Here is a 56835-nt window from a genome sequence, read left to right as displayed (position 1 = left end):
CGCCAATCAGCCGTTCCACATGCTGCGCATTTCCCTCGCGCAGAAACGTCAGGTCAAACCCTGCGTTGCCGACGACTATGGCGTGCGCCCGGAATGTCCGCTCAAGGACAAACCTGAAGAGCCGAAAAATCCATTCCTGCGCTTCTTTTAACCTCCGCCAGCCGCGCGCACTCTATTGGTGCACTAAACTGCATCTCGCCCACAACCCAACCCATTTTGGTTCGAAACTTCCCGTTTGAGCTGGCTTCGTGCCATACAAACGCGCGTCAAACGCCTGTTTCAGGGGTTAAACGCTTCTTTTCGGAGCCTTGGTTTGGTTTTTGCATTTTCCCGACATCAGCGCTTTGTTCTCGCGCACGCCTTGCTCCAAAAGGGGTCCAGATGACCATAAGCGACGCTATTCACCGTTTGCTGCTCGACAACCTGACCACGGCGACCATCCTGCTCGACGCCGAATTGCGCCTGGAGTACATGAACCCGGCGGCGGAGATGCTGTTGGCCGTCAGCGGTCAGCGCAGCCACGGCCAGTTCATCAGCGAGCTGTTCACCGAATCCCCCGAGGCGCTCAATTCCCTGCGTCAGGCGGTCGAGCAGGCGCACCCGTTCACCAAGCGTGAAGCGATGCTCACCGCCCTCACCGGCCAGACGCTGACCGTGGATTACGCGGTCACGCCAATCCTCAGCAACGGCGAGACTTTGCTTTTGCTTGAAGTGCACCCGCGTGATCGCCTGTTGCGCATCACCAAGGAAGAGGCGCAGCTGTCCAAGCAGGAAACCAGCAAGATGCTGGTGCGCGGCCTCGCCCATGAGATCAAGAACCCCCTCGGCGGCATCCGGGGCGCAGCGCAATTGCTCGCCCGCGAACTGCCGGAGGAAAGCCTGCGCGATTACACCAATGTGATCATCGAAGAGGCCGACCGCCTGCGCAATCTGGTCGATCGCATGCTCGGCTCGAACAAACTGCCGTCGCTGGCCATGTGCAACGTCCACGAAGTGCTCGAACGCGTCTGCCATCTGGTCGAAGCCGAAAGCCAGGGCTGCATCACCCTGGTGCGTGATTACGACCCGAGCATTCCCGACGTATTGATCGACCGCGAGCAAATGATTCAGGCGGTGCTGAACATCGTGCGCAATGCGATGCAGGCCATCAGCAGCCAGAACGAGCTGCGCCTGGGCCGCATCAGCCTGCGCACCCGCGCCATGCGCCAGTTCACCATCGGCCACATCCGCCATCGTCTGGTGACCAAGATCGAGATCATCGACAACGGTCCCGGCATTCCGGCGGAACTGCAGGAAACCATTTTCTTTCCCATGGTCAGCGGCCGCCCGGACGGTACCGGGCTGGGCCTGGCCATTACCCAGAACATCATCAGTCAGCACCAGGGCCTGATCGAGTGTGAGAGCCATCCAGGCCACACCACCTTCTCGATCTTCCTGCCACTGGAACAAGGAGCCACATCGACATGAGCCGTAGTGAAACCGTGTGGATCGTCGATGACGACCGTTCTATCCGTTGGGTCCTGGAAAAAGCCTTGCAGCAGGAAGGCATGACCACCCAGAGCTTCGACAGCGCCGATGGCGTGATGAGTCGTCTCGCCCGGCAGCAGCCGGACGTGATCATTTCCGATATCCGCATGCCGGGCGCCAGTGGCCTGGATCTGCTGGCGCGGATTCGCGAACAGCACCCACGGCTGCCGGTCATCATCATGACCGCTCACTCCGATCTGGACAGCGCTGTCGCCTCCTATCAGGGCGGTGCTTTCGAGTACCTGCCCAAGCCATTCGACGTCGATGAGGCGGTATCGCTGGTCAAACGCGCCAACCAGCATGCGCAGGAACAGCAAGGCCTGGAGGTTGTGCCGGCGCTGACCCGCACCCCGGAAATCATCGGCGAAGCGCCGGCGATGCAGGAAGTGTTTCGCGCCATCGGGCGCCTGAGCCACTCCAACATCACCGTGCTGATCAACGGCGAATCCGGTACCGGTAAAGAACTGGTGGCCCACGCCCTGCACCGCCACAGCCCACGCGCGGCCTCGCCGTTCATTGCCCTGAACATGGCGGCGATCCCCAAGGATCTGATGGAATCGGAATTGTTCGGCCACGAGAAAGGCGCGTTCACCGGCGCGGCAAACCTGCGTCGCGGTCGTTTTGAACAGGCGGACGGCGGCACGCTGTTTCTCGATGAAATCGGCGACATGCCGGCGGACACCCAGACGCGTCTGTTGCGCGTGCTGGCCGATGGCGAGTTCTACCGCGTCGGCGGCCATGTGCCGGTCAAGGTCGATGTGCGCATCATCGCTGCGACACACCAGAATCTGGAAACCCTCGTCCACGCCGGCAAGTTCCGCGAGGACTTGTTTCACCGCCTGAACGTGATCCGCATCCACATCCCGCGCCTGTCGGATCGTCGTGAAGACATTCCAACCCTGGCCCGGCACTTCCTCAGCCGCGCCGCGCAGGAACTGGCAGTCGAGCCCAAGCTGCTGAAAAGCGAGACCGAGGAATACCTGAAAAACCTGCCGTGGCCAGGTAACGTGCGCCAGTTGGAGAACACCTGTCGCTGGATCACCGTCATGGCCTCCGGTCGCGAAGTGCACATCAGTGACCTGCCGCCGGAACTGCTCAACCTGCCACAGGATTCGGCGCCAGTGACCAACTGGGAACAGGCCCTGCGCCAATGGGCCGATCAGGCCCTGGCCCGTGGCCAGTCGAGCCTGCTCGACAGCGCAGTGCCGGCGTTCGAGCGGATCATGATCGAGACGGCACTGAAGCACACCGCAGGACGTCGGCGTGATGCGGCGGTGCTGTTGGGTTGGGGGCGGAACACCCTGACGCGCAAGATCAAGGAACTGGGGATGAAGGTTGATGGTGGGGATGATGATGAGGGGGAAGAGGGTTAACGCTTAAGGGTTGCTGTGTACTCAGGATCGATCCCCCTCACCCCAGCCCTCTCCCGGGAGAAGGGAGCAATCTCGGGTGGTTTCGAGGCCTGGGTTCGGCTCGGTATCTCAGGTCGGCGTAACTTGACCGGGCAACTCGGTCAGTCCCCTCTCCCTTGGGAGAGGGTCAGGGTGAGGGCCACCGTGCACCGCATCAATGCACGATGACCCGTGATCGCGCAGAGCCGTATCGCCACCCCCGCATCTGAAAGTGCCGAAAAACCCAGACTTGAAATAAGCGAAAGCCCCGTATTCCGGGGCTTTCGCGTTTTCGAAGCATTTTTTGTTACAGCAAATCAAAACCTGGCACGCCGCCTGCAATATCTATCTCAGGTGATTCGATTCACCACCCGTTTCGGGGACCTTGGTACAGGCAGGCCGGGGATTCCCCTCTTTACACCGGGCTCGCAGCGCAAAGCAGCGAGCCCACCGTTTTGGGATCCTTGGTACAGGCAGGCCGGGGGTTCCCTCTTTACACCGGGCTGACGCTGCAAGCGAAGCCCATGCTTTTGGGAACCCTGATACAGGCAGGTCAGGGATTCCCGCTTTTACACCGCAATGCGTCCCGCCCCTATTCGAACCTGGGGCGCTCGGGCACATGATGTGGGGGCTGGTTTTGCCATGTCGGGTCAAACCTCCTTACTTCCTCCTCCAGCCTGTCCAGCATTTTCCCCGGGCTGGGTTCAGTAGACGCAATGTTCAGCAAACTTTCTTGCTCACCTACGCTGGCCTTTTGGAAGCTTTCAATAAACGACCAGAACCGGCGCTGCAAAAGCAGACGCTCAACCTGAAATTCCGGCGTACGCACCAGATTTCTGAGTTGTTTGATCATTGCGGGGTTCGCTTGAAGGACAAATGAATCCCACAGGGCAGACTTTTCAGCGCGTTGCGTTTGGGGGACATGGTGCAGCCATGGACTGTCCGCCAAATCAGCCTCGATTCTCCCAAGCCACAGATCGGTACCCGTCTGCCGACGTGCAGCTATCAATCGTCGAAGAGAAGCGGGGTCGGCAATCGGACTGCCAGTCAGGTCAAACCCTTTTCTCAGCTCAATGGTTTCGGGAATGGCTCTGATCGCGGTATAGGCCAGATTCAAACGTGTTCTGGGAATATCGGATGTCACACCATCCGGGAATTCTCTTATACGAGTTCGGTGGAGATCGACTTCCCGCAACGCCGTCATTTCCCGCAGTGAGGGCGCCACAGCCAGCCGACTTTCCGACAAATTCAATATCTCCAGCCGCGACGGACCGTTCTGCAAACCAAGCCCGGGCGGCGGCGAGGTTATGAACGTATTGGCCAGATTCAACTCTCGCAATCCGGACATGCGAGTCACATCAGGTGCTTCTGTCAAATCGGGATTATGGTACAGGTCAGGCACCTCCAACCGTGACGCCACGGGCCATTGATCCAGCCCGACAGGGGGACGACTCAAACCACAGGAACGTGCGCGCAAGACCCGCAACTCGCTCATGCCACGCACTGAAAAAAGCGGCCAGATACTGCAGTGCGTCAGGCTCAACTCCCGCAAACGGGTCAATCGCGTGAAATGCTCAAGGCCGTCCGACGGGAGCCATAGTCTGGCTTCCTGCATCGTCAGGACTTTCAACGCCGGGAGTTTATCGATTTCGGCCAACAGTTCATGACACTTGCCATTGAATCTGCGGATTTCGAGGGTTTCAATGTGGGAAAGCATCGAGAACAATTTTCCCAGACTTTTCGAAGGACTTCCTTCCAGGCCTAGAGATACGACGGATCTGAGCGGAACGGAACAACCCGGTAGCGCCAGATTGCGCCGACTTCCCAGGTCGAGCTCCAGCTTGAAACCGACCAGCCGCCCGTCGCGGTAGACTTTTTCCGAATGCTCTCCCTGCCATTTGAACAACCGACGCACGTTGGCCCCTATTGCCAGCCGGCGCCTGCGTTCGGCAATGTCCTGGCCTTTGTAACCCGTCTCCCAGGCAGTGATCTCACGGTTCAATCGAGGAAACTCCAGCTCAAGCCGCTTGAGTTCGACTTCTGCCACACCCGCTTCCCCATACCTTGCGATGAAATCATCGGCATGTTGATCCGTCGCATCAGCAAAATAGCGTCTGACCAGTGCCCGTGTAGTCGCAACCAGAACCGGCGGCTGTCCCCCAGAGGGACCTGCGCCGGTGAGCCAGGGGCGGTGAAAGTTGAACGGGTTGGCAGGTACTTGAGCAGCTCCGTCCATCCCGCCGCGCAAACCTGTGAGGATGCAAACCCAGGTGTTCTGCTCGCTGCGGGTGATCGCCAGGGTTTCACCGCCCAGGCTGGCGCGGTAAATGTTCACGCTGTCGGCAGCGACGGGATCGTTGGGTTTGACCAGGCGCCAAACCCTGTATTCCGGGCGGGAGGCATCCAGATCCTGCATCACCTGATACGCCTGCTCATGGATGACCACATAGAGTTTGCCATCGTGACGTATCACGCCGTCGCTGCCCGATTGTGCGCCACTGACATCCAGCCCGGCATGAAAGCCATCCAGGCTTTGGGCGGTCAGGGGGTTGGTGCGGGTGCTGAAGTCGCTGTGCGGATGCCAGATGCCGCTTTCGCTATCGCGCAACATCCATGGGCCGCAAGGGTACAACTCGCCGGGATGTCGAGCGCGATACCATCCCGTATCCGGATCAACTGCGACGAGAACGAGGCCACTGCCAGGGACGTCAACATAACGGCGATTTTTGTACAACCTGAAGCCTTCGCCATCAGCGTCAGGCAATTCGGTGGTTGATGTTATCCGGTAAGTCTCCAGCGACCGGTGTATCACAGGAGAGATGGCAGCAACCTCCGGTGCCGGGCGAACCTCGACCACCGGCGCCGGCAGGATCGTATTCGGGCCTGCGTCGTCGCCAGGTTTGGTGCTAAGCGACATCAGATCATCGAGACCAGCCCAGGGGACCGTGCCATCGCGGACGGGCATATCCGCCGCTGTGAAATCCTTGTCCGAGCTTCGCTTCGGGAACGTGTGGACATCCGTATCAACGTGGGTGCTGCCCCCGCGAGGTGGTTTTACTGACATGTTTTTTCATCCTTGAAAAGTCGCCCCGCCATTCATGCTCAGGCGGGGGGGTCGGCATCCTGCCGGTTAGCTGGGAAGACCAACGATAGCCTGCGTTAACGTTGACGCGCAGCGGAAAAACAGACGGCTCCGGTGGGAAATGACGCTAGCAAATGTGGGAATGGCAGGGCAGGCCGAACGTCATCAGCCTGCGCTTTTGTGCAGGGGTGATGATGCCGGCATCGTGCCGCCTGCGGTTTGCACCCCCCTATGCAAGCCGCGGCCGCTTGGGCAAATGATGCGGGGGCTGGTGCTGCCAGGTTGAGTCGAACTTCGTCATTTCCTCTTCGAGCCTTTCCAGCATTTTTCCGGGACTGGACTCCGTTATCGCGATGTCCCGCAAAGCGTCTTGCTCACCAAGACTCGCCTTTTGGAAATGTTCCAGAAACGCCCAGACCCGACGCTGCAGAAGCGGCCGCTCAACCTGAAACTCAGGCGTGCGGACCAGCTCTCTGATTTTGCCCATCATGGCAACATTCGTCGGATCGATTAACGAGTCCCAGAGGGAAATCCGGGCGGCGCGTTGCGCCTGTGGAACATTGTGCATCCAGTGGTCTATGACCAGATGGCTCGAAGCTCGTCCCAACCAGATGTCCGTACCTGTTTGCCGACGTGCAGCAATCAACCGCCGAAAGTAGACAGGATCGGAAATCAACGTGCCGGTAAGGTTGAAACCTTCCCTGAGTTCAACAGCTTCGGGGATTGATTCGATCCGGGTATAACTCAGATCCAGACGTGCTCGGGGAACCTCGGAGTTCACGCCGTCCGGGAAAGTTTTTATCGCGGTATGGCTCAGGTCAACCTCCAGCAATGCCGACATTGCGCTGAGCGACGGCGCCACAGCGAGTGGGGTGCTGGATAAATTCAAGACCTGGAGTCGCGAAGGACCGTTCTGCATGCCAAGCCCGGGTGGCGGCGCGGATATGCGGGTATGGGACAGATCCAATACTCGCAATTCGGACATCTGGGTCACATCAGGCGGATGTCGCAGTTCGGGATTGTGGTACAGATCAAGCACCTGCAACCGTGACGCCACGGCCACCTCATCCAATCCGAAAGGCAGACGGAGCAAGCCACAGGAACGTGCGCGCAATACCCGTAACCCGGTCATCCCTCGCACTGAAAGATCGGGCCAGATACCACAGTTGATCAGGCTCAACTCTTCCAGCCCGGTCAATGTGGCGAAGTGGTCGAGGCCTGTCGACGACAGCAACAGACTGCTTTCACGAATTTCCAGGACTCTCAACTGTGGGAGCTTGTCGAGTTGGGCAAGCAATTTCTGGCCGTCGATTCTGCGTGTTTGCAAGGTGTCCATGCGCGGGAACATCGACAACAGATCTCCCAGATTCCTAGAGGTGCGTCCCTCCAGGCCAAGAGACACAACAGATCCGAGTCGAGTCGAAAAAACCGGAAGGGCGAAATTCCCCCGCGCGCCCAAATCCAGTTTCAACCTGAAGCCGATCAGCCGGCCATCCCGGTAGACTTTTTCCGAACTGTCGCCCTGCCACTTGAACAATCGACGCACGCTGGCACCTATTGCCAGTCGCCGAATGCGCTCGGCACTGCTGTCACCCCTGTAGGCAGTCTCCCACGCAGTGACCTCACGGTTGAGTTGAGGAAACTCAAGCTGTAGCCGTTTGAGCTCCACCTCAGCCGCACCTGCCTCAGTAAATCGGGCAATGAAATCATCGGCATGCTGATCGGTGGAGTCGGCGAAATAGCGTTTTACCTGCGCCCGCGTGGTCGCGTCTGCGACCACCGCTTGCCCCCGTGAAGGGCCGGAGTCAGTGAGCCAGGGGCGATGAAAGTTGAACGGATTGGCACCTGCAGCCTCATTGCGCTGCATGCCCCCGCGTAAACCAGGAAGGATGGAAACCCAGGTATTGCGCTCGTTCCGGGTAATGGCCAGCGTCTCACCGCCGAGGCTGGCGCGATAAATGTTTGCGCTGTCGGTGGCGCCGGGATGACTGGGATCAACCAGACGCCAGACCTTGTATTCCGGGCGAGACGCAGCAAGATCCTGCAAAACCTGATACGCCTGTTGATCAATGACCACGTAGAGCTTGCCAGCGTGACGTACCACGCCGTCGCTGCCGGGGGCGACGCCGCTGAGATCCAGCCCGCTGCGAAATCCCTGCAAACCCGCAACGGTCAGAGGATCGGTGCGTGCGTTGAAGTCGTTGTGCGGATGCCAGAGGCCGCTGCGGCTATCCCGCAACATCCATGGACCGGTGGGCAGCAACTCGCTGGGGAGTCGAGCGCGATAAAATCCGCTGTCCGGATCCACCCCTACCAGAACGATGCCGCCGCCAGACACATCCACATACTGACGTTTTTTGTACAGCCTGAAGCCGTCACCGTCAGCTGCCGGCAGTCCGGCCGGTGATCGCATTGCGTAACTGTCCAGCGACCTGGCGATGACGGGAGGACTTGGATTGGTGTGCGGCGCAGAGCGAACCTCGACCATCGGCGTCGGCAAGGTCCTGTCCGCGCCGACAACATCGCCCGGCAAGCTGCCCCGCAGCTTCAGATCATCGCCGCGAACCCAGGGGGCGGTGCCATTGAGATCGGGAGTGCGCACCAGTGCGAAATCCTTGTCCAGACGTCGGGTCATGGCCGGGTGAACATCCGTGTCCACGCGGGTGCTGCCACTGCGGGGTGGTTTTACTGGCATGTTTTCATCCTTGAAAGTCGTCCCTGGCATTTATCCCAGAGACGATGGGGGGGTGGCATTGCTGTTACAGACGGGCCGAGGTTTGCCGCTTTTGCATCGGCACTGCGTACTCCTGCGAGTTACTCGAACCTGGGACGCTTGGGCAAAGGGTGCAGCGGCTGACTCTGTCGCCCTCCGTCATAGTTGCGGATTTCATTCTCCAACCTGTCCAGCATCCTCCCGGGACTCGTTTCCGTATAAAGAATGGCGTCGAGCCTGGCCCGCTCGTTGACTTCGGTGCTGTCATACATTTCCAGAAACCACCACACGCGCCGCTGCAGAAGCGGGCGCTCCACGTGAAACTCGGGCGTTCGACTCAGTCGACGAAGAATGCCGGTCACTGCCAGTGGCATTGCGGCGTTATGCCTGTCCCACAGCGCTTGTTTTTCCACTATCTGTTCCTGTGGCACATTGCGTAGCCAGAGATCGGCAGTTACATCGCTGCTTTCCTGCCCAAGCCAGATATCGGTGCCTGTCTCTACCCGTGCTCGTATCAACCGCCGTAAAGAGGCCGGGTCCATTATCGGATTGCCGATGAGATTGAAGCCCGCTCTGAGCTCCACGGATTCGGGGATCGACCTGATGTGATTGTCCGCAAGATTCAGTTCTCTTGCGGGAATCCTGTCGGTAATGCCCTCGGGAAATCTTTGCAATCGTGTATTGGAAAGATCCAGCTCCTGCAGTGCGGTCATGTGTTCGAGTGAGGGGCTGGTCGAAAGCGGATTGCCCCCCAGTCTCAACACTTCCAGCGTCGACGCCACGTCGATGGCATCAAGTCCGGAAGGCAGCAGGTGTATTCCGGTGCGGCTCAGATCCAGCACCCGCAGTTCAGTCATCCCTCTGATATCAGCTGCCACTTGCAAAAAGGTGACTTGCTCCTGATGCCGCATCTGCATGTCCAGGCTGTTCACCGGGGCCTCGAATGTGTTGCAAAGCCATAGCTCGTTTAGCCTGGCAAGGCCTCGTACGGAAAAGTCAGACGTTAGTTCACAGTCCTGCAGGTGCAGCCTTTGCAAACGCGGGAATCTTTTCAATTGCTCGGCAAAGCGCGAATCCAGCCTGAATTTCGAATAAGCCCGTTCGATCACGTTCCATCCTTGAAACCGCCCTTCCACTTCGATTGCCTGACTGGTAATGGTCAGACTTTCAAGATTGGGAAACTGTGCGCAAAACACGTCCGGGTCCAGCCGGCCACGGCCTCTTAAAGTCAGAGAAATCACTGAGCTGAATTTCAAGGAAAGCGGTTTTTGAACTGGCCATATCGTCAGATCGATTTCCAGCTTGAAGCCCACATGCCGCCCGTCACGGTAGACGCGCTGTTCGGGCTGACCTTGCCATCGGTACAACTGGCGAAACGTCGCCCATATATTCCGCGCCTCATGTAACTCCTTGTCCGATGAAATGCGACCTCGACTGATCGGCAGGTCAAAACGCGTCGAGTCCAATTGCGCCAGCCCAAGCTGAATATGCTTGAGCTCAAGCTCTGCCACGTCCTTGTCATCGAACCGGGCGATGAAGGCATCCGCGTCCTCGTCGGTCGTGTCGGGCAGGTACTTGCGGATCTGCTCCCGGGTAGTTGGTTCCGCGACTTCACGCGCATACCAAAGTCCGCTGCCCACATCGCGCAGCATCACCGGGCCGGATGGGAGCAACTCGCTTGGCCGCCGGGCTCGATACAGACCCGTCGCAGGATCCACTGCGACAGGCACCAGGTCGCCGTTGACCAGGTCTGCGTAGGTTCGCCGACTGATCACCCGCAAACCCTCACTGTTGACCTGTGGAAGTATCGCTCGGGCGTTGGTGACGTAATTGTCCAGCGAAGGCTGGGTGGTGGGAGGGCGAATACCTTCTGCGAGTGCGCGCACCACAACGGCCGCGGCAGGGGGTATGGCATCCAGGGTCGCGTCACTGGATGATTCGGCGCGCGGCAGCAAATGGTGCTGAGCAAAATTCACATCGACGCCTGTGCGACCCGAGTGGCCGTAAAGCGAAGTGTCGGCGTCCGCAGCCCGATGCGGGCTGCCCGGACCGTCCACGTGGGTACCGCCACCGCGAGGGGGTTTTACTGGCATGTTTTCATCCTTGAAAAAGACGCCCCATGCTGTCGAGCAAGGGGACAACGGGTTTCGGCATCCTGCCGTTTGAAGGGGCAAACGATAGCGTGGACGAGCATCGGACGGAGATGGGAAAGGGAGACGGCCGCAGTGGGAAACGACCTCAAACAGTGTCGGAGCGCGCCCAGTGATGAGGACTTGCCCCTAGGGCTCGCTCAAGCGGATCTCCAGCCGCCAACGATCATCGACCTCGCTGCCAACCCAGTCGCCCTGCAACGGGCGCGCTGCCAGCACCGTCAGCAATAACCCTCCATCGCTTTTGCGCGTGCGCCAGTTGACGTCCTTGCCGTTGAGCCTGAGCTGGCCCTTCTGCGCCCGACCTTCGGCCTGAAACAGCAGCGCGACGGTGCCATCGATGATCTCGCCGTGCAGTTTCGGCTCGTTGTTGAACCACACCACCAGGCCACCATCGGTGACCTCGACACGCTCCAGCACGCTTGGATCGGGCGTGGTCAGACGGCCGATCATCAAGCCGATCATCAAGCCGACAATCGCCAGCGAGCCGATGACTCGCGGGAATAGTTTCGAACGGTTGTCCACAGGCGGCGTAGAATGCCGCTCATCTTTACCTTCGGAGCCGTGCATGTTTCACGTCATCCTTTTTCAACCAGAAATTCCGCCGAACACCGGCAACGTTATCAGGCTGTGCGCCAACAGTGGCTGCCACCTGCATTTGATCGAACCACTGGGTTTCGAGATGGACGACAAGCGCCTGCGCCGTGCCGGTCTCGACTACCACGAATATGCCACGTTGCAGCGTCACGCTGACCTCGCCAGCTGTCTGGAAAGTCTGGGTAACCCGCGCGTGTTCGCCTTCACCACCAAGGGCTCGCGGCCGTTCCATGATGCCGCGTTCGTGCCCGGCGACGCGTTTCTGTTCGGCCCGGAAAGCCGTGGCCTGCCGGCGGACGTGCTCGACGCCCTGCCCGCCGAACAGCGCCTGCGCCTGCCGATGCGCGAAGGCTGCCGCAGCCTGAACCTGTCCAACACCGTGGCGGTCGCCGTGTACGAAGCGTGGCGGCAGAACGACTTCAAGTAACGCCGCAAGCAAATGTGGGAGCGAGCCTGCTCGCGATTACGGAGTGTCAGTCAACATTGATGTGTCTGACAGACCGCTTTCGCGAGCAGGCTCGCTCCCACATGGGTATTACTGAACCGTCTTACTGAACGGTCGGGGTCTCGCCGCTTTCCTGCATGCGCTGCAGCTCTTGCGCGTACAGGGCGTCGAAGTTCACGGGGGCCAGCATCAGCGCCGGGAACGAACCGCGGGTGACCAGGCTGTCCAGGGTTTCGCGGGCGTACGGGAACAGGATGTTCGGGCAGAATGCACCGAGGGTGTGGCTCATCGAAGCCGCGTCCAGATTTTTGATCAGGAAGATACCGGCCTGTTGCACTTCAGCGATGAAGGCCACTTCTTCGCCGTTTTTCACGGTAACGGAAAGGGTCAGCACCACTTCGTAGAAATCGCCTTCCAGCGCTTTCTGGCGGGTGTTCAGATCCAGACCGACCGCCGGATCCCACTGCTGGCGGAAGATTGCCGGGCTTTTCGGGGCTTCGAAGGACAGGTCGCGTACGTAGATGCGCTGCAAGGAGAATTGCGGTGCGGTTTCTTCTTCGCTGGCTGCAGTGTTCTGTTGGTCAGTCATCTCAGATCCTTATCGATCTTGGGTCTTTTAGGGAGTGCTGTACGTGGGTGCAGCCGTTCAGCCCTTGAGCAGCGCGTCGAGTTTGCCGGCGCGCTCCAGGGCGTATAAATCATCGCAACCGCCGATGTGCTTTGCGCCGATCCAGATTTGCGGCACGGACGTGCGCCCGGCCTTTTTGGTCATTTCGGCACGCAGCTGCGGCTTGCCATCGACCTTGATCTCTTCGAAGGCCACGCCTTTGCTGGCGAGCAGATGCTTGGCGCGCGAGCAGTAAGGGCAGTAATCGCTGGAATAGACGATGACTTCACTCATGTCATTTCACCAGCGGCAGGTTGTCGCCTTTCCAGCTGGAAATCCCGCCGGACAGCTTGGCGGCGGTGAAGCCGGACTTCATCAGCTCGCGGGCGTGGGTGCCGGCGGTCTGACCGAGGGCGTCGACCAGAATGATGGTCTTGGCCTTGTGCTTTTCCAGCTCCCCGACGCGGGCGGCCAGTTTGTCTTGCGGGATGTTCACCGCGCCGACGATGTGGCCAGCGGCATAATCCTTGGCCGGACGGATGTCCACCACCACGCCTGCGTCTTTATTGACCAGTGCGGTCAGTTCGCCGGTGCTCAGGCTCTTGCCGCCGCCCTGCATCGTGTGCGCCAGCAACAGAGCCAGAAGTACGACGAAGATACCGACAAGAATGTAGTGGTTAGTGGCAAATTCAATCAGGTGAGCAACCATCGAAGGAGGTTCCAGGGCGTTAAAATGTCGGCCAGTATACACAGCCACTATGGTCGGCCAAACCCCGTCCGGCGGTGACGCGGTCGGAACTTCGCTTTAAACTCCAACTCCGTTTTCCATCGCCCTCTTCTTTATCAGCCACGAGTGGATTCCATGACGACTACGCCCAAACCTTTGGTCCTGATGATTCTCGACGGCTTCGGTCACAGCGACAGCCCCGAATCCAATGCTGTGTTCGCGGCAAAGAAACCCGTGCTGGATCGTCTGTGGGCCACCGTGCCGAACGGCTTGATCTCGGGCAGCGGCATGGACGTCGGTCTGCCGGACGGCCAGATGGGCAACTCCGAAGTCGGCCACATGAACCTCGGCGCAGGGCGCGTGGTGTATCAGGACTTCACCCGTGTGACCAAAGCGATCCGCGACGGCGAATTCTTCGACAATCCGACCATCTGCGCCGCTGTGGATAAAGCCGTGGCCGCCGGCAAAGCCGTGCACTTCATGGGCCTGCTGTCCGATGGCGGCGTGCACAGCCATCAGGATCACCTGATCGCCATGGCCGAGCTGGCCTTCAAGCGCGGCGCCGAAAAAATCTATCTGCACGCCTTCCTCGATGGCCGCGACACGCCGCCGAAAAGCGCTGCCTCGTCGATCGAACTGCTCGACGCGACGTTCCAGGCATTGGGCAAAGGCCGGATCGCCAGCATCATCGGCCGCTATTACGCCATGGACCGTGACAACCGTTGGGATCGCGTCGCCCAGGCCTACAACCTGATCGTCGACGGCAACGGCGAATTCAACGCCGCCACCGCTCAGGAAGGTCTCGAAGCCGCCTACGCCCGTGGCGAAAGCGACGAATTCGTCAAAGCCACTTCCATCGGTGAGCCGGTCAAAGTCGAAGACGGCGATGCCGTGGTGTTCATGAACTTCCGTGCCGACCGCGCACGCGAGCTGACCCGTGTGTTCGTCGAAGACGATTTCAAGGAATTCGCGCGCGCCCGTCAGCCGAAACTGGCCGGTTTCGTCATGCTTACCCAGTACGCCGCAAGCATTCCGGCACCGTCGGCCTTCGCCGCCGGCAGCCTGGAAAACGTTCTTGGTGATTACCTGGCAAAAAACGGCAAGACCCAGCTGCGCATCGCTGAAACCGAGAAGTACGCTCACGTGACCTTCTTCTTCTCCGGCGGTCGTGAAGAACCGTTCCCGGGCGAAGAGCGCATCCTGATCCCGTCGCCGAAAGTCGCTACTTATGACTTGCAGCCGGAAATGAGCGCGCCGGAAGTCACCGACCGTATCGTCGACGCCATCGAAAACCAGCGCTACGACGTGATCGTGGTCAACTACGCCAACGGCGACATGGTCGGCCACAGCGGTGTGTTCGATGCAGCGGTCAAAGCGGTCGAGTGCCTCGACACCTGCGTCGGTCGCATCGTTGAAGCGCTGGAAAAAGTCGGCGGCGAAGCTTTGATCACTGCCGACCACGGCAACGTCGAAAAAATGGCCGATGAAGAAACCCACCAGGCGCACACCGCGCACACCACCGAGCCGGTGCCGTTCATCTATGTCGGCAAACGCGACCTGAAAGTGCGCGAAGGCGGCGTGCTGGCGGACGTGGCACCGACCATGCTGATGTTGCTGGGTCTGGAAAAACCGGCGGAGATGACCGGGACTTCGATTCTGGTCTGAGCCGAATCCGGAAAACACCGCAAAAACCCTGTGGGAGCTGGCTTGCCAGCGATAGCAAGCTGACAGCCAGCATTTATGTTGAATGTGCAGCCGCCATCGCTGGCAAGCCAGCTCCCACAGTGGTTTGTGCTGGTTTCGAAGATTATTTTCAGCTGTATCTCCAGCCAGTTATCACACAGCCCCAATTGGGCGTTTTTTTTGCAGCCTCGGGCGGGCATACTAGGCCGTCCCTTACCCTGGTGCCGCCCGCCCCTATGCTTCGCGTCCTGATCGCCCTTGCTCTGACCTGTCTGCTCCAGCCGGCCTTCGCCGACGAGCGCGCGCAAACCCAACAGCAGTTGGAGGCCACGCGTCAGGATATCGCCGAGCTGAAAAAGCTTCTGGGCAAGCTGCAGGAAGAAAAGTCCGGCGTGCAGAAAGAGCTCAAGGGCACTGAAACCGAGATGGGCAAGCTGCAGAAGCAGGTCGACGCGCTGCAGAAAGAACTGCAGAAAAGCGAATCCGAGCTGCAGCGGCTCGATGCAGAGAAAAAAAAACTCCAGAGCGCGCGCACTGAACAGCAGCGACTGATCGCCATTCAGGCCCGAGCGGCGTACCAGAACGGCCGCCAGGAATACCTCAAGCTGCTGCTCAACCAGCAGAATCCCGAGAAATTCGCCCGCACCCTCACCTATTACGACTACCTGAGCCAGGCACGCCTGGAGCAGTTGAAGAACTTCAACGAAACCCTGCGCCAACTGGCCAATGTCGAAAAAGACATCGGTCTGCAGCAAGCGCAGTTGCTGGTGCAGAAAAGCGACCTCGACACGCAGCGCGAAGCACTCGAGAAAGTCCGCAAGGAGCGCCAGCAGGTTCTCGCCAGACTCAATGACGACGTCAAGGCCCGCGACCAGAAACTCGCCGCCCGCGAGCAGGATCAGGCAGACCTGTCTAAAGTCCTTAAAACCATTGAAGAAACCCTGGCCCGACAGGCTCGTGAGGCAGAAGAGGCGCGGCAGAAAGCGCTGATCGCCCAGCAGGAAGCGGAAAAAAAGCGTTTGCGTGAGGCGCAGGCTGAAAACAGCGACGCCCCACGAAAACCCGCCAGATCAAGCCCCGGCGCGCTGGTATCGAGCAGCGGCGAAACGTTTGGCGGGCCTTTTGCTGCAACGCGGGGAAAACTTCCGTGGCCGGTTGATGGTCGATTACTCGCACGCTTCGGTGAAAGCCGTGGCGACGACGCCCGCACCAAGTGGGATGGCGTGATGATCAGCGCCTCCGCCGGCAGCCAGGTGCACGCCGTACACGGCGGGCGCGTGGTGTTCGCCGATTGGCTGCGCGGTGCCGGTTTGCTGGTGATTCTTGATCACGGCAACGGTTTTCTGAGTCTTTACGGCCACAACCAGACGCTGCTCAAGTCGGCGGGTGATGTGGTCAAGGCGGGCGAGTCGATCTCCACTGTCGGTAACAGTGGCGGTCAGGACACGCCAGCGCTGTATTTCGCAATTCGTCAGCAGGGTCACCCGAGTGATCCGGCGCAATGGTGCCGTGCGCAAGGATAAGCGCACCACCTAATTCAGGAGTTCGTTCGACATGCTGCATTTGTCCCGCCTTACCTCGCTGGCCCTGACGATCGCCCTGGTGATCGGCGCGCCTCTGGCGTTCGCCGCGCAACCGGCCCCGACCGTCGCTCCGGCAGGCACTGCCGCGACCGCCAAGGCGCCGTTGCCACTGGAAGAGCTGCGCACCTTCGCCGAGGTCATGGACCGGATCAAAGCCGCGTACGTCGAGCCTGTGGACGACAAGACCCTGCTGGAAAACGCGATCAAGGGCATGCTCAGCAACCTCGATCCGCATTCGGCCTACCTTGGCCCGGAAGATTTCACCGAACTGCAGGAAAGCACCAGTGGTGAGTTCGGCGGTCTGGGCATCGAAGTCGGCGCCGAAGACGGCTTCATCAAGGTCGTCTCGCCGATTGATGACACGCCAGCGTCGAAGGCTGGCATCCAGGCCGGTGACTTCATCGTCAAGATCAACGGCCAGCCAACCCGTGGCCAGACCATGACCGAAGCCGTCGACAAGATGCGCGGCAAGATCGGCCAGAAAATCACCCTGACCCTGGTTCGCGATGGCGGCACGCCGTTCGACGTGACCCTGGCCCGTGCAGTGATTCAGGTCAAGAGCGTCAAGGCGCAGCTGCTGGAATCGGGCTACGGCTATATCCGCATCACCCAGTTCCAGGTCAAGACCGGCGAAGAAGTCTCCAAGGCTCTGGCCAAACTGCGCAAGGACAACGGCAAGAAGCTCAACGGCATCATCCTCGACCTGCGCAACAACCCGGGTGGTGTGCTGCAATCGGCGGTGGAAGTGGTCGACCATTTCATCACCAAAGGTCTGATCGTCTACACCAAGGGCCGCATTGCCAACTCCGAGTTGCGCTTCTCCGCCACCGGCAAGGACGAGAGCGAAGCGGTACCGATGGTCGTGCTGATCAACGGTGGCAGTGCCTCGGCTTCGGAGATCGTCGCCGGCGCCCTGCAGGACCAGAAACGTGCCGTGGTCATGGGCACCACCAGTTTCGGCAAGGGCTCGGTGCAGACCGTGCTACCGCTGAACAACGACCGCGCGCTGAAGATCACCACCGCGCTGTATTTCACGCCGAACGGCCGCTCGATCCAGGCTCAGGGCATCGTGCCGGACATCGAAGTGCGCCGCGCGAAGATCACCAACGAAGCCGACAGCGAATACTTCAAGGAAGCCGATCTGCAAGGTCACTTGGGCAACGGCAACGGCGGCGCCGACAAACCGAGCGGCTCCGGCGGCAAGGCGAAAGCGATGCCGCAGGATGACGATTACCAGTTGGCCCAGGCCCTGAGCCTGCTCAAAGGCCTGAGCATCACGTCCGGCCGCTGAGGATGTTGTTGCGTTCCCTCTGCGTTCTGTTGTGCTGTCTGGCGGGTCTTGCCCAAGCAGAGCCCGCCAGTTCCTCGCCGCACAAGGCCTACCTGACACTGATCATCGATGACCTGGGGCAGAACCTGCCCCGGGATCGTCGCGTGCTCGCCCTGCCCGGCCCGGTCACGGCGGCGATCATGCCCGATACCCCCCACGCCACCGAATTTGCCCGCGAAGCCCATCGCGCCGGCAAGATCGTCATCCTGCACATGCCCATGGACCCGGCCACCGGGCCGTACGCCTGGCACCCCGAACTGCCCATTGAAGAGCTGCAGAAACGCCTGAATGCCGCGTTTGAAAAAGTCCCGTTCACTGCCGGCATCAACAATCACATGGGCAGCCGCATGACCGCGCAGCCTGCGGCGATGGCGTGGTTGATGGGCGAATTGCAGCGTCGGCACAAGTTCTTCGTCGACAGCCGCACCAGCGCTCAAACGGTCGCTGCGCAGCAGGCGCAGAAGATCGACCTGGCCAGCGTTTCCCGTGATGTGTTTCTTGATGATGAGCGCACCGAAGCGGCCATTGCCACTCAGTTACAGACCGCGATCGCCCTGGCGCACAAACAGGGTTCAGCGGTGATGATCGGCCATCCGTATCCGCAGACCCTGGCGGTGCTCGAGCGCGAATTACCCAAGCTCAAAGCGCAGGGCATCGACTGGATCGATATCAAGCAGATGATCAGCGTGCGCAGCAACCGCGCCATGGCTGGCCATGGCAAGGATGGCATTTACCGGTAACACCCGGTCACGTTGCAATACATAGTTACCACCGAACGCCCATCCCCCTTCCGGATAGTGAGACCTGCAACAGGTCGCGGCTCCTTTGAGTCGCTTGCAACTATCAGGAGTGCCCATGACAAACAACGCCCCGATTATCCCGCCCGTTGGGCGGACTGAACCGATCCGCATCGATAACCTGCTGATCAACTTCACAACAGAATTTCTGCGCATCTGGGATACCAACGGTTTGTCGGCCAGACCCGCGTCGTTCTGGCGCCCGACCCCGGCTCCCGACGCGCTGCCCGGTTATTTCCCCTTGGGCGACTTCGTCACCAGAGGCGTTGGCAACATCAACGGTGAACGCGTGGTCGCGGTTGTTTGTGAGGCAGACATTGCCAGCACTGACCCCACCAAAGGCAGGGCACTGCGACGTCCCGATGATTACGAGCTGGTCTGGAAGGACTCCGGATCAGGCTCGAAAAGAGATCTGTCGATCTGGCGACCGCTAGCTCCCGCAGGCTACGTAGCGCTGGGGTCGGTGTGCTCGAACGATCATGAAAAACCTTCGCTCAACGCGGTGCGCTGCGTTCGCGAAGACCTGGTGATCGCGTCGAATACCACCGATCTGATCTGGGACGACAAGGGCAGCAAGGCCCGACAGCGCGTCAGCACCTGGAGCGCCGTTCCTCCAGCCGCTTTGCCGGGCGAAGTCTATTTGGCATCGGGCAGTTTTTTCAGCTTGAGTGACTACACCCGACCGGCCAGTTTCCCGGTCTACTGCTTGCGCTTGCAGATCGGCCTGCAGATGTCTACACGCCCATCGCCACCGGTGCTCTGCGGCGAGACGCCAACACCTGTAGAGCCAACGGACGATGCGACTTACACCGCCAGCCTCCCCTGGTTCACGGTCAACGATCCGCGTTACACCGCCGCTGAGCAATGGCGTCACTCGCCCTTCTATCTGCTTGAACGCAAGGATCGCTACATCCTCGTCGGTCACGCACGCAACAGTGGCAACGACAGCCAGATATTCAGGTGGAATGCGCAGCGCGCCCAGCGTACTGGCGGCTTGCGTACTTTCACTCAAACCACTTGCATCGAATTCGGCGCGCAATGGCAAACCCGTCAGCACGGCGCGTTGATGTTTTCCGCACGGCTGGGCCACGATTTCACCCAATGCGAACTGCATTCGAATGAATGGCTCAATACAGCGACCATCGAAGTGGTTGCGGTGGTGGACAAAAACCGCTCAGTGGCCGCCTACCTGGCCCAGAGCGAATACAGACTGGTGCGCGCGGACGGCACGGCAGTGACGGAAGGTTTCAGCTACACCGATGGCAATAGCCTGCACATCAGCCAGTACGCACCTACCGAGCCTGCAATCATCGTCGCTTCGGAGCCAGAGGCGGTCGAAGATCAGACTGTGCTTGCGCCTGCGACCGAGGGCGAAATCAGCACCTCCCTGCCAGAGCCCGAGGAGTCAGCCGTTACAGATAGCGCGCCATGATTTCATCGACCACGCCTTCCTTGCGCAACTGATCCAGCGCGGTCTGTAGCCTGTTGACCACCTCATCGGAGACGTCCTTGTTCAGCGCCAGGTACAACTCGGCGCTGTTGAAGCGCAGCACGGTCTTCAGGCCGGTCACGCCATCCTGCCGCGCCAGATAACGGCCGGCAGGATCACCCGTGGCCCACAGATCGATCTGGCCATTGAGCAGTTTTTTTGCGTTGTCCTGATCGCGCAGCACTACTACCGGTTTGAGGCCTTGCTTGGAGAGCGTCTCGGCAATCGCATCGCCCTTGTAGGCGCCGATCTTGTATTTGCGCGCATCATTGAGGGTTTCGAGGGTGATCTTGCTGTCAGCCTTGGCCAGCAGGATCCAGTCGTCCGGGCCGATTGGGCCGACCCATTTGAACAGTCTTTCGCGATCGGGCAGGCGCGCCATGACGAAGGCCCCGTAGCCGGGATTCTCCAGGGCGAGTTTGTAGACACGCTCCCAGGGGAAACGCAGGGTCAGGCTGTAAGTGAGGCCGGCGCGCTGGAACATCTCGCGAACGATGTCCGTGGCAATGCCGTTGATGTTGTCGCCCTGGGCAAAATTCTTGCCGTTCTTCGCCATGTTGTACGGCGGGAAGTTCTCGGTGAGCAGCACCAGATCGGTGTCGGGACTGGTTTCGGCCCGGGCATTGCTGATGAACAACAACGAGGCGCTGGCGAGAACAACAAGCAGGCGTTTGATCATGTCGGGCTACCGGAATCCATGGCGTGCCCAAGAGTGCCTTGGGCGCGCCATGCTGTCCACTGGCCTGTACGCTTTAGCGCATGACGATGCCGCGATGCGACATGTAGGCCTTGGCTTCCTGCACGGTGTATTCGCCGAAGTGGAAAATACTCGCCGCCAGCACCGCACTGGCATGGCCTTCGAGAATGCCATCGGCCAGATGCTGCAAATTGCCGACACCACCGGAAGCGATCACCGGAATGCCCAGCGCGTCGCTGATGGCGCGGGTCACGCCGAGGTCGAAACCGTTTTTCATGCCGTCCTGATCCATGCTGGTCAGGAGGATCTCGCCGGCACCGAGGCCTTCCATTTTCTTCGCCCACTCGACTGCGTCGAGACCGGTCGGCTTGCGCCCGCCGTGGGTGAATATTTCCCAGCGCGGGGTTTCGCCGGGACCGGAAACTTTCTTGGCGTCGATGGCAACGACGATGCACTGCGAGCCGAAATGCTGCGCGGCCTCGCCGACGAACTCGGGGTTGAACACGGCGGCGGTGTTGATCGACACCTTGTCCGCGCCGGCATTGAGCAGGTTGCGGATGTCCTGCACGGTACGCACACCACCGCCGACGGTCAGCGGGATGAATACCTGGCTGGCCATGCGCTCGACGGTATGCAGCGTGGTGTCACGGCCATCGACGCTGGCGGTGATGTCGAGAAAGGTAATTTCGTCGGCGCCCTGCTCGTCGTAGCGACGGGCAATTTCCACCGGGTCACCGGCGTCGCGGATGTTCTCGAACTTCACGCCTTTGACGACCCGGCCGTTGTCCACGTCCAGGCAAGGGATGATGCGTTTGGCTAACGCCATGGTCAGTCCTCAGCCTTGGTACGAATCGCAGAAAGCTTGCGCTTCGGCGACATCGAGAGTGCCCTCATAGATCGCCCGGCCGGTAATCGCGCCGATGATGCCCGGTGCCTTGGCGTCGAGCAGCGACTTGATGTCACCCAGGTTATGGATGCCGCCGGAAGCGATCACCGGAATCCTGGTGGCAGCGGCCAGCGCAGCGGTGAACGGTACGTTGCAGCCCTGCATCATGCCGTCTTTGGCGATGTCGGTATAAACGATCGAGGATACGCCGTCGGCTTCGAACTGCTTGGCCAGGTCGATGACCTGTACGGTGCTGATTTCCGCCCAACCGTCGGTGGCAACGAAACCGTCTTTGGCATCCAGACCCACGATGATCTTGCCTGGGAACGCACGGCAGGCTTCAGCGACGAACGCGGGATCCTTAACGGCTTTGGTGCCGATGATCACGTAGCTCACGCCTGCCTTGACGTAATGCTCGATGGTTTCCAGCGAACGAATGCCGCCACCGATCTGGATCGGCAGGGTCGGGTAACGCTTGGCGATTGCGGTAACCACTTCGCCGTTGACCGGCTGGCCTTCGAACGCGCCGTTCAGGTCGACCAGATGCAGACGGCGGCAACCGCCCTCCACCCACTTGGCAGCCATGCTCACCGGGTCATCGGAGAACACCGTGGAATCTTCCATGCGGCCCTGGCGCAGACGTACGCAGGCACCGTCTTTGAGATCGATAGCGGGAATAATCAGCATCTGGCAAACCTTAAAATTGGAATGTTCAGCTTGGCTCGGGAATCAGTTTTTCTCGAGCGCCCACAGGTCGCTTTCGATGCTTTCAAACCGTTCCTTGAGGTGGGTCTGCACATCGAAAATCGCCCTGTTGTAATAGTGCGGTGCAATCTCGCGGGTAAACAGCTCAAGAATTTCCGCCGCTTCGAACGAACCCAGGTCCAGTTCGAAACGGTCTTCCATGAACCGCTGGATCTTGCGATTGGCCTCGCTCTCCTGCTCGGGAGTGAGGGTCAGGATCGGCGGTCTGGACTTCTTGACAGCCATTTACCAGCGACCGTCCCACGCAGCGAAGTTCTGCAGCAGTTGCAGGCCGTGGGTATGGCTTTTCTCCGGGTGGAACTGCACGGCGAAACGCGAACCGTCGGCCAGCGCTGCGGCGAAATCGACACCGTAATGACCGCTGCCCACCACCTGCCGCGCATTGGCGGCGGCGATGTAGTAGCTGTGCACGAAGTAGAAACGCGCCAGATCCGGGATGTCATGCCACAGCGGGTGACTGATCTTCTGCTTTACCTCGTTCCAGCCCATGTGCGGGACTTTGAGGTGCTCGCCGTCTTCGTGCAGATCCTTGCCGAAGAATTTCACCGCGCCCGGAAACAGGCCGATGCAGTCGACGCCGGCGTTCTCTTCGCTGGTATCGAGCAAGGCTTGCATGCCGACGCAGATGCCGAGGAACGGCCGATCCTGGCTGACCTCACGGACCAGCGAGTCGAAGCCGAGGCGACGGATCTCCGCCATGCAATCGCGAATCGCGCCAACGCCCGGGAATACCACACGGTCGGCTTCTCGAATCACGTTCGCGTCGCTGGTAATCAGCACCTTGCCGGCGCCGACGTGCTCGAGCGCTTTGGCCACCGAGTGCAGATTGCCCATGCCGTAGTCGATAACTGCGACCGTCTGCATTACAGAACGCCTTTGGTCGACGGCATTTGCCCGGCCATGCGTTCGTCCAGCTCGACGGCCATGCGCAGGGCGCGGCCGAAAGCCTTGAACACGGTTTCGATCTGGTGGTGAGTGTTGGTGCCGCGCAGGTTGTCGATGTGCACACTGACCAGCGCGTGGTTGACGAAGCCCTGGAAGAATTCCTGGAACAGGTCAACGTCAAAACCACCGACGGTGGCGCGGGTGTACGGCACGTGCATCTGCAGGCCCGGGCGACCGGAGAAATCGATCACCACGCGCGACAGCGCTTCATCAAGCGGCACGTAGGCATGGCCGTAGCGACGGATGCCTTTTTTGTCGCCGATGGCTTTGGCAAACGCCTGGCCGAGGGTGATACCGACGTCTTCCACCGTATGGTGGTCGTCGATATGCAGATCGCCCTTGCATTCGATATCCAGGTCGATCAACCCGTGACGGGCAATCTGATCCAGCATGTGCTCAAGAAAAGGTACACCGATATCGAATCGGGCCTTTCCGGTGCCATCAAGGTTGATCGAGGCTTTGATCTGGGTTTCCAGAGTGTCGCGCTCGACAGACGCCTTACGTTCGGCCATCACCAGCTCCGCAAAATCATTGGGCGAAAAAGGCAGCCATTATAGGCACGCAGGAGGCAAACAGAAACACGAGAGGTGAGATGCCTGACGGATAGAACGCCCGGCTGTCGCGGGTAGACATGTCCATACAAGCCAGTACAGGCATGCCATAAACAAATGTGGGAGCGAGCCTGCTCGCGAATGCGGTACGCCAGCCAACATGGATGTCGACTGGTGCTCCGTCTTCGCGAGCAGGCTCGCTCCCACAGGTTCGGCGTTTATTCAGCTAACACCTTAGTGAAACAATACCGCCGTTTTCTGCAGAGTCACCCACACACCCCACGCCAACGGAATACCCACCACCAGCCATGCCGCGATCGCCAGAGGCTTGGTGCCCGGCGCGGCTTTCCACTCCAGAACGGTGCTGGCGTCAGCACCTTTGTCGTGACCCAGCGCCTGTTCAGCAGCCAGTTCAGCGTCAGTCATGAAGTACTTGTCGGCCACCGGACGGACCATCAGATTGCACAGGAAGCCCAGCACCAGCAGGCCGGCGAGGATGTACAGGGTGATGTCGTAAGCGGCAGCGCGTTCCACGCCGATACTCAACTGATATTCACGCAGGTAGTTCACCAGCACCGGACCGAGCACCCCGGCAGCGGCCCAGGCAGTCAGCAGACGACCGTGGATCGCACCGACCATCTGTGTACCGAACAGGTCGGCCAGATACGCCGGAACGGTGGCAAAACCACCGCCGTACATCGACAGGATGATGCAGAACGCCGCCACGAACAGCGCAACGTTGCCCAGATGGCCCATGTTCGGAATCAGCGCGTACAGGGCAAAACCCAGCGCGAAGAACACGAAGTAGGTGTTCTTGCGGCCCAGGTAGTCGGAGAACGAGGCCCAGAAGAACCGGCCACCGATGTTGAACAGGCTAAGCAGACCGGTGAAGCCCGCTGCGATCGCCGCGATCGAGGCCAGTTGGCCAGCGTCGAGCTGACCGAACGGCACATCGACGCCCAGCAGTTTGCCGCCGAACACTTCCTGCAACAGTGGCGAAGCCATGCCGAGGATGCCGATACCCGCCGACACGTTCAGGCACAGCACCAGCCAGACCAGACGGAATTGCGGAGTTTTCCAGGCTACATTCACGTGAACGTGACGGTTGGTGATCATCGCGTTGGAAGCTTTCTTCGCCGGAGCGGTCCAGCCTTCAGGTTTCCAGCCGGTTGGCGGCACGCGGTAGGACAGTGCGCCACCGATCATGAACACGAAGTAAATGGCCGCCATGGCTACGAAGCTCTGCCATACGCCCACGCCTTCTGGCGAAGCGAAGTGGCTCATCAGCGCAGTCGCCAATGGTGCACCGACCATTGCGCCGCCACCGAAGCCCATGATCGCCATGCCGGTCGCCATGCCGCGCTTGTCCGGGAACCACTTGATCAGGGTCGACACCGGCGAGATATAGCCCAGGCCCAGACCGATACCGCCGATCACGCCGGAGCCGATCCACATCAGCCAGATCTGGTGGGTATAGATACCCAGCGCGGAAATCAGCAGACCGCCGCACCAGCACAAGGCCGAGACCACGCCCGCTTTACGAGGCCCGGCGTGTTCCAGCCAGCCACCCCAGATCGCTGCCGAGCAGCCGAGGAAGATGAAGAACAGCGTGTAGATCCAACCGAGCATGGAGATCGGCCAGTCGCAGTTCGACGAAAATACCTGTGCGATGAAGCTCATGTCCGGCGCGCAAGCCACCGGCGCGGTAACGCCCAGTGCCTTGGACAGCGGCAACCAGAACACCGAGAAGCCGTAGGCCATGCCGATGCACAGGTGAATGGCCAAAGCGGCCGGTGGAACCAGCCAACGGTTGAAACCGGGCTTGGCGATGATGCGTTCCTTGGACAGGAACGCAGGCTGGTCGGCTTTGAGGCCGTCCGCCGTGATGCTCGTGCTCATTGTGTATCCCCCAATTGTTAGTATGGTTCGCCAGCCACTGCTCACCCTCGGCCTTATGCACGCAGGCATGACCGTTTTTTTAGGTGAAGCTCCTTGAAGGCGCGACGTTAAGTCGCAGACGGGCGGACGAACTGGCGAAGGTTACCATTCTCAGGTGACAGAAAAACCAAACTGATATCACCTTTTTTCTGTCACCTGTGTTCGCCCCCTGTAGGAGCTGCGGAACGCTGCGATCTTTTGATCTTTTTGAAAATGCCAAAATCAAAAGATCGCAGCGTTCCGCAGCTCCTACAGACGGCATTTCAATGGGGTTACCATGCCGGATGTTGTTTAGGTGCCTGACACCGATATGTGCATTTGCTACTTGTCCCATTTATGCGTGCGAAAAGTTACCCGTCGTCTGGGCGTGACTGAACGACGGGTGAACCAAGCGCAAAAAATGGCGTCGCAAGCGGGGGCCGGATTGCGCCCTCTGGCGCCCGCCGGGCATCCTCAAGCGCAGGCCCTGTGGCGAAGTTGCAGGTGCCGCCGCCGACCCTCGGCAGATGACGCCACACCGAACCGGGCGCCGGCAGCGCTATACTCCCCGGCCATATGACCAATTCGACTAACTACAAGGACTCGCCCATGAAAGCGTTCGGCAAAATCCTGGGTCTGGTACTTCTCGGGCTGTTGCTGATCATTGTGGCGGCAGGCTTTGCCCTGACCCACCTCTTCGATCCCAACGACTATAAAGACGAGATCCGCCAGATTGCCCGCGACAAGGCCCACATCGAGCTGACGCTCAATGGCGATATCGGCTGGAGCCTGTTCCCGTGGCTTGGTCTGGAACTGCACGAAGCCAGCGTCGCCACCCTGGCCAAGCCTGCCGAACCGTTTGCCGACTTGCAGATGCTCGGCCTGTCCGTGCGCGTGCTGCCGTTGTTGCGCCGCGAAGTGCAGATGAGCGACGTGCGCGTCGAAGGCCTCAACCTGCGCCTGAACCGCGACAAGAACGGCCACGGCAACTGGGAAGACATCGGCAAGGTGCCAGTGGCACCCGGCTCGACGCCACCCGCCACAACGGGCACGACCGCCAGCGAGCCGACCGTCGCCGTGGAAAAACCGGCGCAACCGATCCGCCTCGACATCGACAGCCTGACCGTCAACAACGCCCGCGTTGAATACACCGATGAGCTGACCGGCAAGCAGTTCAGTGCCGAAAGCATTCAGTTGAGCACCGGCCCGGTACACGATTCGACCAATATCCCGGTGAAAGCCACCGCGTTCCTCGGCACCAATCAACCGGTGCTGCGCGTGCGCACCGAGCTCAACGGCGAGCTGCGCTTCGAGCGCGCCCTGCAGCGCTACAAGTTCGAAGATCTGAAGCTGACCGGCGAGCTCGCTGGCGATCCGCTGCAAGGCAAGACCATGACCTTCTCTGCTCAAGGCCAGTTATTGCTGGATAAAGCGGCGAACGTCGCCGAATGGACCGGCATCAAAATTTCCGCCAACCAGTTGCGCGCCCTGGGCGAGTTGAAAGCCAACGACCTCGACAAGACGCCACAGATCAGCGGCGGCATTTCCATCGCCCAGTTCGATCTGGCGAAATTCGTCGACAGCATCGGCCAGACACTGCCGGCGATGGGCGAAGGCAGCCTGAGCAAGGTCGAACTGGTCAGCCGCGTTGCGGCCACCCCGACCAGTCTGTCGTTCGACAATATCAACCTGAAACTCGATGACAGCAGCTTCAGCGGCCGCATCGCCATCGAGGACTTCGCCAAACAATCGCTGCGCGCGATTCTCAAGGCCGACACGTTCAACGTCGACCGTTACCTGCCACCGAAATCGGCCCAGGCCAACAACGCCACGCAAACCCGTCAGGCCGAAGTCGCCAGCACCGAGGCCGGCGCCGTCGCAGGTACCACGCCGCTGCCGGACAAACCGAGCAAAACCGCCTGGAGCACCGAGCGCCTGCTGCCGGTCGAGCGCCTGGCCAAACTGGACGTGGACGCCGACCTGACTTTCGGCCAACTGACCCTCGACAAACTGCCAATCCAGAACGCCGCGCTCAAAGCCACCGGTCAGGGCGGCCTGCTGACACTGACTAACCTGAGCGGTGATCTGTACAACGGCGGTTTCGTCGCCAACGGCACGCTCGACGTGCGCCCAAGCGCGCCGGTACTGAACCTGCAGACCCGGCTCAATCGCGTCCCGGTGGAAAAAATCATCGAAAGCCAGGGCAAGACTCCACCGGTCAAAGGGCTGGTGACGCTGACCAGCAGCCTCACCGGCAGCGGCAACAGCCAACAGGCGCTGATCGATACGCTGAACGGCAACGCCAGTTTCGTCATCAACAACGGCGTGCTGCTCAACGCCAATCTTGAACAGCAATTGTGCAAAGGCATCGCCACCCTCAACCGCAAGACCCTTAGCGGCGAGCCTCGGGGCAAGGACACGCCGTTCGAGGAGCTCAAGGGCAACCTGACCGTGCGCAACGGCGTCGCCAGCAACCCCGACCTGAAAGTGCGTATCCCTGGCATGACCGTCAACGGTGACGGCGACATCGACCTGCGCGTGCTCGGCATGGATTACCGTGTCGGCATCATCGTCGAAGGCGATACCAGCGCCATGCCCGACCCGGCCTGTCAGGTCGGCGAGAAGTTCGTCGGCATCGAGTGGCCGCTGCGCTGCCGTGGCCCGCTGGAACTGGGCGCCAAGGCCTGCCGTGTCGACAATGACCGTCTTGGTCAGGTCGCCAGCAAAATGGCCGGCAACAAACTCAGCGAAAAGATCGACGAGAAACTGGGCGACAAAGTCAGTCCGGAACTGAAAAACGCATTGAAGGGGCTGTTCAAGCGATGACAGCGGAGCAGTTTTCCACGGCGGTGCTGGAGTGGTTCGACCGCCATGGCCGCCACGACTTGCCGTGGCAGCAGGACATCAATCCGTATCGGGTCTGGGTGTCCGAGATCATGTTGCAGCAGACCCAGGTCAGCACCGTGCTCAACTATTTCGAGCGCTTCATGGCGGCGCTGCCGACAGTCGAAGCGCTTGCCGAAGCGCCGGAAGACGAGGTGCTGCATCTGTGGACCGGGCTGGGTTATTACACTCGCGCACGCAATCTGCAGAAGACCGCGAAGATCGTCGTCAGCCAGTACGCTGGCGAATTCCCGCGTGACGTGGAAAAACTCACCGAGCTGCCGGGCATCGGCCTGTCCACCGCGGGGGCGATCGCCAGCATCAGCATGGGCCTGCGCGCGCCGATCCTCGACGGCAACGTCAAACGCGTGCTGGCGCGCTTCACGGCGCAAGAGGGCTACCCCGGCGAACCGAAAGTCGCCAAACAGCTGTGGGCCAACGCCGAGCGCTTCACCCCGCACGATCGGGTCAACGCTTACACCCAGGCGATGATGGATCTTGGCGCCACACTCTGCACGCGCAGCAAGCCGAGCTGTCTGCTGTGCCCGCTCAAGCGTGGCTGTGAAGCGCACATGCTTGGTCTGGAAACACGTTATCCGATTCCCAAGCCACGCAAGGCCATCCCGCAGAAACGCACGCTGATGCCGATGCTCGCCAACGGCGAAGGCGCGATTCTGCTTTACCGCCGCCCGTCAACAGGACTGTGGGGCGGATTGTGGAGCCTGCCGGAACTGGATGATCTGGAAGATCTGCAGCATCTGGCCGATCAACACTCGCTGACCATGGGCCAGCAGCAGGCGCTGCCGAGCCTGATTCACACCTTCAGCCACTTCCAGTTGTCCATCGAACCGTGGCTGGTTCAGGTGCAGGAAGCCAGCCATCACGTGGCCGAGGCCGACTGGCTCTGGTATAACCTCGCCACCCCGCCGCGCCTGGGCCTTGCTGCCCCGGTCAAGACCTTGCTCGAACGCGCGGCCGCCGTATTGAATGCAGGAGAGTCGCCATGACCCGCACCGTAATATGCCGCAAGTACAAAGAAGAACTGCCCGCGCTGGAGCGCGCCCCTTTCCCGGGCGCCAAGGGCCAGGATATTTTTGACCACGTCTCGGCCAAGGCCTGGGCCGACTGGCAGAAACACCAGACCCTGCTGATCAACGAAAAGCGCCTGAACATGATGAACGCCGACGATCGCAAATACTTGCAGGGCGAAATGGACAAGTACTTCTCCGGCGAGGAATACGCCAAGGCCGAAGGCTACGTGCCGCCAGCCGAATAACCCGCAGATTTCGTAAGCGACGGAATTAATTTAAGAAATTTTCAAAAAGTCGTTGACGTAAATCCGAAAAACCCTTTTAATGCGCCCCGTTGCCCAGATAGCTCAGTCGGTAGAGCAGGGGATTGAAAATCCCCGTGTCGGCGGTTCGATTCCGTCTCTGGGCACCAAATACCGAAAACCCTGAATCGCAAGATTCAGGGTTTTTTTATGCCTGCGATTTGACCCCCCTCCTCTCTTCCCCCTTCGATACACCCGGATTCCAGCTGTACTGGAAAAAACCCGAAATCTGTATCTCTCCGTGTAGATGGCGTTTCGCCAATACTTCAAGCAAGCCTTGGCGAGCCAATGACTGGCTCTACTTTGCGCCCCGCAACACTCTGGACTCCTGTAGCCCTCAGAGCGCAAACCCTGATTTTTTGAATCGATCGGCGTCGCCCGCAAGGTCACTTCCTGTCCAGCAAAAAATCTGAACCCAACCCACAGGCGAACTGCAGTTACTGCTTTTCAAACATTCCAGGATGAATGCTGGCGCCCCCGTGCGCCCGGCAAAAGAGCGAAACGGACGACGTATGATCAAGCAACTCATCAATGAAGACAGTTATGTGCAGATCGGCGATCTTTGCAGCGCAACGATCCAGCTGAAAATCGAAGGACTGAATCCCGCCGGCTCCATCAAGCTGAAGACCGCGCACGCGCTGATCACTGATCTTGAAGTTCGCGGACTGATCAACCACAAGACCCGCCTTATCGAATCCTCATCGGGGAATCTGGGCGTTGCGCTGGCCATGGTCTGCGCGGCCAAGGGCTACAAGTTCGTTTGCGTAATCGACCCGAATATTTCCGCGCCGAACCGCAAGCTGATTCAAGCCCTTGGCGCGCAAATGCTCATGGTCGATCAGCGTGACGAGAACGGCGGTTACCTGAATTCGCGGATTCGCCTGATCGAACAACTGGTCGCTGACAACGCCGACTACATCTGGCTCAACCAGTACAAGAATCCGACCAACCCCCTCGCCCACTATCAAGCGACTGCCAGGTCCATCGCGCGCAAGTTTTCCCAGGTGGATTACCTGTTCGTCGGCGCGGGCACCACCGGCACGCTGATGGGCTGCAAGAACTACTTCGCCGAACATCATCCGCAGACCAAAGTCATTGCCGTCGATACCGTCGGCTCGGTGACGTTCGGCCTGCCGGGCGGCACGCGCCATATCCCGGGGCTCGGCACCAGCCGCCTGCCGGAGATATTCGAGTCGTCGGGCATTCACGACTTCCTGTCGATTCCCGAGGAACAGACGATCAAGGTCTGCCGTTGGCTGGCGCAACGCTACGGCCTGCTCTTCGGCGGCTCCACCGGGACTGTGCTCGCCGGCATCCGCCAGTGGGCGCCGCATATCCGGCCCGACGATGTCGTGGTGGCGATCTCCCCCGACATGGGTGAGCGCTATCTCGAAACCATCTATTCCGACGACTGGGTCACCCAGCGGATCGGCGCAACCGCACTGCAGCCCCTTTTCCCTGAAATAGCTCTGGCACTCTCGGCGTAATCCTCATGACCACACAGAATCCGATCCAGCCGTTCCACGTCATCCCCGGCGCTGTCGTCAAAGACATCCTCAACGGGCTGCGGCATGCAACCATCGACATGGTGGCGCAGACCTACCTGACCCACGAGCGTGGCGAAACCGTTAACCCCGACAGTTATTTTCTGCGTTTCCCTGCGCAACCGGCGAACCGGATCATTGCGCTGCCGGCGGCCATCGTCGACAGCGAGGGCGATCAATCCGTCTCCGGGATCAAGTGGATTGCCAGTTATCCCGACAACATCAAGTCAGGCATTCCGCGCGCATCTGCCGTGCTGATTCTCAACGACCCGCAGACCGGTTATCCCTACGCCCTGCTCGAAGGTGCGCTGATCAGTGCCGTGCGCACGGCGGCGTCGGCGGTATTGGGTGCCTGGTGGCTGAATGGCCAGAACCGCCACGCGGCGACACTTTCGATCATTGGTGGCGGGGTAATCTCAAGAAATATCCTCGAGACTTTCGTCGCGGACGACTGGTCCTTCGACAGCGTGGGCATTCACGATCTCAACGCCGAATCGGCGCAAGCCCTCGCGGAATTTGGCGAACAACTGGGCCTGCCGGATGTGCGTCTGCTGTCGCTCGAAGACGCACTGACAGCCGACATCGTGGTGTTCGCCACCAGCGCGGGCGAGCCCTACGTAAAAGGCCAGGGCACGTTCCGCCCGGGGCAGATTGTTCTGAACATCTCGCTGCGGGATATCGGCGCCGAAATCATCGAGGAAAGTTACAACTACTTCGACGACATCACCCATTGCCTGAAGGCCAATACCTCACCGCATCTGGCCGAGCAGCAATACGGCCATCGCGACTTTGTCACCGGCACAGTGGCGCAGCTGATTCGCGGTGACCTGCATGTCGCCCAAGACAAACCGCTGATCTATTCGCCATTCGGCATGGGCATTCTCGATCTCGCGATTGGCCGGATGATCCACGACATTGCGGTGGCGGCCGGTACGGCAATTGCCATCCCGTCATTTTTTGGCGAGGAGCGCAGATGGTGAAGGCACCTGTGCACATCGGCCTGGTCGGCTGCGGTTCGCGCGGATTGTCGATATTCGAGCGCCTGTTGAGCCGCGCCGAGGAACGCCCGCAACAACCGGTGTTCATCGACATCTTCGAGTCCAACGTGCTCGGCAGCGGCGCGCACTGGCCCGATCAACCGGACTACCTGCTGCTCAACACCGTCGCCGGTCAGCTCGGGGTATTTCCCGACGCAGCAGCGTTCGGTGATCTGACCGACGCCCGGGAACGGCCAGGGCCGGACTTTCTCGTGTGGTGCCGAACACAGCGCGTCAAGGTTGACCCCGACAGCGGCCTGCTCGCCGCCGACGGTCGCGACGTCGAGCCGGAGGATTTTCTGCCACGGCACCTGCTCGGCGCTTATCTGGCCGACGCCTTCACGCGGATCCTCGCGACCGCACCCGCCTGGGTCACGGTCAATCTGCATCGGCATCAGGTCACGGCGGTCGAGCGCAACGAGAATCAGCAATACATTCTGCTGACCGCCGAAGGCGCTGCGGTGACGGTGGATCGTCTGGTGCTGACCGTCGGCCACACCGGGCGCCTGCGCCTGGCGGGGCAGAACCGGGTCGATAACGTCTATCCGCTGCCCGGCAGCCTCACCACCGTCGAGCCCGGCGAAACGGTGTTGATCGAAGGGTTGGGCCTGGGCGCCATGGACACCCTGGCGGCGCTGACGGCTGGCAGAGGCGGGATCTACAAACCCATGGCCGATGGCAGTCACACTTACCAGCCTTCGGGTCAGGAGCCGGTGATCTTCATTCAGTCGCGGGACGGGCTGCCGTTTCGCACGCGTCCCAATGGCTTGATCGGCTGCCCCCGCCATAGCGCCGTGCTGCTCACGAGCGAGCGTATCGAATCGTTGCGGGTCAACGCGCACAACCGCCGACTGGATTTCGAACGGGACATTCTGCCGCTGATGCTGCTGGAGATGCGTGCCGCTGCGGTCGCCGTTCTGCATAAACCTTCAGCGCCACAACAGCTGCTTGAGCAGCTCAGAACCGTCAGCGTTGTCGGCCCTGCCGGTGTGGCCGCTTGTGAAGCCTTGTTGCGCGAGTTCGAAGCGATTGCCGCCGCAATCAATCCGCTGGAGCTGATCAGCCACAAACTGCCCGACAGCGTGACGCCTTACAACTATCACGCATGGATTTACGACACCCTCGAAGCCGACTTGCATGAAGCACGTCTGGGACGCGGCGCGTCGCCGATCAAAGCCGCCATCGAAGTCTGGCGCGACTTGCGTGACCGGCTGCGTGAGGCGGTCGATTTCGACGGGCTCACCGAAGATTCGCATCGGCAGTTCTATGGCCGCTGGCACAAGGCGATCAACCGTCTGGTCGCCGGCCCGCAGAAGGAGCGCCACGCCGATCTGCTCGCGCTGTGTGATGCCGGTTTGCTGACCTTTCTCAAGCCCGGCTCACGCCCCGCGATCGAGCACTTCAAGCGAGTCGCCGGTTACGTGCAGAGCAGCGGCGTCAGCCACAGCGACTGCGCACCTGTGCGCGACCTCGCGCGCCTGGGCCTTGTGCGTCCGCGCACCGATGTGCCGGGCATCGACGGCATCGATGTCGACGCGGCGTCCAACCCCAAGTCGAACAGCGGCGAAGCGGTGCGTGACATCTGGGTGCTGGGACCGCTCGCCGAAAGTTCTTGCTATTACAACCACTACGTCACCTCGGCGGGCGCACCTTCGCGGCTGTTCATGGACGCCCATCGAGTCGCCACCGCCATCCTTGAGACAGGAACTCGCGCATGAAACTCTACTATCAGACGCATTCGCCGTACGCCCGCAAGGTGTTGGTGCTGGCTCACGAACTTGGCATCGCATCGAGCCTTGAGGTGATACATCACGAGACCAGCCCGACTTCACCGAACGCGACCATTTACCAGGCCAACCCCTTGGGTAAAGTGCCGGTGCTGATGCTGCCCGACGACACCGCACTGTTCGATTCCATCGTGATTTGCGAATACCTCGATGACCTGAGCAACGGCCGTAAATTCATCCCGGCAAGCGGCCCCGAGCGCTACAAGGCGCTGCGCCTGCAGGCATTGGCGCAGGGCATGTGCGACGTCGGCATCAAGCTGCGCTGGGAAGTCGAGCGGCGCCCCGAGGCTTTGCGCTATCCGGCGTACGCGGACGGCCAGGCCTACAAACTCAAGGAGGCGTATCGCTTCATCGAAGAACACGTCGACCTCAATGGCCCGATCACCGTTGGCCACCTCGCCTTGGCGACCGCGCTGGACTGGATCGTTTTCCGTCAACTCTCGGACTTCTCGGCGCAAGCACGCCTGAGCGAGTGGTATCAGACGTTCTGCCAGCGCGCGTCCATGCGGGCGACCGAGTACAGCGGACAGACGCACGATTAAGCCAAGGAAACCGCTATGAGCTCTCTCTTGCTGCAAATGTCACCGATCGCGCTGGTGATCGCGCTGATCCTGATCCTCCGGCGTCCGCCGGTACAGGCCGCGCTGGCCGGTGTGGTGCTGGTGCTGGTGCTGTGGGCACTGGGCGCTGCCGGGCCGGTGTCGGCGGCCATCTCCTCGGCGATTTTTCAGGACACCACGATCCTGTTTCTCAGCACCGCGTGCGTAATCGTCCCGGGGCTGGCCTTCGTCATTCTGGTCGAGCGCGGCGGTGCACCGCAGGCCATCGGCGCGTGGGTCAAGGAACTCGGCTGGACACCCCCGGCGCAGGTGATTTTCATCGTGCTGGGGCTGGCGCCGCTGCTGGAAGCGATGACCGGCTTCGGCGTTTCGCTGATCGCCACGGTGCCGCTGCTGATGGGGCTTTTCACTCGCCAGTCGGGGATGAAAATCGCTCTCGCCGGCATGGTGATCATGCCGTGGGGCACGCTGGGTCTGGCAACGGTGATCGGCGCCTTGCTGGCACATTTGCCGGCGCAAACTCTCGGTAGTCATTCAGCGCTGATCAGCGCGCCGGTGTTCCTCTGCCTGGCGTCGCTGGCCTTGTGGCAGGCCGGCATCCGCAGGATCACAGCGTGGCTGGGGCTGCTTGTCGTGACCGCCCTGTTCGTTGCCGTGCTGTTTTCCATCAACCTGTGGGTCGGCCCGGAAGTCTCCGGTGTGCTGGCCGGGCTGGCCGTGGCTTGCGTCGGCCTGGGCATCTCCTGGGCGCAACGGAAAAAACTGGTGCGCTGGCCGAGCGCGGCATGGCCTTATCTGGCCTTGCTGGGAGTGATTGTGGCGTCGCGCGGACTGTTCGTGCTGTCGGGCTGGGATGGCCTGTGGGTTGTCAGGGGCGAACACGTTTCATGGAAGCCGCTGGCGTCTCCAGGGCTGGCGCTGCTGATCGTGACCGTGCTGATGGCGTTCAGGCAAACCGCGAGCGCGGGTTTCCCGTGGCCAGCGCTGTTCAACCGGGCGAAGTTTCCGGTCACGACAATCTTCCTGTTCCTGCTGCTGTCTCAGGTGATGGTCAACGCTGGATTCCTCGTCGAGGCGCAAAGCGCGTTGCAATCCATGTCGGGTATTTCGCTGGCACCGACGATCGCCCTGCTGGCAGGGATTGCCGGCTATGTCACCGGCTCCAACGTCGGCGGCAACACGCTGGTGATGCCGTCCATTGCCGCGCTGAGCAGCGAACACGGGGCGTGGCTGGCGGCAATGGTCAACAGCGCCGCCGGCCATGGCGCACTTGGCTCGCTGTCGATCCTGTCATTGATCACCGGACTTGCCGGGGCCAACCGCCAGGAAGAAAACAGCCTGATCCGCTTCGCCTTCGGTCTGGTGGCGCTGAACATCGTCATAGTTGCTGCAACGGGGATCGTTTTGCTCTACTTTCTGTGAATTGTTTCGAATCATCACAGAGAACTTATGGACAGGTTTGATTTGCCGGACAAGCGCTGGCGGATAGTCAAGGACTGGATTATTCGCCAGATCGACAGCGGTGACCTGGCGGCCGAAGCCAAACTGCCGTCAATCCGCGTTCTGGCGCGGATGTTCGAGACCAGCATCACCACGGTGCAGCGGGCGCTGGCCGATCTCGAGGCCGACGCCTACGTCTCGACGGTACCGCGCGTCGGCTACTTCGTCTCGGCATCAGGGCGGGCAAAACCGTCCGGCGCTTTCGACTTTTCCAGTGTCACCGTCAACGTCAATCATGCTGTGGTTGCGATGCTCTCCGAAGCGGCCTCGCGCACCACCGCATCGCTGAATTCGGCCGTCCTGCACAGCGATCTCACGCCCAACGTGCTGCTCAACAAATGCCTCTCGGTGCTGGCCGCCAAGACTGACAACACGCTGAGCGGTCTGGTCGCGCCACCCGGCCTGCCGGCGCTGCGACGGCGCATCGCCGGGCTGATGCTGACCCGCGGTGTAGTCTGCGGGCCGGACGATATTCTGGTGACGTCGGGCGACACCATCGCTCTCGAACTGGCCCTCGAAGCAGTCGCGTCGAAAGGCGCTACAGTCGCCATCGAAACCCCGACCTATTACGGCATCCTGCAGACCATCGAACGCCTGGGCATGCGCGCCCTGCCGATCCGCACCGACGGCCGCACGGGCCTGGATGTCGATCATCTGGAAGAAGCCCTGAAGCAAAAAAAGGTCGCGGTGATTTTTCTCAACCCGACGCTGCAGAATCCGCGTGGCTTCATCATGCCCGACGAAGCGCGCGCGCGACTTTCAAGGATCGCCCGGGAAGCGGATGTGCCGATCATCGAAGACGACATCTTCTTCGACCTGGTGCCCGAAGCTGATCGACCGCGCGCCCTCAAGAGCTACGACAGCAGCGGCCAGACGATCTACTGCTCGTCCTTTTCCAAAACCATCGCGCCGGGTTATCGCGTCGGCTGGTGTCTGGCCGGCAAATACCGCAATGCCATCCTCGCGCAGATGTTTTCGCGCAACCTGGCCGTTTCCAGCCTGGCGCAAAATGTTCTCAATGAATTTATCGGCCGTGGCTACATGGACGAGCACTGCGCCAGATTGAGATCGCAACTGTCCTCGCTGGCGAGTTTTGTCGAAGCACTGGTGCGCACGGATTTCCCGCTCGGGACCGTCTATGTGCCACCGCGCGGCGGCTTCATCCACTGGGTCGAAATGCCGGCACACACCGACATGTCTGCGCTGCAGCAACTGGCCACGGAGCGTGGTTGCCACGTGGCTGGCAGCGGGATCTTTTTCGCCGATGGCCAGGCTTCCACAGGCGTGCGCATTTGCCTCGGCACTATGCTGACCCCGGCGGTGATCGGCATTCTCAAGGTGATCGCCGAATGCGCCCACCTTGCCGCACGCCCGACGAGCCCGCGGCAGATGCCAACTGAACAGCTGCAAGAGCTGGCAGTTTCCTGACCGACTTGCGCGAGCCTCGCTTATGAATCAGAAAAGAACCCGTATTCGCTTGCCGCATCCCCCGCCGTATCGCCCGAGCCACTGGACATTCTGGCTGACGGTGCTCGCTGGCGTGCTGATTGCCTTAGCCGTGTGTCTTTCGATCTACATGCTTATCGAAAGCTGGATCAGCGGTTCCATCACCACCAACAATCGCGGACCGCGCAGCACCTACACCTTGGCACTGCAACCTCGGCGATACTGGTTCGAGTTCATGTGGCAGAGCTTCTGGACGGCGTTCATGTTGGCCATCGGTGTGTTCGGGCTGTGGATTTATCGCAAAGGACGGGTGCGTGAGCAGAGGCCGAAGGGCAAGCGCTCGCGATGATGCAACTGGGGCGCTTTTTTGAAGCAGCCTCTTACCTGCCTGTTCTTTCATTCCAGCGCAACACCAGATCGCTCACCGCAGCGCTGCCAACTCTGCGGCGATTGACTGGGCAAAAGTACGAAATGGACTACGGACATTTACCCTGTTACGCGCCTTCCGGTGGCAATGTCCTGCAACGCCTGTCCCACCCTTCCTTCCGAACTCGCAGGTTCGCCCGACATACCTGCGCCGCCTTCCCCGGCATGCTTGCGTCTCTGTTTCCAGAATGCGGAAGACCCGATGAGCCAGCTCAAACCTGCTGATACGCAAGACCATAAAATCGATTCACTGCTGGGCGAACTGGGCGAGCTGATTCGCCAGGCGCGGCAAAAAGTGCTACGCGCGGTCGATACGATTCAGGTGCAGACTTGTTGGCAAATCGGCCGGCATATCGTCGAGTTTGAACAGAAAGGCGCTCAGCGAGCGGGTTATGGCCAGCAGTTGCTCGCGCTGCTGGCGAAGGATCTAACGGGGCAATTCGGGAAGGGATTTGATGAGCGCAATCTGCGATATATGCGTAGCTTTTATCAGTCTTTTCCAATTTGGAACGCAGTGCGTTCCGAATTGAGCTGGACCCACTACCGCCGCCTGCTACGCGTCGAGAACGAGAAAGCGCGCCTGTGGTACATGAACGAATGCGCCGACCTCAACTGGTCAAGCCGCGCCCTTGATCGTCAGATCCTGACGCTCTACTACGAGCGCCTGCTGATGAGTCAGGACAAAGCCGAGGTGGTCGAGGAAGCCACGACCAACATCGACGCGATGAAATGCAATCCGCGGGAATTCATTCGCGATCCAGTCATGCTCGAATTCCTCGGCCTGCCCTCAGCAGGCAAAGTCAGGGAAAGCGGACTCGAACAAGCCCTCATCGATCACTTGCAAAGCTTTCTGCTTGAACTTGGCAAAGGCTTTTCCTTTGTCGCCCGCCAACAACGCATCAGCACTGACGGCGTCGACCTCTATATCGATCTGGTGTTCTACAACTATCTGCTCAAGTGCTTCGTGATCATCGACCTGAAACGCGGCAAGCTCAGCGCCCGCGATGTCGGGCAGATGGACATGTATGTGCGCATGTACGACGAGCTCAAGCGCAGCGAAGGTGACAAGCCAACCGTCGGTATCATTCTGAGCGCGGAAAGCAATGACTCGGTGGCGCGCTATTCCATGCTCAAAGGCAATGAGCAACTGTTCGCCAGCAGCTACAAGACGATACTGCCGAGCGAAGAAGAGTTACGTGCTGAACTCAACCGCGAACAGGCGTTGATCGAAGAACGCATGCTCATTCAATCCAGTGAATGAACCGGCCGGATTGTTCTTGATCAGCGCGGCGACTATGGTTGGCACCTAACCGCCGAGGTCAAGCACCATGAGCTGTCAGCAGACATCCGATGTGGGCGACCCAGAGTTGAGCCAAGCAGCTTTGACTTCAACTAAAGCTATGCCCTTCAAGGAAACCGCAGTCGACGGCTACGCACTCGGCGGCTTCACCTGGCGCCACAGTTCGCCCGATCCACAGCGTCCGGTGGTCATCATCAACGCCGCCACCTCGGTGCGCTGTCGGCACTATTCACGGTTCGCGGCCTACCTGTTCAGCCATGGCTGCGATGTGATGACCTACGATTACCGGGGCATTGGCGAATCACGCAGCGAATCGATCAAAGGGCTGCGCGCTTCGTGGACTGACTGGGGCGCTCTGGATTTCGAAGCGATGCTCAAACGCGCGCAGCGGGAGTTTCCCGGTCAGCCAATCGATGTGGTCGCCCATAGTTTCGGCGGTTGCGCGGCGGGCTTGGCGGAGTCGGGCAAGGTGATCCGACGGTTGGTAACCGTCGGTGCGCAGTTCGCTTATTGGCGCGATTACGCCCCTGAACAGCGCTGGCGGATGTTCGGCAAGTGGCATGTGGTCATGCCTTTGATGGCGCTGCTCTGCGGCTATTTTCCAGGCAAGCGAATCGGCTGGCTGGAGGACACGCCAACCGGCGTTGTCTGCGACTGGAGCACCCCCACTGCACGGTACGAGGATCGTCCAAGCGGTCGTGTGCTGATGAAAAAGGCGGGCGCCCTGCCCTTCGATGGCGTCCGCGCGCAGACCCTCGCCATCAGCCTCAGCGATGATTCTTACGGAACGATCCCGGCGATCGAACGCCTGCTCGGCTACTTCAGCAACGCGGCAAAAACCCATCTGCGCATTGCGCCGCAGGACATCGGCGAACGACAAGTCGGACATTTCGGCTTTTTTCGCAGCGCATACCAAGCCACACTATGGCCCATTGCTCTGACCTGGCTGCAGACCGGCGCACTGGCCGCCGATACACCCGGCCGACAAGTGCCACGCAGCTGAGCCCCTCTCAACGCACGACGGAACACATCATGGCCTCCGCCAACAAGCAGCAAAAACGCGCCACCCGGGCCAAAGCCAAGGCCAAGCAGAACCGCACCAAGCGCGCCGAAGCGCCGGTCGAGCTGGACCCGAACGACGACCGCATCGACTTCGAATCGGTGGACTTGACCGAGCTGTTCAAGAAAATGATCGACGCCGAAAAGATCAGTCAGCAAGCCATGTGCAGCGCGTTCCTCGAAGATCCGCTACTGGAACTGGTGTACGAGCAGGAAGGCGAAGAAGGCGCGATGGATTTCATCCTCGCCGCGCTGATCGAGTATCGCCAATGGTCGCAGGAAACCGACGAGGCCGGCGCGCTGGCGTGGATCGAATCTCCGGCATTCCAAGCTGACTATGTAGCGGCATCCGACGCGATCGCGGCACAAACCCAACAGAAGAACTGAGCTCCCATGGCATCCCTGAACAAGCAACAGAAACGCGCCAAACGCGCCAAGGCCAAAGCCAAGCAGATCCGTATGGTCGGGCGCAAACCGCTGGATCAGGACGAAGAGCTCGGCCACCTCGCCGAGCCGATCCCGGAATACACCCTGGCGATGTTCAGCAAAATGCGCGACGCCGAAGCCGTCAGCCGCAACGAAATGCTGCTGACCCTGCTGCGCGAACTGGCCTTCATCATCGTCGACCATCCTGAACTGCTCGACATGGAAAACGCCGACAACGAAGGCATGGCCGCCACCCACCTGGCCGCCGATATGCTCATCGACTACCGCATGTGGGCCGACGGCATGACCATCGAACAGGCCCAGGCCTGGCTGAGCGAGCCGCAGTTCATTACGGATTTCGGCGTGGCGCTGGATGCTTATGGCAAGTCGGTAGAGCCCCAGGAAGACAAGAGCGAATAAGCGCTTCTCAGAAACAAAAAACGGCCGCTAGTCATCCCTGACAGCGGCCGTTTTTGTTTGGATGGCCTAGCTACTCTTTGTCCGGTGACGATGTATATCCCATTGACATATCCCCAGCACGATCTATCCTGAGCTAATCACAGGAACAGACCCGGGAGCTCGAATATGGAGCAGACCACAATTTTCATGAGCAACAGAAGTCAGGCAGTCCGACTGCCAAAGGCAGTTGCGATGCCCGGCGACGTTAAACGAGTGGAAGTCATCGCGATTGGCAGAACACGCGTCATTACGCCTGCTGGAGAAAGCTGGGATAGCTGGTTTGATGGCGACAGCGTCAGCCCTGATTTCATGGCTAACCGTGAGCAACCCACTGAACAGGAGCGCGAGTCGTTCTGATGATCAAGTACATGCTGGATACAAATATCTGCATCTTCACCATCAAGAACAAACCACAAATTGTCCGGGAAGCCTTCAATCGACATTCCGGGCAGTTGTGCATCAGCGCTATCACGCTTATGGAGCTTATTTACGGTGCTGAAAAGTCGGCGGCCCCGGAGAAAAATCTGGCAATTGTTGAAGGATTTGTCGCGCGACTGGATGTCTTGCCTTTCGATAACGACGCAGCCGCACAGGCCGGGATGGTTCGATCTGAACTCGCGAAGGCTGGAACGCCGATCGGGCCATACGACCAAATGATCGCTGGCCACGCACGCTCACTTGGACTCATTGTAGTGACGAACAACGTACGGGAGTTTCAACGCGTTTCCGGTTTGCGAATCGAGGACTGGGTTTAACCTGACTGGAAAGCTCAGAAACAAAAACGGCCGCTAGTCATCCCTGACAGCGGCCGTTTTTACATCACGCGTTACGACTCAGTTCAACACCACCGCACCACGCTTCTCCAGCTTGCGACGGCGCGACACCAGCAGACCAGCGGCTACCACCATCAGGCTCAGCAGGCCCGTGGCAAGGATCTCCACGCGGTGGGCTTCCTGGAACAGCATGATGGTCAGCGCGGCGACGATGAAGATGATCACCGCCCAGGTCAGCCCGGGGAACAGCCACATGCTGAAGACGATTTTCTCGCCGCGCGCCATGCGCTGTTTCCGCATGCGCAGTTGCGAGAAGGCGATCACCAGGTACACCAGCAGGGCGATGGCGCCGGAGCTGGCCAGGAGGAATTCAAACACCGCGGCCGGAGCCACATAGTTGGCGAAGGTGCAGAGAAACGCTGCGCCGGTCGACAACATCACCGCCCAGTAAGGCGTACCGCTCTTGTTGGTGCGGGTCGACATGGCCGGGGCATCGCCGCGCTTGCCGAGGGAAAAGAGCATGCGCGAGGAGGTGTACAGCGCCGAGTTCAGGCAACTGGTCACTGCGACCAGTACGACGATGTCGACGATCATCTTGGCGTTGGGAATGCCCATGCGCTCAAGTACGGTCTGGTAGGAACCCAGGTTGGCCAAGGTAGGATCGTTCCACGGCACCAGCGCAACCACGATGAAAATCGACACCAGATAGAACAGGCCGATCCGCCAGATCACCGAGTTGGTCGCTTTGGAAATCTGCTTGCCAGGGTCTTTCGATTCCGCCGCCGCGATGGTGACGATTTCGGTCCCCATGAACGAGAACATGGTGGTCAGGATCGCGCCCAGCACAGCACCCATGCCATTGGGCAGAAAGCCGCCGCTGTCGAACAGGTGCGAAACGCCACTGACCTGGCTGGTCGGCAGGAAGCCGAAAATCGCTGCAAGGCCGAGGCCGATGAAGCCGATGATCGCAAGCACCTTGATCAGGGCGAACCAGAACTCGAACTCACCGTAATTCTTCACGCTGAACAGGTTGGTCACGGTCAGCAGCATGGTGATCACCAGCGCGAAAGCCCAAATGTCGACACCCGGGAACCACGCATGCAGGATGGTCGCGGCGGCGTTGGCTTCCAGCGGAATCACCAACACCCAGAACCACCAGTACAGCCAGCCGATGGTGAATCCGGCCCAGTGACCGATCGCGCGATCAGCGTAAGTCGAGAACGAACCGGTGTCCGGCGAAGCCACGGCCATCTCGCCGAGCATGCGCATCACCAGCACCACCAGAGTACCGGCAGCGGCGTAGGCCAGCAGCACGGCCGGGCCGGCGGCAGCGATGGCGTGGCCGGAGCCGACGAACAGACCGGCGCCGATCACACCGGCGATCGACAACATGGTCACATGACGCGGTTTGAGCCCCTGTTCGAGGCCAGTGGAGCTTGGGGTACTGCTCATAGAGACTACCTTTGCAAGGAAAGCGAGTGCGTCCGGCGCGTCTGTAAATTCTTTCTCGTAAAAAGAATCCAACGGCCTGTTCCTTATTCTGCACGCAATATTTGCGCCAAAATGTTTCAAGTCCTTGAGGGCCGGGGGCTCCGGCATCCGGTGCAAGTCCTTGAGTTTAATGGCTATTCGCCAGAACGTTACCCGGCGACTCACTTTCAAGACGAATTCGCGCACCAGAAACACACAGATAAAGTGTGCGGCGCACAGAAAAAGGGCGAATAAGGAACGTTCGGCCGGATAGCGCTTCCAACACCCCGCCAAAGCTGGCAACATCGCGCCTTTTTTTACGCGGCACCCACGGGTTTGCACGATCAAACACCCGTTCGGTTGTTGACGGGGCGACAGTCTGCTGCGCCGATGCGACAACCCGCCACATGCCACCCGTTTACCGCTCGTAGCGCTGTTGGCTGCCATTGAAACGCTATGCTAGCTTGGCCGCCTCGCCAGGAAGGCCCGCCAACAGCAGGAGCGCAACATATATGAGGAACGCACATGGCTGAGGCCACGCCCGCGCTTGAAATCCGCAACTTGCACAAACGCTACGGACAGCTGGAGGTGCTCAAAGGCATCTCGCTGACCGCCCGCGACGGCGACGTGATCTCGATCCTCGGCTCTTCCGGTTCCGGCAAGTCCACGTTCCTGCGCTGCATCAACCTGTTGGAAAACCCGCACCAGGGCCAGATCCTGGTGGCCGGTGAAGAACTCAAGCTCAAAGCCGCGAAGAACGGCGAACTGGTCGCCGCCGACGGCAAACAGATCAATCGTCTGCGCTCGGAGATTGGTTTTGTATTTCAAAACTTTAATCTGTGGCCGCACATGAGCGTGCTCGACAACGTCATCGAGGCCCCGCGCCGCGTGCTCGGCCAGAGCAAGGCCGAAGCCATCGAAGCCGCCGAAGCGTTGCTCGCCAAGGTCGGCATCGCCGACAAGCGCCACGCCTACCCGGCGCAATTGTCCGGTGGTCAGCAACAACGCGCAGCGATCGCCCGCACGCTGGCGATGCAGCCGAAGGTGATCCTGTTCGACGAACCGACCTCCGCGCTTGACCCGGAAATGGTTCAGGAAGTACTTAGTGTCATCCGCGCATTGGCCGAAGAAGGCCGCACCATGCTGCTCGTGACCCACGAAATGGGCTTCGCCCGCCAGGTTTCCAGCGAAGTGGTGTTCCTTCATCAGGGCCTTATAGAAGAGCAAGGATCGCCACAGCAGGTGTTCGACAACCCGCTTTCGGCGCGCTGCAAACAATTCATGTCCAGCAACCGCTAACGGAGCAACATGCATGCAGAATTTCAAAAAGGTCTTCCTGGCCGCCGCCGTCACCCTCGCGTTCAGCGCCGGTGCCATGGCTGAAACCCTGAAGATGGGCATCGAAGCGGCCTACCCGCCGTTCAACAATAAAGACGCCAGCGGCCAAGTGGTCGGCTTCGACAAGGAAATCGGCGACGCCCTGTGCGCGAAGATGAAAGCCGAATGTTCCGTCGTCACTTCCGACTGGGACGGCATCATTCCGGCGCTGAACGCGAAGAAGTTCGATTTCCTGATCTCCTCGCTGTCGATCACCGAAGAGCGCAAAGCCGCGGTGGACTTTACCGACCCGTACTACTCGAACAAATTGCAGTTCATCGCGCCGAAAAACGTCGACTTCAAGACCGACAAGGACTCGCTCAAGGGCAAAACCATCGGCACCCAGCGCGCAACGCTGGCCGGCACCTGGCTGGAAGACACCTACGGTGACGATATCAAGGTCAGCCTCTACGACACCCAGGAAAACGCCTACCTCGATCTGACCTCCGGTCGTGTCGACGCGATCCTCGCCGACAAGTACGCCAACTACGACTGGCTGAAAACCGACGCTGGCAAGAACTACGAGTTCAAGGGCGACCCGGTAGAGGAAAGCGACAAGATCGGTATCGCCGTGCGCAAGGGTGACAACGAACTGCGCAACAAGCTGAACGCCGCACTGAAGGAAATCGTCGCTGACGGTACCTACAAGAAAATCAACGACAAGTACTTCCCGTTCAGCATCTATTGATCTGACCTGTGGGACCGGCGCCGTAATCAAGCGGCGCCGGCTCCCGACTTTGCCTGCCGCAATTTGAACAGAAACCCATGATTATCGACCTCTACGGATTCGGCCCGGCGCTCGCCGCTGGTGCGCTGATGACCGTCCAACTGGCCCTCACCGCCCTGTGCCTGGGCCTGGTGCTCGGCCTGCTCGGCGCCTTGGCCAAGACTTCCCCGTACAAGCCGCTGCAATGGCTTGGCGGTACCTACTCGACACTGGTGCGCGGCGTCCCGGAACTGCTTTGGGTGCTGTTGATCTACTTCGGTACGGTCAACCTGATGCGCGCCCTCGGTGAGTACTTCGGCAACCCCGACCTGCAACTCAACGCCTTTGCCGCTGGTGTGATCGCACTGGGTTTGTGCTTCGGCGCCTACGCCACGGAAGTGTTTCGTGGCGCCCTGCTGGCCATTCCCAAGGGCCACCGTGAGGCCGGCCAGGCCCTGGGCCTGTCGAAATGGCGGATTTTCACCCGGTTGATCATGCCGCAGATGTGGCGCATCGCCCTGCCGGGCCTGGGCAACCTGTTCATGATCCTGATGAAAGACACCGCGCTGGTATCGGTCATTGGTCTGGAAGAAATCATGCGTCACGCGCAGATCGGTGTGACCGTGTCAAAACAACCGTTCACCTTCTATATGGTCGCGGCGATCATGTACCTCGGCCTGACAGTGCTGGCGATGACCGGCATGCACTTCCTGGAAAAACGCGCCGCCCGCGGCTTTGCGAGGAGCGCGCAATGAACTGGGAAGTCATCATCAAGTGGCTGCCAAAACTGGCACAGGGCGCGACCCTGACGCTGGAACTGGTCGCCATCGCGGTCATCGCCGGCCTGCTGCTCGCGATTCCGCTGGGTATCGCCCGATCTTCGAAGCTGTGGTACGTGCGCTCGCTGCCTTACGCCTACATCTTCTTTTTCCGGGGCACGCCGTTGCTGGTGCAGCTGTTCCTGGTCTATTACGGCCTGGCGCAGTTCGACGCCGTACGTGAAAGCTCGCTGTGGCCGTACCTGCGCGATCCATTCTGGTGTGCCACGGTGACCATGACCTTGCACACAGCGGCGTACATCGCCGAGATTCTGCGCGGTGCCATTCAGGCGATTCCACCCGGTGAAATTGAAGCCGCGCGAGCCTTGGGCATGTCCAGACCGAAAGCGATGTTCTACATCATCCTCCCGCGTGCTGCGCGCATCGGCCTGCCGGCCTACAGCAACGAAGTGATCCTGATGCTCAAGGCCAGCGCCCTGGCCAGCACCGTGACCCTGCTGGAACTGACCGGCATGGCACGCACGATCATCGCCCGCACTTATCTGCCGGTGGAGATCTTCTTCGCCGCCGGCGTGTTCTATCTGGTCATGGCTTACGTGCTGGTACGCGGCTTCAAGCTGCTGGAGCGCTGGCTGCGCGTCGATGCCTGCCAAGGCCGCTGACACTTCCTGCGTGCTGACGGGCGAGGACTTACTCGCCCGCTTCACCGCGCTGGATGCTTTTCTGATTGAGCATCAGGCGCTGTGGAAACCTCGACCGTTCACTCACCTACAACTTCCATGGGAAGCGTCCTACCCGGAGTTGTCTGCGTGGCTACGCAAGCGATCGCTGGAAGCCGCAGAACGCGCGCATAACCATCCTGCTGATCTTGTCGATGCGCCAGAGCCGTTCGCTTCATTGGCGAAGTTGTCGGCAGAGTTGAGTACGGTCGATGAGTTTCCGGGGCATGCGCTTGAGGCTGCCGGGCATCGCTTGAATGTCGATGTGCCCGGGCGCAAGTGGCAGCAGATCGAGGCGTTTGCCGGTCGCTTGTCTTTCGCTTCGCCACCGACGCATTGGTTGGATTGGTGTTCAGGCAAAGGGCACTTGGGACGGCGCTTAATGGGGTCGGGGCAGCAACTGACTTGCGTTGAATACGATCCTTTATTGGTCGCCAGCGGTCAGGCACTGAGTCAGCGTCATCACTTGCACGCCCTGCATGTCGAACAGGATGTACTCGCGGCAGACGCCCCGGCCGTATTGAACGCCGCCCACACCCCCGTCGCCCTCCACGCATGCGGTGATCTGCACGTGCGCTTGATGCATTTGGCCAGTGCTGCCGGCTGCCAGCAAATGGCGATCGCACCGTGCTGTTACAACCGCATCAGTCGTAACGAATACCAGGCCTTGTCCTGCGCAGGATCGGCATCGCTTCTACAGCTCTCGCTGGAAGATCTGGCGCTGCCGATGAACGAAACCGTCACCGCCGGTGCGCGCGTCCGGCGCCAGCGTGACACATCGATGGCTCGTCGCCTGGCTTTTGACCTGCTGCAACGGCAAGTGCGCGGCGTCGATGAATACCTGCCAACGCCCTCCCTGCCCAGCGCCTGGCTGGACAAACCGTTCGCCGATTACTGTCGCGATCTGGCTGTGCTCAAAGAGTTATCCACAATCGGTGAGGCAGATTGGCCCGCACTCGAAGCAACCGGTTGGCAGCGGTTGGCCGAAGTTCGCAATCTCGAATTGCTTTGCGGTTTGTTCCGCCGACCGCTTGAGCTCTGGCTGAATCTGGATCGGGCGCTTTTCCTCGCAGAACAGGGATACGTCGTACGCCTCGGCACCTTTTGCGACGCCTCACTCACACCGCGTAACTTACTGCTGCTCGCCGAGCGCGCCTAAAACGTTACGACCTGTGGATAACTCTGTTGATGGATTTGCTGTGGATCCAATATCTGCGCCTGTTTCGTCGCTTTAACAACACTGGTCATTTTTTGTTCACATGAATAAAAAACCTGTAAAACAGGGATTTGCGAACAAGATGAGAATGGGTTCACAACACCTCGCATAAGCCAGTATCCGCGCCCCTCAGTTGTGCATAAGCTGCCAATCAAAACGACATAACCGACGAATATTGGGCTAGCCGAGTGAATAATTGCGGGGTGATGAAAGCCGAAGCTGACCCGTACGCCCTGTATAAATGTCTTACTACGCGTTAGGTACAAAAGCAGCGCATAAATTTGCGCAGGGCCTGATTTTTCCGGAATGCAAAAATAGTCTGAATTCAGGGGTTTACAGGATCTACCCAACCGCTATAATCGTCGCCCACACGCCGGTATAGCTCAGTTGGTAGAGCAACTGACTTGTAATCAGTAGGTCCCGGGTTCGACTCCTGGTGCCGGCACCATACAAAACAAGGGCTCGCAGAAATGCGGGCCCTTTGTTTTTGCGCTATACGTAACAACGCACGTAACAACGTTCAGCTCAAGGAAGGTGCTATGGAATGGTTCAAGCTTTTCTCGAATGAGTATGCGAACGGAGTTACAGCTGTTGCCGCGTCGTTAGCTCTTCTGCTCACCGCATTGACGCTCCTTTCGCTCAAACGCGAATACCGAGCTAAATACCGCCCCTACATTGTTCCAGCGGTGGCGGTGGATGAGGTCGAAAAGGAGCCAGGCCAAATCACGTTGGTCACCTCCATTCATCCCAGAAATGTCGGCCCCCATCCTTGCTGGATAAAGATTTCAGATATCAAGCTTGTGATTGGTGATGAAGTCATAGACACCATTACCACAATTAAAGAGTGGTCTCTCATAGGTACTCAGGGCGCTTCCGTCGCTTTTCCGAGCGGGGAAATATTCCCGATCGGCATTCAACGTATTCGGGAAAACTTCTATCAGGTCAATCGAATCGAGCTCCATTTCACATCACACACTAAGTCCATAGATGACGATCACAAGTCGAGCCAGCGATGCCTGTTCGTGATTGAGATACGTGGGCTGAAGCCGATCGCGATGTACCGTCCTGATCTACTGACAGTGAGCTCTGACCTCAACAGGTAAGCTAAACCTGCGTTGCTGAGGCATCAGAGGACATCGGCTAAAATTTACTACCCCGCGAAAAAAGAGTAATAAAGGTGATATGCCTTTCGAAACTCCGCTGTAGGCCACGCCCTGTAAGGCTTTGAGCGATTTTCGGAAAAGGTGATATTTGAGTGATATAGAAGTAATTGTATTACTCTTTTATAAGGTGATATTTCAAAACCACGAAACCCAATGAAACCGGGGGTCTGACGGAAATATCACTTTTCATATCACTTCATATTACTTTTCCATGTAATATCGAAACCCTAGTAAAACCGGGGCCTCCAGAGCATTTCCCCCGCCGTATCACCTTTATTACTCTTTTTGAAAAGCCCACCCCGTGCCTGAGATTCAATCTCATCTACATGACGTATTCCCGCGCCCGGTTTAGACTGGTTGCTGTACCTCAAACTGCCAGGAGTACCCATGCGTCAACTGACCAAAAACCCAGCACTCCCGATAATTGAAGTATCGAAGGAAGGTCAATATTGGCGGGTGGATTGGGATTACCAGGAAGCGCCCGAAAGCAGAGTGTTGACCGAAAGAAAAGAGTTTTTGAACGGGTACATAAGCGGTCTGCTCGACTCATTCGGAGCATCCGCAGGCGAATTCGCTCTACCCTCTGCCCGTACCGGCACAGTCAAAAAGCTCAGTGAGGAAACAGCTCGAAAGCTGGCGAAGCTGCTTACCGACCTTCTGCACTCGCACGTCAAAGCAGAACATCGTCGACTATTAAATGCCGCCGAAGTCACTGAGTTCATTGCAGGAGCGGGAGTGAAAGAGCCTGCAGTCGGTTAATGCTGGATCAACCCAAGCACGGCGGGGCTTATAGCGCTTCCGTCGTCACGAAGCGCAGATCGAACGGCGCCCCTTTTGCCGATCTGCGCTGAAAACGAAAATTCGCATTCTCTCCATTTTTTCGATCCGCAGCCCTTATCAACCGGGCCTTTCAGAATCACTGCCCTCTCCTGCCAGTCACTGCACGTCGTGCAAGCTCGTAGCAATTCTCTGCAATTCTTTTCAAACAGTGAAACCGCCAAACGTCCCACAGACCCCGTGTTTGCCATGGGCGGGGCTAGAGTTTGCACCGCCACCCCGTTTTGCAAAAAAAGGGGACGTAAAGCCCGCCGGCGGGAGGGGGATAAGTGCTTTTAGGAACAAAATTTCTTTCATCACGCATTAAACGTGTTGTGCAAAAAATCGAATAGCCCTAGCCACGCTTTCAACGGGCAAAAAAAAACCGAGATTTCTCTCGGCTTCGTCGCTTGCTCAATTATCAAGAGTGGGAATCTTGAACAGTATAAATGTGAAAATTTCTCCCTAACGCAACTACTCGCTTGTTCATCAGGCGAAATATCATTATTTGCTCTACCGTTTCAAGAAACTTATGAATTTCGTGGCAAGCCGAATACACCTCGGTGTCAGCCCTGACCATATCAGACCCTAGTAGCTTTTGAGCCTCGTCTATGTCAATGACGAAATTATGATCCTTGTAGTGATTTGTGAAATGGCTTGCTAATGACTCACAATCCGTAACTGAACCGTTGGTAGACGTAGCTTTCGCCTGGAGTAACAGTGTTGCATATTGCGTTGCAGACTCTGTAATACGGTCGTAATGACCTAGAGCACGAACATCCAGCTCACTACCGATTAGATACTTTGCCAGCATATCGGCAGCATTAGGATATTTATTTGCCAACTGAGTAATTTTTTCCAATGTTCCCGAAAATGCCAGAGCAGGGAAGTCATTGATTTGCGGATCAATAGGCCCCAACTCACTCATGCCCCCCATGTGCAACTCATCTGCACCGAGAGATAATAATGTTGCCGCGGACTTCGCCTCAGCCGGGATACATATAAAAAACTTATTACCACCTTTAAAACGATTGCACATCTTACTGATAAGATACGCAGGCTCTACCTCGCCACCAGTACTGCGTAAGATGAGCAGAATATTCTTACTTATCTTCCTTTCCGACAAACTCTGGTAAATTGCGCTGGAGTGATTTCTCGAAATTTGCTGATGATCGTAAAGAAAAATAACCTCGAAATCATTCAACACGCCGTACTCAGAGATCATGGAATTAATCTCAAGAGTTAAGGTCTTTTCGATTTCAGCATCCGTCATTGTCCTGGTGATGAGCTCACCGATATATTTCGCGTTCCGGACCTTTTTTTCTGTGGGCTCAATATTGCCACCTACCTGCGGTTCGGGCTCCGCTCCAAGGATGGTGACGAGACGACGTTTCTTGGTCAAAAATTTGGGAATGTCCACAATTTGAACACTACCGTCCATCGGGATGGTACTCAGGCCTTCCGAGCCGTCTACTGGGCCTTTCGAGTCATCCAACTCTGATTGGTTTTCTGTACCGGAACCCATGGATCCTCCCAAGGTCGAAAAAATTGCCAACGCACCAAAAATACACCAGAATGGCACCAAATCTGATGCCGTATTCTGCCGTCAAGAAGGGAGAAAGACAATGTCTAGAATGAGCGTGAATCTGTCGCCGGAAATGGAGCGTCTCGTCGATGAAACCGCAGAAAGTGAAGGCATTACTAAAAGTGAAGTGATCCGAAGAGCTTTCGCGTTACTTAAAGTTGCAGAGTCAGAGAAGAAAAAAGGCAGATTCTTAGCTGTCGCAAAAGAAAACAAGACTCACGACATCGAAGTAATTGGCAGAATTTTGGGGCTATAAAAAATGGCAGACAGGGAAGATTTCGAACTAGGCGGGATAGATGTAGGGACAGCATCATTTAACATGCCCGAGGCAAAACTTGGACTTGCCAAACTAGTTTTGCTTTTTCTTTTCTCCCTAATAGCCTTTGCCTTCCTGACTAGCTTTTTACCAGATCAGTACGTTACTGATCGCTCCACTAAGCTATCAGAAAATATTTATCAAAGTATTGTGCCAATGGTTTCAATGATTATCGGCTATTACTTTGCTAAGGACTAACGTTATGGCCACTTACTTGGTATGTTGTGATTTAAATCAAGAATTCGACCAAGAAGAGTTTGTCAAAACCATCTCCAGCATGGGAGATGCAAGACAAGTACTATCTGGGGCGTGGGTTGTAGTATCTGAAAAAAATGCAATTCAGATTCGAGATGAACTCAACGAACATTTGGACGCCTCAGAACGCTTACTAGTCGTTAAGTCAGGTTCAGTGGGAGCATGGAGAAGTGTCATGAGCGAGAATAAATGGCTCGCCGACAACTTGTAGATGAAAGACGCGCATGCAATTCGAGAATTCCATGCGCGTCCCTCGTCAATTAAAAATAGTTACTTCGCCTAACTCTTCAGACATACCTAGAAACTTTTGAGACACCGTTCGAAACCACTGTGAAGATACCGGGAGTGTTCTATCTGCATGCGTATGCTCAGCTATCTGTACCGCGAACAATGACAACGTATCTAAAGTGTCATGTAGAATTACTAATATATTAGTGGCATCAGACCCAATCCAAGTTTTTGGGGACTCATATTTTTGACTTAAAAGTGACACACTTTTACGCAAACCCTCAATCCGCTCATGCATGTCGCCCCCCACAGTGGCGTGGTGCTTCTGACCAACAACCATGTTCAGATCCCGGCCGGTCGCCTGGTGCAGATCGTCCACCGCCGCCAGGCTAGCCGAACCACCCGACATCAGCTTGAGCGCGCCCAGCGCCTCGATCTTTTTCACACCACCCACCGTCTCGGTCGAGTGGTCGTCGATCGTCTGCGTGTGGCTCTGGAACTGCTCGCGGTTGTCCAGAGCTTCGACTTCGCGCTCGATCGCCTGATCTCGGATCTTGCCATCGGTCTGGCGTAGCCAGTTGCCATCGGCGTCGACGCGCTGCTGGGCGGCTTCGCTGTGCTGCCATACCTGGTCGCCCTTGGGCACCTTCGGCATGCTCAGCCCGTGCGGCAAGATCGATTGAATGTAGGGTTTGTTCGGTAGCCCGTAGGCAAAGCACACCACCACCCGCGTGCCCTCCTCCGGGAATGCATAGATGCCCATTTCCTCGCCACCGGTGGGCAGCGGCAATGGAACGCCAGTGAGCGGCGGCATGGCTGGGTCTGGTTCGTCGTCGGCGCCGAGCACTTCGATATCCACGGCATAGCGCGGGCGGAAGTCGTCGCACAGTCCGGCGTCCGCCGGCGCATCGGCCACGGCGATAACTCGGGCAAATCGCGGCAAGTGATAGCCACCGGTGAGTTCGGGGAATTGGCGCTCTACAGCGCGGCGGATTGCGTCGTCCATCGGATGGCCATCTGGTCGTTGGTGAGTGCAACAGTGGTAATGCGCTCGCCGTTGTTGATCGTTGCACCTGGTCGCAATCCGGGAAGGGCCGCGACCATCGCGCTTTGGTTGCCCTGGTAGCCGTCGAACAGCTCCGTGGGAATTTGCAGCGGCGCACGTGCGCCGAAAAAACTGTCGGCCCAACTGCCGGCGAACACTTCACCGTTGCCTAACTGGTGCCAGGTGAAGTCGGGAATGCTGAACACTCGGGCCAAACTGTCCATCGCCTGGTAACCGGCAGCAAGGCTGTAGAAATACGGCGCCTTCACGCTGGCATAAGGCCGATCCGGTATACGAAAGCGCAGCCCGGTCTGTTCGCTGACCTGGGTCAACACTGCGCGCAGATCCACATGACGTAGGTTCAACGGCAACGGGTTGGCAAGTATGGCGGCCAGCTCACGGCAGAACAGCACCTGTTCGACCGCGTTGGCGGCCGTGCAGCGCTCGACGTAGCCAATGAAGTGCCGTTGCAGCCTGCCCTCGTTGTAGCCGATATCCAGCGTCACCAGCCCTTTCAGCGGCACAGGGGATTGAACTGTGAAGTTCGCCCGGCCGGGGCTGATAGCGTCCAGCCTGACGTCCTCCTTGATGAGAGCGATCGGGGCGCCGTTGATGGAAAGTATCTTGTGCAGTTTCACGTCTGCTCACTCCCAAGCCACTTATCCACACGTCCCAGCACTTTTTCGAAGCCGCTCAGCGCGGGGTTGTCGTTGGTTGCGTCCCCGGCGGTGCCTTCGCCGACCGTACTGCCCGGGGCGCCCTGAGCGTCTACCTTGTTGCCGGCGCGCCGGCCTTCGACTTTCTCCGGGTTCGATTCACGTTCGCTCAGCGTGAACTGCACAAGCCAGGCTTTCAGCGTGTCCGCCTCCCGAGCGCTGACACCGTCGGAGAACTCCACCTGGCGCACACCGAAGGCCTCGGCCGTGTCGTTCACAATCCGATACAGATGGAGCTGGCCACCGCCGGCGGTAGATTCCGCCATGCGCAGCAGATCGGTAAGCTGGGTTTTATCCGCGAAGGGGATCATCAGCGAAACGGCCAGCGTCTTGGGCTTGAAACCTTTGTGAGCCTTGTCGGTGTTGCTCGTTTGGCCGGACATGTCGCCGCTTTCGATACGCAGATTGGCCGTGACCTTGAGATTCTTGCCCTGGACTTTTTGCCCGTCGAGTAGCAGCGTCATAGGCCGACCAGCTCCTGTACGAAGCTCAGCCCTTCTTTGCTACCCACCAACAGCAGGCCGGCGCATTGAATCCATTCGTGGCCAGGCGCATCGCCGGCCAGCAGTTCGCGGCGCAATTCGCCAGCGGTGCCTGGGCCGATCATTCGCGCGCGCATGCTGACGTCTGGGTTGCCACCGATCAGCAAGTCTTTCAGGTCAGCCAGTTGCTTGTCCCGTCCCTGTTGCTGAGCGCTCTTGCGTGCCGCCAGCGTTGCCAGATCGGCCAACGGCGAGCTGTCGGCCGCGTAGCCTTCCAGCATCGCCAACTGCCCCGCCATGGACTGCTTGGCAGCTTTCACCACCGTGCAACGTTCAAGCGGCAAACCCTGCCAGCGCGGAAGCGTGCCGGCGCCGGGGATCTCCCACTTTTCGATTTCCAGTTTCACCAGGTGTTGCGCACGGCGCTCGGTTCGCACCAGGTCAGGGATCGGCAGCAAAGCATTGAACCGCGCCAAGCTGCTGGCCAGCTGCTCAAGGCGTGTCGCCAAAAACAGGATCGATAGTGCGTACTGCGGCCCACTCGGGCGCCCGCTGTCGCTGGCGTCCTCAAGTTTTTTGGCGAGATGTTCCAGCGCATTCGGCGCTGACAGAAATCGCTGATACCCCGCGCCCTGCCCCACACCGTTTTGAAACGGCGTTACCACCAGGCACGCAGGCACTTGGTCCATTTGCTCGGCCAGCGCCTTGCGTCCGGCCGCGATCGCGCTTTTGGCCATATCACCTACTGGCCCCGGGTTGGTGTTGGCCAGCCCGCTCAGACTCGCCAGGCGCTCGGCGGTGCTGGCCAGTTCGCCGCCGGCCAGATCCTTGGCTGCTGACAGCCCGCCCAGCCACTGAGTGGCCTGCTCTGGCCAGCGCATGGTCACCGGTGCCCAGGTCATGCCGGCGCAGTCCAGCGGATGGCTTTCATCGCTTTCAGGTTTTTGTCTTTTTGCGCCTTTTCGACAGCCAGGCGTAACGCCTCGGCGTGCTGCTGCGCGGCTCGTCGAAACCGGACCAGATCAAGGCTGACTTGCTGCAACTGGGCGATGGTGTGCGGCCGGAAGGCCAGCACCTGGTCGATGTCATAGCAGGGGTAGACGTCGTCGAGCCCCAGCAGCACCTGGCCGTTGAGATTCACCTGGTCATCGATGGCGCTGCTGTAGCGGTATGGCTCGCCCAATGCCTGGGAAGTAAAACCGCCAGCGATGTAGCCAGCGCAGCCCGTCGCGATCGCTTGCAGCTTCTCGTCACGCAGGGTCGCCAGAACCGCTTCGATATCGTCTACCCAGTCGCCATTTTTCCAGACCTGATTCGGCCCGGGCTTTTTCATGGTGTATCCCGTTGGCACTGCTTCGAAGCCTTCCAACGTTCGCGGCTCGCCGGTAACTATGCTGTACACCACGACGCCGCCGAAGTAATCCACCAACTGCCAGGCCTTGCCGTTCCACCATGCAGCTTTTTGCTCCGGTACTGCAGGCGGCTTCACTTCGACGCAACCACCAGGAATCAGATACACGCCCGGCTCCAGCGGCGATTCATCGGCC

Annotated in this window: 56 protein-coding genes, 2 tRNA genes and 1 pseudogene (2 of these 59 cut by a window edge); 38 read left to right on the top strand and 21 right to left on the bottom strand. The window is 59.2% G+C overall.

Translation table 11 applies throughout. The features are described from left to right. The 3 genes from NF676_RS02410 to ntrC form a co-directional block, all read left to right on the top strand. A protein-coding gene (locus NF676_RS02410) for a DUF4124 domain-containing protein (protein WP_252887176.1) crosses the window boundary here: on the top strand, nucleotides 1-151 show its final stretch. 473 nt of this gene lie to the left of the window's left edge; 151 of the gene's 624 nt are visible here — the last part of the coding sequence; its start codon lies off the left edge, out of view; the stop codon is at nucleotides 149-151. A 230-nt stretch (nucleotides 152-381) separates the two neighbouring features. Continuing rightward, the gene (gene glnL, locus NF676_RS02405) at nucleotides 382-1467 is read left to right on the top strand and encodes a nitrogen regulation protein NR(II) (RefSeq protein ID WP_024011230.1); all 1086 of its coding nucleotides are present in this window, start codon (nucleotides 382-384) and stop codon (nucleotides 1465-1467) included. Next, on the top strand, nucleotides 1464-2900 hold the full coding sequence (gene ntrC / locus NF676_RS02400) for a nitrogen regulation protein NR(I) (protein WP_016772108.1): 1437 nt from the start codon (nucleotides 1464-1466) through the stop codon (nucleotides 2898-2900). Before glnL ends, ntrC begins: the two co-directional genes overlap by 4 nt. A gap of 610 nt (nucleotides 2901-3510) precedes the next feature. Here ntrC and NF676_RS02395 read toward each other — a convergent pair. The 4 genes from NF676_RS02395 to NF676_RS02380 form a co-directional block, all read right to left on the bottom strand. After that, nucleotides 3511-5982, bottom strand: a complete 2472-nt coding sequence (locus NF676_RS02395; protein WP_252887175.1) for a leucine-rich repeat domain-containing protein — start codon at nucleotides 5980-5982, stop codon at nucleotides 3511-3513. A 247-nt stretch (nucleotides 5983-6229) separates the two neighbouring features. Beyond that, the gene (locus NF676_RS02390) at nucleotides 6230-8695 is read right to left on the bottom strand and encodes a leucine-rich repeat domain-containing protein (RefSeq protein ID WP_252887174.1); all 2466 of its coding nucleotides are present in this window, start codon (nucleotides 8693-8695) and stop codon (nucleotides 6230-6232) included. 119 nt (nucleotides 8696-8814) lie between these two features. Further along, nucleotides 8815-10806: a leucine-rich repeat domain-containing protein gene (locus NF676_RS02385; protein ID WP_252887173.1), complete on the bottom strand. Its 1992-nt coding sequence runs from the start codon at nucleotides 10804-10806 to the stop codon at nucleotides 8815-8817. A 186-nt stretch (nucleotides 10807-10992) separates the two neighbouring features. Further along, nucleotides 10993-11433, bottom strand: a complete 441-nt coding sequence (locus NF676_RS02380) for a hypothetical protein (protein ID WP_095181059.1) — start codon at nucleotides 11431-11433, stop codon at nucleotides 10993-10995. On the opposite strand from NF676_RS02380, the gene NF676_RS02375 reads away from it, so the two are divergent. Next, entirely contained in the window at nucleotides 11432-11887 is a 456-nt protein-coding gene (locus NF676_RS02375; protein ID WP_016772113.1) for a tRNA (cytidine(34)-2'-O)-methyltransferase, read from the top strand. The genes NF676_RS02380 and NF676_RS02375 overlap by 2 nt on opposite strands. Before the next feature lie 121 nt (nucleotides 11888-12008). Here NF676_RS02375 and secB read toward each other — a convergent pair whose 3' ends face one another. The 3 genes from secB to NF676_RS02360 are packed head-to-tail and all read right to left on the bottom strand — an operon-like array spanning nucleotide 12009 to nucleotide 13221. Then, nucleotides 12009-12494, bottom strand: coding sequence for a protein-export chaperone SecB (gene secB, locus NF676_RS02370; protein WP_016772114.1), 486 nt, complete (start codon nucleotides 12492-12494; stop codon nucleotides 12009-12011). A gap of 57 nt (nucleotides 12495-12551) precedes the next feature. Next, nucleotides 12552-12806 carry a glutaredoxin 3 gene (gene grxC, locus NF676_RS02365; protein WP_016772115.1) on the bottom strand — a complete coding sequence of 85 codons (255 nt, stop codon included), beginning with the start codon at nucleotides 12804-12806 and terminating at the stop codon, nucleotides 12552-12554. A 1-nt stretch (nucleotide 12807) separates the two neighbouring features. Continuing rightward, a complete protein-coding gene (locus tag NF676_RS02360) occupies nucleotides 12808-13221 on the bottom strand; it encodes a rhodanese-like domain-containing protein (RefSeq protein ID WP_016772116.1) in 414 nt (137 codons plus the stop codon). Between the two features lie 153 nt (nucleotides 13222-13374). Here NF676_RS02360 and gpmI point away from each other — a divergent pair, with 153 nt between their 5' ends. From gpmI to NF676_RS02335, 5 genes are all read left to right on the top strand, one after another. Then, nucleotides 13375-14904 (top strand): 2,3-bisphosphoglycerate-independent phosphoglycerate mutase, encoded by a 1530-nt coding sequence (gpmI, locus tag NF676_RS02355; RefSeq protein ID WP_095181060.1) that lies wholly within the window; start codon nucleotides 13375-13377, stop codon nucleotides 14902-14904. 254 nt (nucleotides 14905-15158) lie between these two features. Further along, a complete protein-coding gene (locus tag NF676_RS02350) occupies nucleotides 15159-16445 on the top strand; it encodes a murein hydrolase activator EnvC family protein (protein ID WP_150637972.1) in 1287 nt (428 codons plus the stop codon). A gap of 31 nt (nucleotides 16446-16476) precedes the next feature. Further along, nucleotides 16477-17796 carry a S41 family peptidase gene (locus tag NF676_RS02345; RefSeq protein ID WP_039756590.1) on the top strand — a complete coding sequence of 440 codons (1320 nt, stop codon included), beginning with the start codon at nucleotides 16477-16479 and terminating at the stop codon, nucleotides 17794-17796. 2 nt (nucleotides 17797-17798) lie between these two features. After that, complete coding sequence (locus NF676_RS02340; protein ID WP_150637970.1) at nucleotides 17799-18575, top strand: divergent polysaccharide deacetylase family protein; 777 nt, start codon at nucleotides 17799-17801, stop codon at nucleotides 18573-18575. A 115-nt stretch (nucleotides 18576-18690) separates the two neighbouring features. Further along, nucleotides 18691-20064 (top strand): Vps62-related protein, encoded by a 1374-nt coding sequence (locus NF676_RS02335; RefSeq protein ID WP_252877264.1) that lies wholly within the window; start codon nucleotides 18691-18693, stop codon nucleotides 20062-20064. Here the strand turns inward: NF676_RS02335 and NF676_RS02330 are convergent. From NF676_RS02330 to NF676_RS02300, 7 genes are all read right to left on the bottom strand, one after another. Next, on the bottom strand, nucleotides 20045-20800 hold the full coding sequence (locus NF676_RS02330) for a substrate-binding periplasmic protein (protein WP_252887172.1): 756 nt from the start codon (nucleotides 20798-20800) through the stop codon (nucleotides 20045-20047). The genes NF676_RS02335 and NF676_RS02330 overlap by 20 nt on opposite strands. 73 nt (nucleotides 20801-20873) lie before the next feature. After that, on the bottom strand, nucleotides 20874-21644 hold the full coding sequence (hisF, locus tag NF676_RS02325) for an imidazole glycerol phosphate synthase subunit HisF (RefSeq protein ID WP_016772122.1): 771 nt from the start codon (nucleotides 21642-21644) through the stop codon (nucleotides 20874-20876). 9 nt (nucleotides 21645-21653) lie between these two features. Then, nucleotides 21654-22391: a 1-(5-phosphoribosyl)-5-[(5-phosphoribosylamino)methylideneamino]imidazole-4-carboxamide isomerase gene (gene hisA / locus NF676_RS02320; RefSeq protein WP_056787231.1), complete on the bottom strand. Its 738-nt coding sequence runs from the start codon at nucleotides 22389-22391 to the stop codon at nucleotides 21654-21656. A gap of 42 nt (nucleotides 22392-22433) precedes the next feature. Further along, on the bottom strand, nucleotides 22434-22694 hold the full coding sequence (locus NF676_RS02315) for a DUF2164 domain-containing protein (RefSeq protein ID WP_056787227.1): 261 nt from the start codon (nucleotides 22692-22694) through the stop codon (nucleotides 22434-22436). Beyond that, nucleotides 22695-23333 (bottom strand): imidazole glycerol phosphate synthase subunit HisH, encoded by a 639-nt coding sequence (gene hisH, locus NF676_RS02310; RefSeq protein ID WP_056787225.1) that lies wholly within the window; start codon nucleotides 23331-23333, stop codon nucleotides 22695-22697. Then, nucleotides 23333-23926, bottom strand: coding sequence for an imidazoleglycerol-phosphate dehydratase HisB (gene hisB, locus NF676_RS02305; protein WP_016772125.1), 594 nt, complete (start codon nucleotides 23924-23926; stop codon nucleotides 23333-23335). The genes hisH and hisB overlap by 1 nt, the downstream gene beginning before the upstream one ends. Before the next feature lie 273 nt (nucleotides 23927-24199). Next, nucleotides 24200-25864: an OFA family MFS transporter gene (locus NF676_RS02300; RefSeq protein WP_016772126.1), complete on the bottom strand. Its 1665-nt coding sequence runs from the start codon at nucleotides 25862-25864 to the stop codon at nucleotides 24200-24202. Between the two features lie 355 nt (nucleotides 25865-26219). Here NF676_RS02300 and NF676_RS02295 point away from each other — a divergent pair. The 18 genes and pseudogenes from NF676_RS02295 to vapC all read left to right on the top strand — a co-directional run. Beyond that, a pseudogene (locus NF676_RS02295) lies at nucleotides 26220-26413 on the top strand (acetyl-CoA sensor PanZ family protein); the annotation flags it as partial. Between the two features lie 78 nt (nucleotides 26414-26491). Continuing rightward, on the top strand, nucleotides 26492-28708 hold the full coding sequence (locus NF676_RS02290) for an AsmA family protein (protein ID WP_252887171.1): 2217 nt from the start codon (nucleotides 26492-26494) through the stop codon (nucleotides 28706-28708). Then, the gene (gene mutY / locus NF676_RS02285; protein WP_041477524.1) at nucleotides 28705-29772 is read left to right on the top strand and encodes an A/G-specific adenine glycosylase; all 1068 of its coding nucleotides are present in this window, start codon (nucleotides 28705-28707) and stop codon (nucleotides 29770-29772) included. Before NF676_RS02290 ends, mutY begins: the two co-directional genes overlap by 4 nt. Further along, nucleotides 29769-30041, top strand: a complete 273-nt coding sequence (locus NF676_RS02280) for an oxidative damage protection protein (protein ID WP_095181067.1) — start codon at nucleotides 29769-29771, stop codon at nucleotides 30039-30041. Before mutY ends, NF676_RS02280 begins: the two co-directional genes overlap by 4 nt. A gap of 91 nt (nucleotides 30042-30132) precedes the next feature. Continuing rightward, nucleotides 30133-30208 (top strand) — tRNA-Phe (locus NF676_RS02275). 402 nt (nucleotides 30209-30610) lie between these two features. Beyond that, nucleotides 30611-31585, top strand: a complete 975-nt coding sequence (gene sbnA / locus NF676_RS02270; protein ID WP_252887170.1) for a 2,3-diaminopropionate biosynthesis protein SbnA — start codon at nucleotides 30611-30613, stop codon at nucleotides 31583-31585. Nucleotides 31586-31590: 5 nt separating this feature from the next. Beyond that, nucleotides 31591-32622, top strand: coding sequence for a 2,3-diaminopropionate biosynthesis protein SbnB (gene sbnB, locus NF676_RS02265; protein WP_041477521.1), 1032 nt, complete (start codon nucleotides 31591-31593; stop codon nucleotides 32620-32622). Next, complete coding sequence (locus NF676_RS02260; protein WP_252887169.1) at nucleotides 32616-34397, top strand: FAD/NAD(P)-binding protein; 1782 nt, start codon at nucleotides 32616-32618, stop codon at nucleotides 34395-34397. Before sbnB ends, NF676_RS02260 begins: the two co-directional genes overlap by 7 nt. Beyond that, nucleotides 34394-35008: a glutathione S-transferase family protein gene (locus NF676_RS02255; protein WP_252887168.1), complete on the top strand. Its 615-nt coding sequence runs from the start codon at nucleotides 34394-34396 to the stop codon at nucleotides 35006-35008. Before NF676_RS02260 ends, NF676_RS02255 begins: the two co-directional genes overlap by 4 nt. 15 nt (nucleotides 35009-35023) lie before the next feature. Then, nucleotides 35024-36448: an L-lactate permease gene (locus NF676_RS02250; RefSeq protein WP_150741757.1), complete on the top strand. Its 1425-nt coding sequence runs from the start codon at nucleotides 35024-35026 to the stop codon at nucleotides 36446-36448. Nucleotides 36449-36475: 27 nt separating this feature from the next. After that, nucleotides 36476-37954, top strand: coding sequence for an aminotransferase-like domain-containing protein (locus tag NF676_RS02245; RefSeq protein WP_095181072.1), 1479 nt, complete (start codon nucleotides 36476-36478; stop codon nucleotides 37952-37954). 22 nt (nucleotides 37955-37976) lie between these two features. Beyond that, entirely contained in the window at nucleotides 37977-38321 is a 345-nt protein-coding gene (locus NF676_RS02240) for a hypothetical protein (protein ID WP_056787206.1), read from the top strand. A 279-nt stretch (nucleotides 38322-38600) separates the two neighbouring features. Continuing rightward, nucleotides 38601-39659: a PDDEXK nuclease domain-containing protein gene (locus NF676_RS02235; RefSeq protein ID WP_095181074.1), complete on the top strand. Its 1059-nt coding sequence runs from the start codon at nucleotides 38601-38603 to the stop codon at nucleotides 39657-39659. A 139-nt stretch (nucleotides 39660-39798) separates the two neighbouring features. Further along, entirely contained in the window at nucleotides 39799-40701 is a 903-nt protein-coding gene (locus tag NF676_RS02230; protein ID WP_252887942.1) for an alpha/beta hydrolase family protein, read from the top strand. A gap of 29 nt (nucleotides 40702-40730) precedes the next feature. Beyond that, entirely contained in the window at nucleotides 40731-41144 is a 414-nt protein-coding gene (locus NF676_RS02225) for a hypothetical protein (protein ID WP_236168218.1), read from the top strand. Between the two features lie 6 nt (nucleotides 41145-41150). Further along, a complete protein-coding gene (locus NF676_RS02220) occupies nucleotides 41151-41603 on the top strand; it encodes a hypothetical protein (RefSeq protein ID WP_056787197.1) in 453 nt (150 codons plus the stop codon). Between the two features lie 165 nt (nucleotides 41604-41768). After that, nucleotides 41769-41999 carry a type II toxin-antitoxin system VapB family antitoxin gene (gene vapB / locus NF676_RS02215; protein WP_024011210.1) on the top strand — a complete coding sequence of 77 codons (231 nt, stop codon included), beginning with the start codon at nucleotides 41769-41771 and terminating at the stop codon, nucleotides 41997-41999. Beyond that, complete coding sequence (vapC, locus tag NF676_RS02210) at nucleotides 41999-42397, top strand: type II toxin-antitoxin system tRNA(fMet)-specific endonuclease VapC (protein WP_016772140.1); 399 nt, start codon at nucleotides 41999-42001, stop codon at nucleotides 42395-42397. The genes vapB and vapC overlap by 1 nt, the downstream gene beginning before the upstream one ends. A gap of 78 nt (nucleotides 42398-42475) precedes the next feature. On the opposite strand, the gene gabP is transcribed toward vapC, so the two are convergent. Continuing rightward, nucleotides 42476-43867, bottom strand: a complete 1392-nt coding sequence (gene gabP, locus NF676_RS02205) for a GABA permease (RefSeq protein WP_016772141.1) — start codon at nucleotides 43865-43867, stop codon at nucleotides 42476-42478. 543 nt (nucleotides 43868-44410) lie between these two features. Between gabP and NF676_RS02200 the strand changes: the two genes are divergently transcribed. From NF676_RS02200 to NF676_RS02165, 8 genes are all read left to right on the top strand, one after another. Next, on the top strand, nucleotides 44411-45184 hold the full coding sequence (locus NF676_RS02200) for an ABC transporter ATP-binding protein (RefSeq protein ID WP_236168220.1): 774 nt from the start codon (nucleotides 44411-44413) through the stop codon (nucleotides 45182-45184). A gap of 13 nt (nucleotides 45185-45197) precedes the next feature. Then, nucleotides 45198-45950, top strand: coding sequence for an ABC transporter substrate-binding protein (locus NF676_RS02195; protein ID WP_150741763.1), 753 nt, complete (start codon nucleotides 45198-45200; stop codon nucleotides 45948-45950). 77 nt (nucleotides 45951-46027) lie between these two features. After that, nucleotides 46028-46723 carry an ABC transporter permease gene (locus NF676_RS02190; protein ID WP_041477511.1) on the top strand — a complete coding sequence of 232 codons (696 nt, stop codon included), beginning with the start codon at nucleotides 46028-46030 and terminating at the stop codon, nucleotides 46721-46723. After that, entirely contained in the window at nucleotides 46720-47409 is a 690-nt protein-coding gene (locus tag NF676_RS02185) for an ABC transporter permease (RefSeq protein ID WP_064363372.1), read from the top strand. The genes NF676_RS02190 and NF676_RS02185 overlap by 4 nt, the downstream gene beginning before the upstream one ends. Beyond that, nucleotides 47390-48625, top strand: a complete 1236-nt coding sequence (locus NF676_RS02180; RefSeq protein ID WP_252887167.1) for a methyltransferase — start codon at nucleotides 47390-47392, stop codon at nucleotides 48623-48625. The genes NF676_RS02185 and NF676_RS02180 overlap by 20 nt, the downstream gene beginning before the upstream one ends. A 429-nt stretch (nucleotides 48626-49054) precedes the next feature. Further along, nucleotides 49055-49130, top strand: a tRNA-Thr gene (locus NF676_RS02175). Nucleotides 49131-49221: 91 nt separating this feature from the next. Next, nucleotides 49222-49785 carry a hypothetical protein gene (locus NF676_RS02170; RefSeq protein ID WP_252887166.1) on the top strand — a complete coding sequence of 188 codons (564 nt, stop codon included), beginning with the start codon at nucleotides 49222-49224 and terminating at the stop codon, nucleotides 49783-49785. Between the two features lie 447 nt (nucleotides 49786-50232). Next, entirely contained in the window at nucleotides 50233-50604 is a 372-nt protein-coding gene (locus tag NF676_RS02165) for a hypothetical protein (RefSeq protein WP_252887165.1), read from the top strand. 478 nt (nucleotides 50605-51082) lie between these two features. Here NF676_RS02165 and NF676_RS02160 read toward each other — a convergent pair whose 3' ends face one another. Continuing rightward, the gene (locus NF676_RS02160; protein ID WP_252887164.1) at nucleotides 51083-52186 is read right to left on the bottom strand and encodes an SDH family Clp fold serine proteinase; all 1104 of its coding nucleotides are present in this window, start codon (nucleotides 52184-52186) and stop codon (nucleotides 51083-51085) included. Here NF676_RS02160 and NF676_RS02155 point away from each other — a divergent pair. The 3 genes from NF676_RS02155 to NF676_RS02145 are packed head-to-tail and all read left to right on the top strand — an operon-like array spanning nucleotide 52185 to nucleotide 53028. Then, nucleotides 52185-52502: a ribbon-helix-helix protein, CopG family gene (locus tag NF676_RS02155; protein ID WP_252887163.1), complete on the top strand. Its 318-nt coding sequence runs from the start codon at nucleotides 52185-52187 to the stop codon at nucleotides 52500-52502. The two genes, NF676_RS02160 and NF676_RS02155, sit on opposite strands and share 2 nt — an antisense overlap. A gap of 3 nt (nucleotides 52503-52505) precedes the next feature. Further along, complete coding sequence (locus NF676_RS02150) at nucleotides 52506-52760, top strand: hypothetical protein (RefSeq protein ID WP_252887162.1); 255 nt, start codon at nucleotides 52506-52508, stop codon at nucleotides 52758-52760. A gap of 4 nt (nucleotides 52761-52764) precedes the next feature. After that, nucleotides 52765-53028, top strand: a complete 264-nt coding sequence (locus tag NF676_RS02145; RefSeq protein WP_252887161.1) for a hypothetical protein — start codon at nucleotides 52765-52767, stop codon at nucleotides 53026-53028. A gap of 45 nt (nucleotides 53029-53073) precedes the next feature. Here NF676_RS02145 and NF676_RS02140 read toward each other — a convergent pair whose 3' ends face one another. The 5 genes in view from NF676_RS02140 to NF676_RS02120 are tightly spaced (each overlapping or abutting the next) and all read right to left on the bottom strand, a layout consistent with a single transcriptional unit that may run on beyond the window. After that, complete coding sequence (locus tag NF676_RS02140) at nucleotides 53074-54051, bottom strand: DUF2345 domain-containing protein (RefSeq protein WP_252887160.1); 978 nt, start codon at nucleotides 54049-54051, stop codon at nucleotides 53074-53076. Further along, entirely contained in the window at nucleotides 54024-54728 is a 705-nt protein-coding gene (locus NF676_RS02135) for a hypothetical protein (RefSeq protein WP_252887159.1), read from the bottom strand. Before NF676_RS02135 ends, NF676_RS02140 begins: the two co-directional genes overlap by 28 nt. Then, nucleotides 54725-55270 carry a baseplate complex protein gene (locus NF676_RS02130; protein WP_252887158.1) on the bottom strand — a complete coding sequence of 182 codons (546 nt, stop codon included), beginning with the start codon at nucleotides 55268-55270 and terminating at the stop codon, nucleotides 54725-54727. Before NF676_RS02130 ends, NF676_RS02135 begins: the two co-directional genes overlap by 4 nt. Continuing rightward, nucleotides 55267-56190, bottom strand: coding sequence for a hypothetical protein (locus tag NF676_RS02125; RefSeq protein WP_252887157.1), 924 nt, complete (start codon nucleotides 56188-56190; stop codon nucleotides 55267-55269). The genes NF676_RS02130 and NF676_RS02125 overlap by 4 nt, the downstream gene beginning before the upstream one ends. Next, nucleotides 56187-56835 carry the 3' portion of a DUF4376 domain-containing protein gene (locus NF676_RS02120; RefSeq protein WP_252887156.1) on the bottom strand. The gene runs 59 nt beyond the window's last position, so only the last 649 of its 708 coding nucleotides appear in the window; its start codon lies beyond the right edge, outside the window; the stop codon is at nucleotides 56187-56189. The genes NF676_RS02125 and NF676_RS02120 overlap by 4 nt, the downstream gene beginning before the upstream one ends.

Origin of the sequence: Pseudomonas siliginis, from assembly GCF_024072275.1 — a bacterium.
Lineage (GTDB): Bacteria > Pseudomonadota > Gammaproteobacteria > Pseudomonadales > Pseudomonadaceae > Aquipseudomonas > Aquipseudomonas siliginis.
This window is presented reverse-complemented; position numbering and strand designations above follow the sequence as displayed.

Coding starts and splice junctions, on each gene's coding strand:
- NF676_RS02180 (WP_252887167.1), top strand. CDS start 47,390: ATGCCTGCCAAGGCCGCTGACACTTCCTGCGTGCTGACGGGCGAGGAC.
- hisH (WP_056787225.1), bottom strand. CDS start 23,333: ATGCAGACGGTCGCAGTTATCGACTACGGCATGGGCAATCTGCACTCG.
- NF676_RS02145 (WP_252887161.1), top strand. CDS start 52,765: ATGGCCACTTACTTGGTATGTTGTGATTTAAATCAAGAATTCGACCAA.
- sbnA (WP_252887170.1), top strand. CDS start 30,611: ATGATCAAGCAACTCATCAATGAAGACAGTTATGTGCAGATCGGCGAT.
- NF676_RS02140 (WP_252887160.1), bottom strand. CDS start 54,051: ATGGACGACGCAATCCGCCGCGCTGTAGAGCGCCAATTCCCCGAACTC.
- glnL (WP_024011230.1), top strand. CDS start 382: ATGACCATAAGCGACGCTATTCACCGTTTGCTGCTCGACAACCTGACC.
- NF676_RS02160 (WP_252887164.1), bottom strand. CDS start 52,186: ATGGGTTCCGGTACAGAAAACCAATCAGAGTTGGATGACTCGAAAGGC.
- NF676_RS02280 (WP_095181067.1), top strand. CDS start 29,769: ATGACCCGCACCGTAATATGCCGCAAGTACAAAGAAGAACTGCCCGCG.
- grxC (WP_016772115.1), bottom strand. CDS start 12,806: ATGAGTGAAGTCATCGTCTATTCCAGCGATTACTGCCCTTACTGCTCG.
- sbnB (WP_041477521.1), top strand. CDS start 31,591: ATGACCACACAGAATCCGATCCAGCCGTTCCACGTCATCCCCGGCGCT.
- NF676_RS02185 (WP_064363372.1), top strand. CDS start 46,720: ATGAACTGGGAAGTCATCATCAAGTGGCTGCCAAAACTGGCACAGGGC.
- NF676_RS02255 (WP_252887168.1), top strand. CDS start 34,394: ATGAAACTCTACTATCAGACGCATTCGCCGTACGCCCGCAAGGTGTTG.
- hisB (WP_016772125.1), bottom strand. CDS start 23,926: ATGGCCGAACGTAAGGCGTCTGTCGAGCGCGACACTCTGGAAACCCAG.
- NF676_RS02335 (WP_252877264.1), top strand. CDS start 18,691: ATGACAAACAACGCCCCGATTATCCCGCCCGTTGGGCGGACTGAACCG.
- NF676_RS02290 (WP_252887171.1), top strand. CDS start 26,492: ATGAAAGCGTTCGGCAAAATCCTGGGTCTGGTACTTCTCGGGCTGTTG.
- NF676_RS02165 (WP_252887165.1), top strand. CDS start 50,233: ATGCGTCAACTGACCAAAAACCCAGCACTCCCGATAATTGAAGTATCG.
- NF676_RS02350 (WP_150637972.1), top strand. CDS start 15,159: ATGCTTCGCGTCCTGATCGCCCTTGCTCTGACCTGTCTGCTCCAGCCG.
- NF676_RS02250 (WP_150741757.1), top strand. CDS start 35,024: ATGAGCTCTCTCTTGCTGCAAATGTCACCGATCGCGCTGGTGATCGCG.
- NF676_RS02260 (WP_252887169.1), top strand. CDS start 32,616: ATGGTGAAGGCACCTGTGCACATCGGCCTGGTCGGCTGCGGTTCGCGC.
- NF676_RS02195 (WP_150741763.1), top strand. CDS start 45,198: ATGCAGAATTTCAAAAAGGTCTTCCTGGCCGCCGCCGTCACCCTCGCG.
- mutY (WP_041477524.1), top strand. CDS start 28,705: ATGACAGCGGAGCAGTTTTCCACGGCGGTGCTGGAGTGGTTCGACCGC.
- NF676_RS02190 (WP_041477511.1), top strand. CDS start 46,028: ATGATTATCGACCTCTACGGATTCGGCCCGGCGCTCGCCGCTGGTGCG.
- NF676_RS02375 (WP_016772113.1), top strand. CDS start 11,432: ATGTTTCACGTCATCCTTTTTCAACCAGAAATTCCGCCGAACACCGGC.
- NF676_RS02315 (WP_056787227.1), bottom strand. CDS start 22,694: ATGGCTGTCAAGAAGTCCAGACCGCCGATCCTGACCCTCACTCCCGAG.
- gpmI (WP_095181060.1), top strand. CDS start 13,375: ATGACGACTACGCCCAAACCTTTGGTCCTGATGATTCTCGACGGCTTC.
- NF676_RS02170 (WP_252887166.1), top strand. CDS start 49,222: ATGGAATGGTTCAAGCTTTTCTCGAATGAGTATGCGAACGGAGTTACA.
- NF676_RS02380 (WP_095181059.1), bottom strand. CDS start 11,433: ATGCACGGCTCCGAAGGTAAAGATGAGCGGCATTCTACGCCGCCTGTG.
- NF676_RS02200 (WP_236168220.1), top strand. CDS start 44,411: ATGGCTGAGGCCACGCCCGCGCTTGAAATCCGCAACTTGCACAAACGC.
- NF676_RS02150 (WP_252887162.1), top strand. CDS start 52,506: ATGGCAGACAGGGAAGATTTCGAACTAGGCGGGATAGATGTAGGGACA.
- NF676_RS02240 (WP_056787206.1), top strand. CDS start 37,977: ATGAATCAGAAAAGAACCCGTATTCGCTTGCCGCATCCCCCGCCGTAT.
- NF676_RS02345 (WP_039756590.1), top strand. CDS start 16,477: ATGCTGCATTTGTCCCGCCTTACCTCGCTGGCCCTGACGATCGCCCTG.
- NF676_RS02390 (WP_252887174.1), bottom strand. CDS start 8,695: ATGCCAGTAAAACCACCCCGCAGTGGCAGCACCCGCGTGGACACGGAT.
- gabP (WP_016772141.1), bottom strand. CDS start 43,867: ATGAGCAGTACCCCAAGCTCCACTGGCCTCGAACAGGGGCTCAAACCG.
- ntrC (WP_016772108.1), top strand. CDS start 1,464: ATGAGCCGTAGTGAAACCGTGTGGATCGTCGATGACGACCGTTCTATC.
- NF676_RS02235 (WP_095181074.1), top strand. CDS start 38,601: ATGAGCCAGCTCAAACCTGCTGATACGCAAGACCATAAAATCGATTCA.
- vapB (WP_024011210.1), top strand. CDS start 41,769: ATGGAGCAGACCACAATTTTCATGAGCAACAGAAGTCAGGCAGTCCGA.
- NF676_RS02125 (WP_252887157.1), bottom strand. CDS start 56,190: ATGACCTGGGCACCGGTGACCATGCGCTGGCCAGAGCAGGCCACTCAG.
- hisA (WP_056787231.1), bottom strand. CDS start 22,391: ATGCTGATTATTCCCGCTATCGATCTCAAAGACGGTGCCTGCGTACGT.
- NF676_RS02340 (WP_150637970.1), top strand. CDS start 17,799: ATGTTGTTGCGTTCCCTCTGCGTTCTGTTGTGCTGTCTGGCGGGTCTT.
- NF676_RS02130 (WP_252887158.1), bottom strand. CDS start 55,270: ATGACGCTGCTACTCGACGGGCAAAAAGTCCAGGGCAAGAATCTCAAG.
- vapC (WP_016772140.1), top strand. CDS start 41,999: ATGATCAAGTACATGCTGGATACAAATATCTGCATCTTCACCATCAAG.
- NF676_RS02245 (WP_095181072.1), top strand. CDS start 36,476: ATGGACAGGTTTGATTTGCCGGACAAGCGCTGGCGGATAGTCAAGGAC.
- NF676_RS02220 (WP_056787197.1), top strand. CDS start 41,151: ATGGCATCCCTGAACAAGCAACAGAAACGCGCCAAACGCGCCAAGGCC.
- NF676_RS02385 (WP_252887173.1), bottom strand. CDS start 10,806: ATGCCAGTAAAACCCCCTCGCGGTGGCGGTACCCACGTGGACGGTCCG.
- NF676_RS02230 (WP_252887942.1), top strand. CDS start 39,799: ATGCCCTTCAAGGAAACCGCAGTCGACGGCTACGCACTCGGCGGCTTC.
- secB (WP_016772114.1), bottom strand. CDS start 12,494: ATGACTGACCAACAGAACACTGCAGCCAGCGAAGAAGAAACCGCACCG.
- NF676_RS02395 (WP_252887175.1), bottom strand. CDS start 5,982: ATGTCAGTAAAACCACCTCGCGGGGGCAGCACCCACGTTGATACGGAT.
- NF676_RS02360 (WP_016772116.1), bottom strand. CDS start 13,221: ATGGTTGCTCACCTGATTGAATTTGCCACTAACCACTACATTCTTGTC.
- NF676_RS02155 (WP_252887163.1), top strand. CDS start 52,185: ATGGATCCTCCCAAGGTCGAAAAAATTGCCAACGCACCAAAAATACAC.
- hisF (WP_016772122.1), bottom strand. CDS start 21,644: ATGGCGTTAGCCAAACGCATCATCCCTTGCCTGGACGTGGACAACGGC.
- NF676_RS02225 (WP_236168218.1), top strand. CDS start 40,731: ATGGCCTCCGCCAACAAGCAGCAAAAACGCGCCACCCGGGCCAAAGCC.
- NF676_RS02300 (WP_016772126.1), bottom strand. CDS start 25,864: ATGAGCACGAGCATCACGGCGGACGGCCTCAAAGCCGACCAGCCTGCG.
- NF676_RS02330 (WP_252887172.1), bottom strand. CDS start 20,800: ATGATCAAACGCCTGCTTGTTGTTCTCGCCAGCGCCTCGTTGTTGTTC.